Origin of the sequence: Pseudomonas sp. TH31 (assembly GCF_016650815.1) — a bacterium.
Lineage (GTDB): Bacteria > Pseudomonadota > Gammaproteobacteria > Pseudomonadales > Pseudomonadaceae > Aquipseudomonas.
The window spans coordinates 1-54,018 of the sequence record NZ_JAEKEZ010000015.1 but is presented as its reverse complement, the minus strand read 5'-3'; the positions used below and the strand labels follow the sequence as shown (position 1 = coordinate 54,018).

Sequence of the window (54,018 nt, the reverse complement as noted above, 5' to 3'; positions counted from 1 at the left end):
TCTGCCGGGTTTATCTTGAGCTTTTTGGCGACGGTTTACCCGGCGTGGCGTGCAGCGAAGATCGAGCCGGCTCACGCGTTGCGGTATTCGTAACTCCTGATACTGCCTTCGCGAGCAAGCCCGCTCCCACATTTGACCGAGTTGACTCAGATCTAATGTGGGGGCGGGCTTGCTCGCGAAGAGGCCGGCGTTGCCGCCCTCAATCTCCTTTTGGCAACTCAATCACAAACCGCGTCCACCCACTCTCCGATTCGCAACGAATCTGCCCGCCATGGGCGCGGATGATTGACTGGGTGATCGCCAATCCCAACCCCGCATGTTCACTGCTGCCTTCCTGGCGCGCCGGGTCGGCCCGGTAGAAACGGTCGAACAGGCGCGGCAGCAAATCTTCCGAAATCCCGTCTCCACTGTTCTCGACCGTCAGGCTCAAGCCTTTGGGCTGCTCGACAATCCGCAGCCGAACTTCGCCGTTGTCCGGCGTAAACCGCAATGCGTTATCCAGCAGATTGGAAAGCGCCCGGCGCAACATGCTGCGGTCGCCTTCGATGTGCCCGCTGCCATCGCGGGTCAGCGTCACTTGCGCGTCCTCGGCCAGCGGCGCGAAGAACTCCAGCACCAGATCTGCTTCCTCCGCCAACGCCAGCGGTTCACGCTTGGGCATCAGCAAACCGTGGTCTGCCTTGGCCAGGTACAACATGTCGTTGACCAGTTGCGCCATCCATTGCAGTTCTTCGAGGTTGCTGTGCAGCGCTTCGCGGTAGTCCTCGAGCGTGCGGGGGCGGGTGAGGGTGACCTGGGTGTGGGTCAGCAGGTTCGACAGTGGCGTGCGCAGTTCATGGGCGATGTCGGCGGAGAAGGCCGAGAGCCGTTGGAAAGAGTCGTCGAGACGTCCGAGCATGGCGTTGAAGTTGTGGGCCATTTCCGCGAGTTCCGGTGGCATGTTCTCTTCCGGCAACCGCGCATTGAGCGATTGCGCAGAAACGCCACTGGCCACCGCACTCATGCGCCGCAACGGGCGTAGACCGCTACGTGCCGCCCAGGCTCCAAGCAACGCGGTGGCCAGGGCCGAGAGGCCAACGGTCAGCCAGATCAGGTGCTGCATGCGTTGCAGAAAGTGTTGGTGATGAGTGATGTCCAGCAGCAGGGTCAGTTGCGGTGAGTCGGGTTTGTCGAGGTACAGCGGCGCATTCAGGACGCGATAGTCAGTGCCGTCGTCGTTCAGGGTTGATAAGCCCGGTTTTTGCGGGAGTTCCTTGGGCAAGTTCGCGGCGCTGTCGTACCAGCGCCGGCCATCGCTACCGGTGATTCGTAGCGACAGATCGGCCTGTCGGCTCAGTTCATCCGCAAGCTTCGCCTGGCTTTCACTGGACTGAATATCGTGCAGTGCCCGACGTAAACCGATCAACTTGCCGTCCAGCAACTGCTGATCGAGTTCGATGAAGTGGGCTTCGCTGGCGCGGCTGAACAACACCCCGGCGAATAACGAAACCACCGCCGTGCAGGCCGCAAACAGCAGCGCGAGGCGATTACTCAAGGACAGTCGGCGCATCAGGCGTCGCGCTCTTCAAGCACATAACCCATGCCGCGCACGGTGTGGATCAGCTTGTTGGGGAATTCGTCGTCGATCTTCAGGCGCAGCCGTCGGATCGCCACTTCGATGACATTGGTGTCACTGTCGAAATTCATGTCCCACACCTGGGAGGCGATCAACGATTTGGGCAGCACTTCACCCTGCCGGCGCAGGAGCATTTCCAGCAGGGCGAATTCCTTGGCGGTCAGGTCGATGCGCTGGCCGCTACGTTCGACCCGGCGGCGGATCAGGTCCAGGCGCAGGTCGGCCAGTTGCAGGCAGGTTTCCTGAGGCGTGGCGTTGCCACGGCGCAACAGGCTGCGGACTCGGGCCAGCAGTTCGGAGAAGGCGAAAGGTTTGACCAGGTAGTCGTCGGCGCCAAGTTCCAGGCCGTGAACCCTGTCCTCCACCGCGTCTCGCGCTGTCAGAAACAGTACCGGCGTGTCGAGACCCGCACCGCGCACAGCTTGCAGGATTTGCCAGCCGTCACGGCCGGGCAGCATCACATCGAGGATCAGCAAGGCGTAATCGCCGGTCAGCGCCAGTTGCTGGCCGGTGCTGCCATCGGCCACCAGTTCGGTATTGAAACCGGCCTCGGTCAGGCCCTGGCGCAAGTAATGGCCGGTTTTGGCCTGGTCTTCGACGATCAGCAGTTTCATGGGTAACTCTGGGCAAATGGAACGAACGCTTTATACCGTGGGCGGCTGCAATGCAGGCCAACCTGACAAAGTTGTAATCTGGCTGTCAGGTTGCGGGCAGGCGTGTCAGTTTAGAGTTTTGCACAGGCTGAACCTTATCTTGTTGGAGTACGACTATGTTTTTGCGCAATCGTCTGGTGCTGGCCGCGTGTTTGCTGGCGCTGGGTTCTCCAGTATGGGCCTCGCCCGCGCAGACCTACGACTTCGGTCAACCGGCCGCGGCGGCCAAAGCCAGCCGCAGCGTGGAAGTGGTGATGGGCGATATGTCGTTCGATCCGAAAACCATCGAGGTCAAGGCCGGTGAGACTGTTCGTTTTGTGCTGGTGAATAAAGGCCAGTTGCTGCACGAGTTCAACCTCGGTGATGCGGCTATGCATGCCGCGCACCAGCAGGAAATGTTGAAGATGCAGCAGAACGGAATGCTGACACCTACAGCGATGAAGGACATGGACCACGGTTCGATGGCCGGAATGGATCACGGCATGAAGCACGACGACCCCAACAGTGTTTTGGTGCCGCCGGGCAAAACCGCCGAGCTGACCTGGACCTTCACCAGGGCGACCAGCCTGGAATTCGCCTGCAATATCCCGGGCCACTATCAGGCTGGCATGGTCGGCAAACTGACTGTCAGTCAGTAAGCATTCAAAGACGGGCGCAAAGGCTGATAGAATCCGCTGATTCTTCAGTCAGGTTTCCGCCATGCATCCCGCAGCCGAACATTCGCCGCTGGGCAAGTCCAGCGAATACATCGCCACCTACACGCCGTCCTTGTTGTTCCCGATCCCGCGCACCGCGAAATGGGCCGAGTTGGGGCTGACAGCGGACACCCTGCCGTATAAAGGCGTGGACTTCTGGAACTGCTTCGAACTGTCGTGGCTGTTGCCGTCGGGCAAGCCCGTGGTGGCGATCGGTGAATTCATTATCCCGGCGGATTCGCCGAACATCATCGAATCCAAGTCGTTCAAGTTGTACCTCAATTCCCTGAACCAGACGCCGTTTGCCGACACAGCGAGCCTTGAATCCACGCTGGTGAAAGACCTGTCGGTGGCAGCCGGTAAACCGGTCGGCGTGCGGATTCGCAGCCTCAAGGACGTTGAGGCGGAAGGCGTCGTGGCGTTGCCGGGCGTTTGCATTGATGACCTGGACATCAGCGTCAGCACCTACGAGCACCCGCGTCCGGAACTGCTGCGTTGCGATGATTCGCGCATCGTCGAAGAGAGCGTGCACAGCCATTTGCTCAAGTCCAACTGCCCGGTCACCAGCCAGCCGGACTGGGGCAGTGTGGCGGTCGAGTACCGTGGCGCTGCGCTGGATCACGCGAGTTTGCTGGAATACCTAGTGAGCTTCCGTCAACACTCGGACTTCCATGAGCAGTGCGTGGAGCGGATCTTCCTCGACCTGCAGCGGTTGTTGAAGCCAGAGAAACTGACCGTGTATGCGCGCTATGTGCGGCGTGGCGGGTTGGATATCAACCCGTATCGCAGTACTGAAACGGTCCAACTGCCGAACCACCGTCTGGTCCGCCAGTAAGATCAAGATCAAAAGATCGTCCGAACGCGTCCCGAGCCTTCGGACGATCTTTTGATTTCAGACCCTGTAAACGAAAAAGCCCCGCTATCACTGGCGGGGCTTTTTTGCACCTGAGGGGTTCAGATCCCGATGTTGCCCAGGGTCTGCACAATGTTGCGCAAGGTGCCGGCAATGGCCGGGTGTTCCAGTTCGAAGCGTTCTATGGCCAGGTTCACGCCATCGGCGAGATTGGAGTCTTTGGTTTTGGTTTCCAGTTCAAGCTCAAGTTCGATCTGTTGCATCAGCGCGTGCAGGTCTTCGCGCTCGGCTTCGGACAGCGGCGGATTCTGTTCCAATTGCTCGCGCAGGGTATTGAGCTGTTCTTGCAGTTCGCGGGCAGGCATGGCGTTCTTCCTTTTATCGATAGGCACTGGCATAGACCGCAGCAGCACGCCAAAGGTCTATGGCTGACCTCTAGATTAATCCACTCCCGGGCAACCTGCATGATCTCGATCAGGGCTTTTCGCCCTTGAGCCGGCGCAGGCTGATGTCGGCCAGGCAGGTATCGAGTTCACCGAGGTGATCAATCACCGAGTGCACCCCCAGACCAAACAACTGCACCGTCGCCTTGCCCCGCAGGTGTTCGCGGTCCTTTTGGCTCAAGGCTTGCCATTCATTCGGCGCCAGCCCGCACAGCGAACCGCAGGACGCCAGGCCAATGGTCCACAACCCGGCATTGAGCCCGGCCTGCAGCAATCGTGGTTCGCCGCTGACCAGCACACAGCCGTCCAGCCGCTCGACATTCAACGCCATCAACGCTTGCCAGCAGGCGTTTGGCGCCGGCCATGGATTGATTGTTGCTGGATGTTGCGAAGGTTTGATCCACGCGGGCAGGGCGCCAGCAAGGGCTTGGCTGCGGGTAGGGGAGAGTTCATCCAGCCAGGCGCAGGGGATTTTCTGCCGCTGCAAGCTGTGCAGGCTATCCAGGGCGCCGGGGGTGACCTCGGCGTGTTCGGCGCAGGGAGCGCCGGGCTGGTGCGTACGGGCACCGAAATCCACCAGGCAACCACTGAGTCCGAACAGTACGGCAGTCAGGCTGGGTGCGGCGACAGGCAAGGCTTCGGCATGCGACATATCAACGTCCCTGAAATAGCGACAAGGCTATGGGATGACAGTGACAGTTGAGTGACATTGATGTGAATTGCGCGCAGTCATTTCGCAACATCCGCAGGCCGGCTCATACGACGCTGCCTAAACCCGCTTTTCCGTCTTATACTAGCCGTCTTAACGCTTGGGCCGCGCGCCCGCGCCAGTACAATCCAAGGAGTTTTTCTATGCGCTGGAGCAATCGACTCGCTCAGCTTTGTGTGTGTGCCAGCGTGTTGCTGGTTCCGTTTGCCGCTCAGGCAGCTTCGGAAGACGATCCTTGGGAAAGTGTCAACCGCCCGATTTACCAGTTCAACGACTTTGTCGATACCTACGCACTGAAGCCGATTGCTCAGGGTTATGACTACGTGACGCCGCAGTTTCTGGAAGACGGCATTCACAACATGTTCCGCAACGTCGGTGACGTGACCAATCTGTTCAACAACGTGTTGCAAGCCAAGCCACACGCCGCTGGCGTCGATACCGCACGTATCCTGCTCAATACCACCTTCGGTCTGGCCGGCTTCTTCGACGTGGGCACCAAAATGGGCCTGAACCGCAGCGACGAAGACTTCGGTCAGACCCTCGGTCACTGGGGCGTTGGCAGTGGTCCGTACGTGATGCTGCCATTGCTCGGCCCAAGCACCCTGCGTGACGCACCGTCCAAGATTGTCGATGGCTACACCGGCCCGTACCCGTACATCAACGATATTCCGGTGCGTAACTCGGTATTCGGCCTGAACATCGTCGACACCCGTGCCAGCCTGCTGTCAGCCGAGAAGCTGATCAATGGCGACAAGTACATCTTCATCCGCAACGCCTACCTGCAGAACCGCGAATTTAAAGTCAAGGACGGCCACGTCGTAGACGATTTTTGATTTGAAGCGGTAAAACGAAGAAGGCGGCCATTGGGCCGCCTTCTTTCGTTATGGGTTCCTGGTCATTTCATCTTCAAGATTGTAAGCCCGAGTTTCTGACTTTCGCCGTCCTGTTCCTTCACCCACACCACTTCGGTGTCGGCCTCAAGGCCTTTGAGGGCGGTGTGATCGGAATCGATTCGCACGCTCAGCCGGTCTCCGACCTTGAACAAGCGTGGTGCCTCAACCTGCATCCCACTGCTGGAAAGGTCGATGCAGACGGCTGGCACCTCATCGCCTTCGTGAATCAGCGACACATCGGCATCGACCCGCATACGGATGAAATCACGCTTTTCGCTGTAGTCCCGATCGGTTTGACTCATGGGCTTCATCCTTCCATTGGGTTACGGTTTTGCCTGTTCTTATAACTCCCGGTGATTTGACAAGTAAAGACGTCAAGCGACCATCGGCGTGAGCTTGAAACGCCCCGCGGATGGGAGTACCGTCTGCGCCTTAGAAGGGCACCTTTGGTGGACCTGTGTGTAGGGCAGACGCTCGAAAACAGTGCAACAGAGAGGCTAGAAAGCGAATCCAGTAGTACGAGCCGGGATAAAACCCTTGCCTGCTACGCCAACCTAATTCTGGCGCCGTTTGCCCACATGCCAAAAACCAGTGCCACGCTGCTGATAATCGATGATGACGAAGTAGTGCGCGCGAGCCTCGCCGCCTATTTGGAAGACAGTGGTTTCAGTGTCCTGCAGGCCAGCAATGGCCAGCAGGGTCTTCAGGTATTCGAGCAAGACAAGCCCGACTTGGTCATCTGCGATCTGCGCATGCCGCAGATGGGCGGACTCGAACTCATTCGCCAGGTGACCGAGCTGTCGCCTCAAACCCCGGTTATCGTGGTCTCGGGTGCCGGCGTGATGAACGACGCGGTCGAGGCCCTGCGCCTGGGCGCGGCGGACTACCTGATCAAGCCTCTCGAAGATCTGGCTGTGCTCGAGCACTCTGTGCGCCGGGCCCTGGATCGTGCGCGCCTGTTGCTGGAAAATCAGCGCTACCGCGACAAGCTTGAAAAGGCCAACCGCGAGCTCGAAGCCAGCCTGAACCTGCTCCAGGAAGACCAGAATGCCGGTCGCCAGGTGCAGATGAACATGCTGCCGGTCAGTCCCTGGACCATCGATGAGTTCCAGTTTGCTCACCAGATCATCCCGTCGCTGTACCTGTCGGGTGATTTCGTCGACTACTTTCGGGTCGACGAGCGTCGGGTAGCCTTCTACCTGGCGGACGTTTCCGGTCATGGCGCCTCTTCAGCCTTCGTCACTGTGCTGCTGAAGTTCATGACCACGCGCTTGCTGTTCGAATCCAAGCGCAACGGCACATTGCCGGAATTCCAACCCTCAGAGGTCCTTGGTCATATCAACCGAGGCCTGATCAGTTGTAAGCTGGGTAAACACGTCACAATGGTCGGTGGTGTCATCGACGAGGAGACAGGTTTGTTGACCTATAGCATCGGCGGTCATTTGCCGTTGCCTGTGTTGTACACGCCAGACAGTGTTCGTTATCTGGAAGGGCGTGGTCTGCCGGTGGGCCTCTTCAACGAAGCCACCTACGAAGATCACGTGATGGAATTGCCACCGACGTTCAGCTTGACGCTGATGTCTGATGGCATTCTGGACCTTTTGCCAGAACCGACACTCAAAGAGAAAGAAGCGGCGTTGCCCCAACGGGTCAAGGCTGCGGGCGGCACCCTGGATGGGCTGCGGCAGGTTTTTGGATTGGCCACGCTAGGGGAGATGCCGGATGATATCGCCCTGTTGGTGTTGAGCAGGAATCTTTAATGAGTACCGGTAGAATCCAGTTCGCCGAGCAGGATGGCACCTTCGTCCTTAAGTTCGTCGGTGAAGTTCGCCTGACCCTGTGTTCGGCGTTGGATGCGACTATTGAGCGGATCTTCACGGCGTTGAACTTCAACGCGATCGTGATCGACCTGACCGAAACCCGCAGCATCGACAGCACCACGTTGGGCCTGCTGGCCAAACTGTCGATCCTGTCGCGGCAGAAGGTCGGCCTGCTGCCGACCGTCGTCACCACCCACGAAGACATCACTCGTCTGCTGCAGTCCATGGGCTTCGAGCAAGTGTTCAACATTGTTGACCGCCCGATCCCGTGTCCTGAATGCCTGACCGACCTGCCAGACCAGGATCAGTCCGAGGAAATCGTGCGGATCAAAGTGCTTGAAGCGCACAGGATCCTCATGGGCCTCAACGATTCCAATCGTGAAGCGTTCCATGATCTGGTGAATGCGCTGGAGCGGCATTGACCCCAAACGCAATGTAGTCCGGGCTGGCCCTTTCGCGGGCAAGCCTCGCTCCTACAGTTTCGCGTCGTTTAAATTATCGCGACCCGCCACAATTACCCTGGAGGAGCGAGGCTTGCCCGCGAAGGCGTCCTTAAACCGCCACGCAGCCTTGTGCGAAGCCAACTCTGTTCCTGAGCGCATAAAAAAGGGCGAACCCATCAGGGTTCGCCCTTTTTGCATGGCCTCGAACTAGATCAAAGCTTGGCTTGCAGCAGCGCCTCAAGCTTCTCTTGATCCCGAGCAAACTGACGAATCCCCTCGGCCAATTTCTCGGTCGCCATCGCGTCCTCGTTGGACAACCAGCGGAACTGCGCTTCATTCAAGTTCAAACGCGCTTCCCCGGCATGCCCAGGCGCCAATTTGCGCTCCAGCTTGCCGTTATCCGCTGCCAGTTTCTCCAGCAGGTCCGGGCTGATGGTCAGGCGATCGCAACCGGCCAACTGCTCGATCTGATTCAGATTACGGAAGCTTGCGCCCATCACTACGGTTTTGTAGTCATTGGACTTGTAGTAGTTATAGATGCGCGTCACCGACTGCACGCCCGGATCGTCCGCGCCGGTGTAGTCGTTGCCGTTGGCCTTCTTGTACCAGTCGTAGATGCGGCCCACGAATGGCGAAATCAGGAACACACCCGCATCAGCGCACGCAGCCGCCTGGGCGAAGGAGAACAGCAGGGTCAGGTTGGTCTGAATGCCTTCCTTTTCCAGGATCTCGGCGGCACGGATGCCTTCCCAGGTGGAAGCGATCTTGATCAGTACGCGGTCACGGCCGATGCCGGCCTTGTCGTACAGCTCGATCAGACGGTGCGCGCGCTTCAATACGGCGTCAGTGTCGAACGAAAGACGCGCATCCACTTCAGTGGAAATGCGGCCAGGGACCACTTTCAGAATTTCTTGCCCTACCGCAACGCCAAAACGGTCGCTGGCCAGACCCACATCGCCCTTGCAGTCGTGAACGCAGGCGTTCAACAACTCGGCATAAGCGGGAATGGCCGCTGCTTTGAGCAGCAGGGACGGGTTGGTGGTAGCGTCCACGGGTTTAACGCGAGCGATTGCTTCGAAGTCGCCGGTGTCGGCAACGACGGTAGTGATTTGTTTGAGTTGTTCCAGCTTGGAAGTCATGGGCGTGCTCTGTCCTATGGGTCTGATGACATTACCCGAGCGCTGACAGCCACTCAAGGGCGGGTGTGCGTATCAATGGCCCCAGCGGCAACATCCGCGAAACGGGTGTTTGAATGGCGGGGCGCGGTATCGGTAAATACGATGCCAAATCAGACCACAGGTTCAACCCGAGCGATCGTTAACGCCCCTCAAGCAACTCCGCGGCCTGATCCAGCAACGCCAAAGGCTCTTTAGCCTTGTGAATATCCACCGACAACAACTGCCGAAACTTGCGCGCCCCCGGAAATCCGGTGCCCAGCCCCAGCACATGCCGAGTGATATGGTGCATCGAACCGCCTGCATCGATGTGCGCTGCAATATAAGGTCGCAACTGCGCCAGCGCCTCGGCCCTGGTGATTACCGGTGCCGTGCTGCCGAACAACTGCTGATCCACCTCAGCCATCACGTAAGGGTTGTGATACGCCTCACGGCCCAGCATCACACCGTCAAATGTCTGCAAATGTTCGTGACAGGCCTCCAGCGTCTTGATCCCGCCGTTGAGAATAATCTCCAACTCCGGGAAATCCTTCTTCAACTGCGCCGCCACGTCATAGCGCAGCGGCGGAATGTCCCGATTCTCCTTCGGCGACAACCCCTCCAGAATCGCAATCCGCGCATGCACCGTAAAACTCGTGCACCCGGCATCCCGAACCGTGCCGACAAAATCACACAACTGTTCGTAACTGTCCCGCCCATTAATCCCGATCCGATGCTTCACCGTCACCGGAATCGACACCGCATCGCGCATCGCCTTCACACAATCGGCCACCAACTGCGGATGCCCCATCAACACCGCGCCAATCATATTGTTCTGCACCCGATCACTCGGGCACCCGACATTCAGGTTCACCTCGTCATAACCGTGCTCCTGGGCCATGCGGGCGCAGGCAGCCAGGTCGAGGGGGACGCTACCGCCGAGTTGCAGGGCCAGCGGGTGTTCGGCTTCGTTGTGGCGCAGGAAACGCTCGTGATCGCCGTTGAGCAGCGCGCCAGTGGTGACCATTTCGGTGTAGAGGAGGGCGTGTTTGGAGAGTAGGCGTAGAAAGAAGCGGCAATGCCTATCTGTCCAATCCATCATGGGCGCAACGGAGAACCGCCGAGACAGCGCAGGGCTTGAGTTTACTGGGCTGGAGTGGGTATTTGGTACCATTTGGCTCAACGTATTTATAGCGTGTTTTTAGGCGTTTTCAGGCGTTTTTTCGATGTCGCTGGTACAATGTACCAATCACTTTCGGAATTGTACCAGTCGACTATGGCAACGATCAGAGCACGAAAACGCACCGATGGCTCAGTCAGTTACACGGCACAGATACGCCTGTTTCGCGATGGAGCGCAAGTCTACCAAGAGAGCCAGACCTTCGCCCGGAAACAGGCGGCACAAGCGTGGGTGCGGCGACGTGAGGCAGAGCTAGATCAGCCTGGTGCGATCGAGAGGGCGAACCGCAAGGGCGTCACCGTACAGGACATGATCAAGCAGTATCTGGATGAAATGGAGAAAGTCCGGCCGTTGGGTAAAACCAAAGAAGCCACTCTAAATGCTATCGCGGCGACGGAGTTTGGCCAGACCGTTGATTCGGCTATCAACAGTCAGCGCTTGGTGGATTTTGCACTCTGGCGAATGAGTAAAGAGGGCGGCGGCGTCCAGCCGCAAACGGCTGGTAACGATCTGGCGCACCTTGGGGCTGTCCTTTCGATTGCGCGTCCCGCTTGGGGGTATGAGGTAGACCCTCACGCGATGCCGGACGCTCGGAAGGTGTTAAGGAAGCTCGGCTACAACATGAAGAGCCGGGAGCGCGATCGCCGTCCAGCCAAAGACGAGCTAGATAAACTTTTGGAGCACTTCGTCAGTATGCAGCAGCGTCGACCGAGTTCGATCAACATGCTGAAGGTGATTGGCTTCGCGATTTTTTCCACCCGTCGGCAGGATGAGATAAGCCGAATTGTGTGGGACGATGTCGATGAGTCGAATCAGCGGGTGCTGGTGAGAGATATGAAAAACCCTGGGCAGAAAATTGGCAATGATGTTTGGTGCCACCTACCCGACGAAGCTTGGAGAATTCTGCAAAGCATGCCAAAAGAGCGTGCGGAAATTTTCCCCTACAACTCTTCGTCGATCTCTACGGCCTGGGCGAAGGCGTGCAAGTTTCTGGAGATTGAAGATCTTCACTTCCACGATCTGAGACACGACGGAGTTAGTCGGTTGTTTGAGATGGATTGGGATATCCCGCGGGTGGCCAGCGTGTCCGGGCACCGTGACTGGAACTCGTTGCGTAGGTATACCCATCTTCGCGGGAAGGGTGACCACTATGCCGAATGGCCATGGTTAGAGAGGATCATTCAAGCGCCCGTGAAGCTGGGCGCTTGGGGTAAGCAGTGAATTAGCTGGCTCGGCGAATTCCGTTGAGCTGGTTACATTCCTTTACCGCAGCCTCCCGCTGCAAGTCTAAATAAGCTGCTAAATCTGTTATGTGAATTCCTTTAGCGCTTTTTTGGCTGGATTCGAGCCTCGTGATGGGTATTCGAATTTGACCAGCCATTACTTTGCGCTGAAACATATCGGTAGTTAGATGTGTGAAATAGTCTTTACACACTTGATTAAGTGAAATAATTGTTTGCCCATTGTATTGAGCCATAAGCAGAAATAAGGTTTTCATGCGGCCTCACACATTTTCAAGTCCTGACAAGTGTTCGAATGCTGTTGCTGCCACGACTGGAACTTGTCCGTTGCCAATGGCTTTAAGCCGGTCCACCCGATGGGCCATCCCATCAGCCACTCGGCCCATTCCGGGTTCAGATGACCACCATCCAATGCCATCACGGCGTGATCCAGGCGATCGTTCGAGCGGTCGGCCCCGGATCGGCGAGTCAGTGCGGCAGGGGAGGATCCTTTTGCCATGCTGGCCACTGGTGTTGGCCAGCGTCTGGCGTGTGTCTTCTGCGATGAGCCAGATCCGGTCTCGCTGATGAGGAGCGCCGAGGTCAGCCGCTCCGATAACACCCCATCGCGCGTCATACCCCATTTCGGCAAGGTCACCGAGCACCACGGCAAGTCCTCTTCCCACAAGCAATGGTGAGTTCTCCAGTTCGACGTAGCGCGGTCGTACCTCATCGGTAATTCGTGCCATCTGCCGCCAAAGTCCGGAACGGGCACCGGCGATACCCAGGCCGTTTCCTGCGACCGAAATGTCCTGGCAAGGAAATCCTCCCGAAACCACGTCAACAAGACCGCGCCATGGTCGTCCGTCAAAGCTGCACACGTCAGACCAAATCGGGAAAGGCGGGAGCAATCCATCGGTTTGTCGTTGCGCCAGAATCTGTGCGGCGTAGGCATCACGCTCAACGGCGCAGACGGTGCGCCAGCCGAGGAGGTGGCCGCCGAGTATTCCGCCACCAGCGCCTGCGAAAAGAGCCAGCTCATTCACGCAATCTCCTTGATAGACGGAAAGCTTGTAAATGGGCATGCTCGGCTCCTTTTTCTGGGTAGGAGCCATGATGGATGATGAATTGTAAAATTCCGGAGAGGATGGTCACTCAAACGCTTTGGGCAGTGTGGGCTTTGCTCTTTGGGGGGGCCGCTCTTTGGCTTTTGGTTGGGTCGGTTGCTTACTGGGTAAAGCATGGGTGGCTTCCGCCCGATACATCTGGGTGGGTGCAAGGTTTGGGGTCTATTTTGGCTATCGCAATTGCTATCTCTGTTCCTTGGTATCAAAAGCGTCATGATCTGACTCTTAAGGAGCAAGACAAGAGACTTTTCGAAATAGCCAGATCTGAACAATTGGTTTGCTTGTGTCAAGAGTTTCACACATTTGTAGATAATCAGCCTTATGACGATGCGCACGCTGATTACAAACCCTCTAACGAAATACGCCGTACTATTCTCACTGATCAATTGGCCCGTTTGACCGAAACCCAGAAAGGCGAATTGAATGCGGAGAGGATGCGGATCGGCCTTAAATTGAGGTTTGAAATTCACGATTGGCTCAAATATTTCGCGGATGATGCGCCTCCAGCACTTGGTGATTTTTTTGAACGAACGCAGAAGCGACTGCCTCGCCTCGAAAGAATCAGAGATGAAGCTGAAAACGAAGTACGTAAGCTTGAAGGCAAGCCGCTGATAGAACCTCCCGAACCAGTGGTTAAGGAAGTGGAAGACGTTCCCTGGTAGTGAGGGAATATTGCTCATCTTTTCAAAGAGCAGAGCGGGCGGCTTCGGATAAAACCTCGTCATGCTGTTTCCTCCAGCTCTTTTGGCTCCAAAAGAGCTGCCATTGCTAGCGCTTGGGCTCGGAGGATGAGGGATTCACGTTCCAGGTTCTTGCCGGTGCGGAAAGCAGCGAATGTCTCGGCGGCAATCCTGAGTTTTTCAACAATGGCCAGCAAAGTTTGGCGTTCTGGCTCTCCGAGTTTCGAAGCGGCCAGTGCGCGCTCATAGTGGGAGTACAGTTGTTTATGCTCATCATGTGCTTGGACAAGCGAAAGCTTTAGGTTTTGGATCGCCTCCGAATTGTCGGATTTTTGAATGGCTTTCCCTTCCTCGATGCCTCTTATGAGCCCGCTGCGATAGCCCGCCCAGTAAAGCAAGGCGGACGCAATAATGATGCTGATAAGCGCGTATATCTGAATTGTTGTCATGTGCTATGTGCCTTAGCGAAACCCTCCGCCGGGATGCTTGGTGAGAGGCCGGCGAAAGGTGATTGCAGTGTTGGGTTAGCCCAAGTTGAAATTGCCGATAGTTAGCTGCGCGCCGCCCCCGACTTCGTGTTGCACGACTTCCTTGAATTCTTGTGCCAAGTCTTCGCGAAGCTGTTCTTCTCCAATCCAGCGCAGGCGCAGCAGGGGTTTGTCCCCGCCGGTGAGAACGGCTACACGCAGGCGGATGATCTGGACTTTCAGCCCTTCATATGGCTCGACGGTGAACAGGAATTCAGCAGGCAACCCTTCTGAGGACTTGGCCTCAATCTGGTCCATCGCTGAACGAGAGGCGCTTAGGTCGCCGACAATGTGTTCGCTCTTGCGTGCTTGCTCGATGCTGATGGAGCGGATGGCACTCGCGGCCTTACGCAAATCGATGGGACTGTCATCGGCCGCGAGGGCTTGGAGATTCGATGCCCAATCCTCAATCCAGTCGCTGAGTTCTTTCTGCGTGAACTGAATAGAGGCTGCACGCTCCAGCGCCCGGAACGCAGCAGTTTTTCTCAAGTTCAGGGTGGCGGTGAAGTCGCCGTGCCCTGGTGACTTGGTGTCGCCCAGGTTGAAAATGACTGTGCACGACATTGCTTCGGCGTCCACAAAACCAGACGCTACAACCTCGGCACTTTGCGTCATTACGTAATTGCCGAAGTCCAGCAGCGAGTGAGTAGTGAGCGCGCCGCGGAATCGGCTACGAGCGGCTTGAAATTTCTCGATGCTGTGGATCTTCTGGTCAGACGGCAATACCAGCGCTGGGGTGAAAGTATCCAGCGGCTTGGCATAGGCCAGAACGGCGGTGTCCTGAATCAACTGAATTGCTTTGGCTTCCATTGAATCGACTTCCTTTGGTGAGAGGTTTGGAATCGAACGGTTTAGGACTTAGCGTGAATCGGTGCGTCGTCGCGGTTGAATAGCTGACCGGCGCGTGGGGCTTCGGCGAACAAAGTCAGGCGACCGCCATCATTGACGTGCATCGGGGTATCGAGGGTGGTGTCCTCGGTACGGCTGCCGCGTTTGGTAGGCACCTTGTAGGCGAGCTTGTGATTGACGGTGACTTGATGGCTGTTGGCGATCTGCTTCAAGGTGAAGGTCAGCGTGACCGAGCCGACCTTGCCGTTATCAACAACTCCCGATGCCACTTCAGAAAGGGCGTGACCGATCTGATTGGCGAAGACGCCTGCGTTGAGTTCGCCGATGAATTCGGCCGTATCCGTAGGTTTCATGTGCTGTGCCTATTGATGTGCGATTTGTGTGTCTCTGGACGGCAGAGGCGACCGTTGAAATCAAGCCGCTTGCTTTGCCGCTTGGGCGTCGAGGAACTCGGCTAGGTCGTGCAGGTACACCACTCGTTGTGCGCGAGCCGACCCGTGCAAACGCTTCACGACCAGCGCGATACGGCCTGCCTTGATCTCGGCCAGTAGGTAGCGGTCGGTGCGAATGTGTGCGAAGTACTGTTCCCGAACAGCGGCCAGGGTCGGGCATGGAGTAGCGAACTGACGTCGCAACTGCTCTAGTGTGTTGCTCACGCTGCGTTCTCCCCGTACCCCTCCGATGGGGGCAGCAACTTGAGGCGAATCAGCTCGGCGAGGCCTTCTTTACTTTTGCCCATGGCAGCCGCGCAGATGTTGCCCTTGGCGTCAGCCACCACGGCGCCGAATGGGAACTCAGGCGAGTTGGTCGGCGTAACGTAGGCGACTTGCCCGTCAAGGAGCACGTTGTTGACACAGCGAAATACCTCGGCCAGCTCGGTGCTTAGTACGGGCATGCTTTCCAGTAGTTGGATGGCTTCCGTCGAGGCGCCAACGAGCGTTGCGCGGCTGACTACCCCCGGGCAGTTCAAGTAGATCGGGATCAGCTTCAGGGCGCCGAGGGCTTGCGTGTAGGCATTGAGGTTGTTGGTTTTCATGCAGCGGCGTCCTTTTTGTTAATGATGATTCCTAGCTTCTTGGCCAGCCATTCGATCCCTTCTTCCTTCACCATCACCACGGAGTAATGACGGCACTTGTTGAGGGACGGAATCACGGTGCTGCGCGGATCCGAATACAGATAGCCGCGATCACGGTGCTGGCTGGCTAGATCGCCACTGCTGTTGAGAATGCTCAGCTCGCGCAACCTGGTGCGGAAGGCGCGGGGCTTAAGTCCGAGCAATGCGGCTGTTTCGTCCAGGGTGCGATTCATGGCGCAGTCCTCAGGCAGCGATCAGTTTGCGAACGCGGGCAAGCAATGCTTCCGAGTCCGCAAGTGCTCGATCAATTTGCGCCAGTCGGCCGGACTGCTCGGGTGGCGCGGGTTGAGCTGATTCAATTCGGCCGTTCGCAATGTCCTGGATGAAATCCCGCAGGTGCAGGTGATTGGCTCGGTCCGACCGCTTGAGGGTCAGTTCGCCGGTGTGACCTCCCAATTCAACGCTGACGACTGCGCTGTTTTGAGTGAGCTCCACATCAAAGCTTGCATAGATGGTTTGCTCTGGTCGTTGAAGAGGGCACACGGCACCTCCACCAACCTGGAGCATGTGATGCAACAGGTCTTGTTTAGTGAGGGGGATGAGGTAGTTATTCATACCGCATCATCTCCAAGCGGCCCGGCAGTGGCTTCGGATGCGTTAGTGATAATGACTGGCCTGATAGCGGCGGTACGGCCCTTGGGGTTGCTGACGACGAGAAGTCCCGTGCGAAGCTGTATGTCTTCGACTGCGTCGCGACTGCTGCATGCGGAGGGGTGCAGGTAAACAGGGCAGCGGGTGTCGCTTTGCTGTGTGATTTGCATGGGTTGATCTCTTTGGTGAGAGGTAGATTCCGATGCAAAATTAGTGTTACTGATTTAATATGTCAACAGTATCACTTATAAAACTTGATAAATAAAATTAGTAGACGAAAAAAGACCCTTACGGGCCTTTGGGCAGAGGTCTTTTAAAGCATTACCGAGTACCAGAAAACCTTCCCGATGATACGAATGTGCTGTTGGACGTAGTCGCCATCGTAGCGTTCGTCCGGGTGTTCCTCAGTGTTGTAGCTCCGTAGGCGCAAACCTGAGCCTGGCAATCGATAGAGAAGCTTCACACGCAACTGTCCGTCATGATCAATGGCGTACATCTTGCCGTCCTGAACGACTGTGTTCGCGGTGTCTACACCCACGGTACTGCCATCCGGAAGGACTGGCTCCATGCTGTTCCCAGTTACTGGAGCGCAACCTGCAGAAGCAGGATCGATGCTTTTTCTTTTGAGAGTGCGTTTCCCGAAGCGAAGCTTGCGTCCATTTGTTTCAAGCCTAACCTGAGATCCATTACCCGCAGACAATTCCACTTCCTTAAAGAATGGCAGCTCTACCTCATCAGGCCCGAGCGGGGTCTCGTCATCCCACACTTCAATCTGATGCATTTCCCAGTCGGGGGTTCTCGAGCTTTCATTGCCGCCCTGCGAATGCCGCAGGCGAGGCATTTCGGCGAGAGCAGCGAGACGTGGACTTACCTCTTCAAGCGAAAAGCCCAAGACATTCGAAAATTTGATCAGCGCTCCGATGTTGAGAGGGATTCGGCCATTTAAGTATTGGCTGACAACGCTTTGCCCAGCCCATTCGCACAGATCGGCGATTTTGTCCTGGGTAAGGGAGGGATCATGCCGTTTGCGGTCCTGATAAATAGCCTTCAAGCGCATGGCTTCGGCTTTTCGGGTCTCGTCGTCGGCAGAGAAGGATATCGAGGTAATCATGCATCCCAATTTATAAGGAAGACTTATTTTATCAAAACAGTTGTACGTCTTTTTTCTTGCTGTTTAAAAGAAGTAACACTAATATCCGTGCCGCAACGCCCATTCGAGGAAACGTGGATGGCAAACGAAATAGGAATTCCCTTGGGAGATTTCGCCGAGGGTAAGACTCAACCAGAGCTCGCTTTACTGATTGGGGTATCGCAAAGCGCTGTCTCTCAAATGCTCAACTCGGCTCGAGATATTCGAGTTCGGGTTGATGAGAAGGGGGCCTGTACAGCGGTAGAGATTCGTCCAATCGGATCGCGCCGCAAGGTCGGGGCCGCTTAAAAGGTGTCGAGCTGGGGCCTCTCACCAAAGAATCCCCCAGCCCGACTACGACGATACACAGCACATGCACATCGGTCGTGGTCGTAGGATAGGGTTTACCCTGAACTATGGCTACACCGTAAATAGGGGATTTACGGTTATGAGTCGCACAGATCTTTTGCCGGACGCTGGTCCGGTCCTGCCTCTACGCCAAGCGATCTATCGCGCTGGTCGTGACTACAAGGGCGGAATTACCGCCCTTGCCTTTGAAATGGTGTTGGACAACGACACCCTCCAGAAGAAACTCAAGCTCGATGAAGAACGCCGCTGGCTGAATCCAGATGAGCTTGAGGAAGTGATCAGGCTGACCGCTGATCCACGCTTGCTGGATGCATTGATGCGTCCAGCAGGTGCGGTTTGGTACCGGCCCGTGCCAGTACCGGCAACCCGTGATGCCTTGAAAGCGGTTGGTAAGCTACTCGGGGAAACCGGTGAATTCGTGGCCAAGATGCACGACGGCGCGGCGGACAACGTCTGGGAGCTTCATGAAGTCGTGGATCTCGAAAAGCACGGAATGGATGTGATACGCGAAGTCCTTGGAATCATGGCGGGCGCTCGCCAGGCGATGGAGGATCGCATCAATGGCTGATGATATCGACCGCGCAAACGAGCAGGCGCAATACCTGCTTGATGTTGCTATTCATCGCAGTCGCCGCGTGCCATCAAGCCGCGTTAGCGCGCAGTTCTGTGACGACTGCGACGAACCAATCCCGTTGCTTCGACAGCAGAAGGTTGAAGGTTGCGAGACCTGCGTCTCTTGTCAGGAGTTGCGGGAGGCCCGGCGATGAGTGAATCGGGCAAAGGAACAGCCATCGCTACATGGGCAAAGCGCTACATCAGTACTTTTGACTTGGCACTCGTATCGATTGATCCAGGTGAAAAGGCTCCGAAAGGCCTAGGGTGGAATAAGCCCGGAGGCTATATCACCGACGCCGACACGGCCGAGGCGTTCTGGCAACGAAACCCAAATCACAACCTTGGCGTCGTGCTGGGGCCGAGCCGCGTTTGTTCATTGGATGTTGATGACGTTCAATGGACGCGTCATGTTCTGTATGAACTGTTGGGCCTTGACCTTGATGCGATGGCAGTGGTGTTCCCGACTATCGTCGGAAATCCGCTGCGATTCCGGGTGGTATTCAAAGTGCCGGAAGGCATCGAACTCACGCGTCATTCACTTTCATGGCCAAATGAAAAAGACCCGGACGGTTCGATTTTCAAAGGGTTGATGGACAAGGCCAAGTCTGCGAAAGAGCAGGGTGATCTTGCCGCAGAAGCTGCTGCACGAACCGAAGCCGAGCCGTTCAAACGCTTCACGGTCTTTGAACTACGTGCGGGATTGGTGCAAGACGTATTTCCACCTTCAATTCATCCCGGTACCGGCAAACCTTACATCTGGAAAACCGCTCCAAGTGCTACTGACGGGCTGCCGACGCTGACCAACGAGCTGCTTACCATTTGGCAGAATTGGGAGTTCTTTAAGCGGGATGCTGAAGCTGCGTGTCCATGGGCGGTTGCGCTACCAAAGCCACCAGTCAAAGCAGTTAAGCGTGCTGTACTCGGTGGCGGCAAACGGCCCTCGGTGATTGATGAATTCAACCGTTGTCACGATGTTGCAGAGCTTCTGCGCACTCATGGGTACATTCAGCGCGGCAACAAGTGGCTGTATCCTCAAAGCAGTACCGGTCTGCCAGGGGTGACGATCAGCGAGGGCAAGGTTTACTCGCACCACGGTGCTGATCCTCTCGCGAACGGACATCAGAACGACGCCTTTGAAGTGTTCTGCTTACTCGAGCACTGCGGCGACCAGTCGAAGGCTGTGAAGGATGCTGCACGGATGTTGGGCATGCAACACGCTGTCCGTCCAGATGCGAATGATCTTCCCCCGACCCCATCCGGTGAATTGAACGGGCCGATCTCCGACGACACATGCTCGTCCAGCGAGGCCGCTCCTGCTCCTGATGGGGGGCGGGGAGGCCATAACGCTGGATCACATACTTCGTCGTTTTGCGCTGGTTGAGGGCACCACTCATGTGTGGGATTGCGACCAATCGAAGGTAATGAAGAAGTCCGCCTTCGAAGCTCGTGTGGGCAAGCCACTGGCCAAAGCCTGGTTGGACGACACCGGAAAGAGGCTGATTTCTGACGATCATGTTCGCGAGATCGAGCAGGCGCGCCGCATGGCTGGGAAGAAAGGCGGTGCATTCGGGATGTCTCCAACCGATCGCTACGTTTACATCGATGGCACCAAAGACGTTTGGGATCGCGAAAAGAAGCGGCGCATAGCCGAGGGCGCGGTGAAGATGGCGCTGGGTGACACTTACCCGCTGTGGCTGAACAGCAGCGAGCGCCGCACCGTCGATGTTGAACACATCGTGTTTGATCCGACCATGACGAAGGATCCTGCGGTGTACATCAATACCTTTGACGGGTTGCCGCTTGAGCCAGTCAGAGATGATGCAGCGTGTGCCAACCTGCGTTGGTTGATCTCATTTCTTTGTAACCATGATGAAGCTGCAACCGATTGGCTAACTCGCTGGCTGGCGTATCCGCTGCAGCACTTGGGCGCCAAGATGGACACCGCTGTGTTGATGCATTCGATAATGGAAGGTTCGGGCAAGAGCCTGTTGTTCGCTGACGCGCTCGGCATGCTTTATGGCCAATACGCGGCGACTGTTGGTCAGACGCAGTTGGAAAGCAGTTTCAACGCGTGGCAAAGCCGCAAATTGTGGTCGGTCTTTGAAGAGGTCGTCAGTCGCGATCAACGTTACAACCAGGTGGGCAAGATCAAGCACTTGATCACTGGTAAAACGGTGCGGATGGAGTCGAAATTCATTAATGGCTGGGAAGAAGCCAACCATATGAATGCGGTGTTTCTCAGCAACGAGATTCTTCCCTGGCCAATCAGCGACAGTGATCGTCGAATGCTAGTCATGTGGCCTATGGAGACTCTGCCAGTCGCACGGCAAAAGGCGATTGGTCGTGAACTGGAGCAGGGTGGGGTGGCGGCGCTCTACGGTTGGTTACTGTCGGTCGATCTAGGGGACTTCAACCAGCGCACGCGGCCGCCATCGACAGAGGCGCGTGAGCGTTTGGTCGCCTTGAGTCGGGCCGGCTGGCAAACATTCTTGCACCTGTGGAAGTACAGCGAACTGGGGCATGGGCTTTGGGGACCGTGTCTATCGACCGACCTCTATTCGTTGTTTCTCGAATGGTGCCAGCGCAACAAAGAGCACGTGATGAGTCAGACCAAGTTCTCTCTATTTATCAGTTCCGAGGTGGATAAAACGCGGGCGATACCCTGGACTGACGGCAATAACCGACGCTTCGGCGCGTTTTTCTTTCCTGTGGATCTGGATGCTTCCCCGCCCCCATCACTCAAGGCGGCAGAGCTGGGCAAGCAGGTAGAGAACTGGCGGGCGAAGGCCAAGCTGGCGGGCTGGCACGTGGACAGCTGGGATCACATCAAGGCGCTTGCAGCATGACTATTTTCAAAAGTGTGTTGGGTGTGTTGAGTGTGTGTCGGGTTGATTTTGAATACCCCACACAATTTGAGTGCCCGAATTACATGCCTTCGCGGGTGTTGTGTGGGGTGTGTTGGGTTTTGTGTCGCGCACGCGCATGCACGACGTTCTTTGCAACGAATTCAACGGAACGAATTTTTTCTTATGCGAAGACTGATAAACCCAACAAACCCAACACACTCAACTCAAGTTTGATTGAAGCATTGAATTTAAAGGGATTTATCTGTGTTGGGTTTGTGTCGGGTTGCGGTTTTTCTGTGTTGGGTTGGGTTTTACGGGGGCAGGGCAATGATTGAGGCGATGGAGTTGTTGCTGAAACATTGGGGCGAGCAATGCCTACACGCCGGTGAAGCCGGAGGCATGGGTAGCCCGATGGCGACGATCATGGAGTGGGGCGGTTGTGCGCCGCGGGGCACACCCGGTTCTCGGATCCTTCTCGGCGGTAGTGCGGGTCCAGATGCAATTGCGCAGGAAATTGGTGCCGCCCTTTCCGAGATTGCCCGGCAAGATGGTCGGGGTGAAAGGCTGCAACAGTTGGCAGTTATGCGTTACGGCTTTGACCCTGCACCGACATGGGCAGCGCAGATGCACGAACTGGGCTACGTCTCAAAGGCGAAGCAAACCTACTACGATCTTGTGCATCGTCTTCATGTCCGACTGTTTGAGGTGCTGGCCGAGCGCAAGGACGCACGTAAATGGCTTACCGTTGGTCGGGGCGCTTTACCTCAAAGTCTCCTCAAAATTGCGTCAAAGTTGCGTCAAGTTGGATAACCGAAAATGCCCCCTTTTCGGTTCCGTACTCAGGGGGTAAAAAGTCCCCACGATATGGATTCTGCGCCTTGGCGCTTCCCCGAGCACGTGCTGTGCACTTCGTCCTGGCGTATGCCGCGACATTGAAAACCCTGCCCTCCGGCGGGGTTTTCTTTTTTGTGTTCGGCATGCTCCTTCACTTGAGGCACAACATGACAAATGAGCAGCAAGCGCTGGCAGAAATGCCGATCTGGTTGGTGATCGTCCTGGCTCTGGTCGGCGGCGTATCCGGTGAGATGTGGCGAGCAGACAAGGATGGTGCCCGTGGCTGGGCGCTGATGCGTCGGCTTGCGCTTCGATCCGGTGCCTGCATTGTCTGCGGAGTCTCGGCAATGATGCTGATGATCGCGGCGGGCATGTCGCTCTGGACGGCGGGCGCCTTGGGTTGTCTCACGGCAATGGCCGGTGCAGATGTTGCCATCGGCTTGTACGAACGCTGGGCTGCCAAGCGGCTTGGCGTGTGCGATGTCCCGCCGAATGGTGGCGGGCCAGCCTGAAACTGCCGGGGACCCTAGGGTTATTCGTAGGGTACGGGGTCGGAAACCCGCGGGAAAGTGTTAGCGGCAGGGTTGCCAGCTTACTGAAATTCAATCCATTGAAATCGAAAGGTTCCATTGAAAAGCCGTTGAAAAGGAGGGCTTATGACAGAACCAATGTACCTGTCAAAGAGCGCCTTCGCGGCTCGGATCGGCAGGGCACCCAGCTACATCACCTGGTTGAAAAACAACAACCGCCTGGTTCTGACCGCCGACGGTAAACAGGTCGATGTCACGGCCAGTGAAGCGTTGATTCGCGACACCGCTGACCCCAGCAAGACCGCCGTCGCCGACCGCCACCACCAGGACCGGCTTCAGCGTGACGTTTACAGCCAGCTATCCAGCCAGGCCGAGCCGACTTCAACGGCTGCGCCGCCGCTCACGATCACCCCTGCGGGGCAGCTTCCCGACTTCCAGAAGGCCCGCGCACTGCGCGAGCACAACCTGGCGCAGCTCGCCGAGATCGAATTGCACAAGGCCAAGGGCTCGCTGGTGGCCCTGTTGGCGGTGCAGACCGGCGCTTACAACGCTGGTCGCATGCTGCGCGATCAACTGCTGGGGATGCCTCCGCAACTGGCGCCGGAACTGGCATCGATGACCGACCCTTGGGAAATCGAAAAGCACCTCACGGCGGCGATCCGCCGCTCGCTGGAAGACGCCGAGCGCATGTCTTCAGCGGACCTTGAACACGCACTGACCACGAGTTAAGCCTATGCCCACGGAAATTCCTGACGGTGCAGAGGTGTACCGCGAGGCGTATTTCCGTGGGCTACGGCCCGACCCGGACGTCTGGATCGATCAGTGGGCCGATGAGTACATGCGGATCCCGCGTGACACCGGCGCCGCTGAGCCGGGCCAGTACCGCACCTCGCGTACACCGTATGCCCGCGAGCCCATGCGTTGTTTGTCGCCGGCTCACCCCTGCAAGCGCGTGATCACCATGGTTGCGTCGCAGTTGATGAAAACCCAGATCGGTCTGAACTGGATCGGCGGTCTGATGCACATGGCGCCGTCGAATATCCTGGCACTGCTGCCAAGCCTCGGCCTGGCCAAGCGGGTGTCCTCGCGGATCGGTAAGACGATCAAAGCGACCCCGGTACTGCGCGAACGTGTGGCGGCCAACCGCTCGCGGGATTCGCGCAACACCATGGACACCAAGGAGTTCGAGGGTGGCACGTTGTACGTCACCACCGCCGGTTCGGCCGCCAACTTATCGGAGCTGTCGGCGCGCTACGTTTACGGCGATGAGATCGACCGCTGGGAAGTCGACATCGGCGAGGAGGGCGATCCCATCGAGTTGGCGGAAACCCGGGGCAGCACCTTTGGCCGCAACGCGAAGTTCTACTTCTCCAGCTCGCCGACGATCAAGGGCGCCTCGCGGATCTCCGACCTGTTCGATGGCAGTGACCAGCGTCACTACTATGTGCCATGCCCGACTTGCCGGCATATGCAGATCCTTGAATGGGAACGGCTGCACTACTCGAAGGACTTCAGCGTGGTGCACTACCAGTGCGCCGGACCTGAATGTGACGTGCTGATCGAGGAGTACCACAAGGGCGAAATGCTCGCCAACGGCGAATGGCGCGCTCACGCCGAAGGCGACGGCGAGACCGTTGGCTTCCACCTCAACGCGCTGTATTCGCCGTTGGGTTGGATGGACTGGAAGTCGCTGGCCAAGCAATTTGAGAAGGCCAAAAAGGCCCAGGCCAAAGGCGATCTTGAGCCCATGCAGGTGTTCTACAACACCCGTCTAGCGAAGGTTTGGGACGCGGCTCAGGAGCAGACCAAAGCAGACGTCCTGAGGCAGCGGGCGCGGTTGGAAGGCTACACCCTTGGCTCGATGCCGGCGGCGGTGATGATGATCACCGGGGCCGTCGACGTTCAGGCCAACCGGCTGGAATTCATGGCCATGGGCTGGGGTGCCGGCATGGAGCGCTGGATCGTTGACTTCCAGATAGTTTCGGGCGATCCCGCAGACGACCGCACTTGGGCAGCGTTGGACGAACTCCTGAAAGCGAAATATCGCCATCCGTGCGGTGTTGGCTTGGGCATTCTGGCCACCGCTGTCGACTCCGGCGGTCACCACACCGATGAGGTTTACCAGTTCTGCCGTGTTCGTCGCTGGCGCAATGTGTTCGCGATCAAGGGCGCGAGCAAACCTGGCAAGCCGGTCATTGCTCAACGCCCGTCCATGGTCGACGTGACCTGGAAAGGCCAGACCGAACGCAACGGTGCGGAACTTTGGTTCGTGGGTACCGACACGGCGAAGGACTGGATCTATAACCGCTACCCGTTCGAGTCCGGGCCGGGGGCGTTGCACTTCGCCAATGACCTGCCGGACGACTTCTTTGACCAGTGCGTGGCAGAGCGCAAGGTCGCCCGCTACGTGCGCGGTCACAAGCGGATCGAGTGGATAAAGGGTAAGGCCGAGCGCAACGAAGCGCTCGACCTGATGGTGTATTGCCTGGCCATGGCGCATTACCTGGGCCTGAATCGCTACAAGGAACACGACTGGGAGCGCGTGCGTCAGTCCCTGGCACAGTCCGGATTGTTTGACGAAGCCCTGCGCATCAAGCCTGTTCAAGGCGAACGGGTTAGCAGTGCCGATCAGGCAGCACCCGTTGTCGCGCAACCGGCTCCGTCATTCGCTGCTCCGGTCGTGCAATCGAGACCCGCAGCAATACCACCTCAACGCCGCAGTTCCAGCAGTGGCTAAGGGGCCTAGTCGATGATTCCTCAAACTTTGTTTAACACCAACCTGTTTGTTGACGGGATGAGCTTTGCCGGCGAAGTGCCAAGCATGACGTTGCCCAAGCTGACCACCAAGACCGACGAGTACCGAGCTGGCGGCATGGCCGGTGCCATCGAGATGGACCAGGGCCTGGAAAAAATGGAAGCGTCCTTTGTCACCAAGGGCGTGCGCCGTGAGTCGCTGAAGTACTTCGGCCTGGCCGATGGCACGGCCTTCAACTCGTCTTTCCGTGGCGCCTTCAAGGGGCAAAAGGGGGCGATTACTGCCGTTGTCGCCACCCTGCGCGGCCGGCTCAAAGAGGTCGATCTGGGCGACTGGAAAGCCGGTGACCCGGCCGAGATCAAACACGCGATTGCGGTCACTTACTACAAGCTCGAAATCGACGGCCGTCTGATGTACGAAATCGACATGGTCGCCGGCATCCAGGTGATCGACGGCAAAGACCAACTCGCCGAAGTGCGCACCGCGCTCGGCCTCTAAGGGAATAGATCCAGATGATGAATCAAGCTGAAAAAGCGTTGCCGTCCTGGTTGTTGGTCACCGCTGAAAACGCCGTCGTGACCCTTTCGTGTCCCAGCGAAACCAACGGGGTGAAGGTCGACAAAGTAACCCTGCGCTCGCCGACGTTGCGCGATGAGCGGGCGGCCGACCGGGCGTCCCAAGGTGATGCCGAACAACGCGAGCTGATGTTGTTTGCCGGTTTGGCGGAGGTGGGACTAAAGGATCTTGAGAGCCTGAAACTGTTGGATTACCACCGGTTGCAGGAAGGCTATTCGCGGCTAGTGCCGCAGTTCACCGATCCGACGTTGCTGCCGGCTTGGTTGTCGGTCACGGCGGACAACGTGCTGGTGACGCTCTCGTGCCCGACGGAGGTCAAGTCGGTGCAGGTTGATACGTTGAGCCTGCGCTCGCCGACCGTGCGCGAGGTCCGGGCGGCGGATCGTGCGGCCAACGGCAACGCCGAACAGCGCGAGCTGACCTTGTTCGCTGAATTGACCGGCGCCGACCTTGCAGATCTGGAGGGCCTGAAACTGGTGGACTACTACCGCTTGCAGGCCGGCTATTTTCGCCTGGTGCACGACGACGGGATTTGATCCCTGCGTCATGAAAGTGGCGGCAAAACGTTTGGCGGCGGAGACCGGATTTTCCGCCGCCGAGATTCAGACGATGCCATTTGCCGAGATGGTGTGGTGGCTCACGGATTGAGCCGCTACCGGTAATGCTGTGCAACTGGGAGCCATGATATGGCGAACAAAATCGCCCTCGGGCTGGTGATCGGCGGCGCCGTCAGTTCGACGGTCGGCGCGGCCTTCAAAGATGTGACGAAACGCATCAAGAGCCTTGAAGCGGAAGGTAACAAGGCGCGGGTACTGCAGCGCACGATTGGCGACACCATTCGCCTGCGCGATGAATGGAAAAAGGCTCACGACAGCGGCGCCGCTGGAGCGTCCAAATTGCTCAGCCGGTTGAACTCCAACCTCGACAGCTTGAAAAAGCAGGGCGTCGAGGTCGGCAGGCTGGGCAAGGCGTATCAGGCCATGGGCCAGGCCGCGAAAAAGGCCGAGTTTAAGGCCAAGGGTTACCAGCAGCTCGACGCCGGCAAGTCCGGCATGAAAAGCGCGGTCGGTGCGGCGGTGGTCGGTGTCGGAGCCATGGCCGTGCCGACGAAGGTCAGTGCCGATTTTGGGGCCATTGTTCGTGACATCGCGATCAAGGCCGGCATTGCCAACAAGCCGCAAGAACAGGAGATGTCGCGCAAGATCATCGACACTTCGCGCGATACCGGTATGGCGCGCAATGATGTGGCCGATGTGATCAACCAGTTGGTCGGCGCCGGTATGGACTTGAGCAAGGCCCTGGAGTACGCACCGGTCGCGGCCAAGTTTGTCGTAGGGCAGGGCTCGAGCGGTGTCGATACGGCGAAGATGATCAACGCCTTGGGACAAAACGCCAAGATCACCGACGCCAAGGACATGCAAAAGGCGCTGGAGGCGATCGCCTTTCAAGGGCAGGCAGGTAGCTTTGAAGCGTCCGACATGGCGCGCTGGTTTCCTGAGCTGCTGGCGAACATGGGTAAGCTGGGTATCACCGGCATGGATGCCGTCACTCAGTTGGGCGCCATGCTGCAAGTGCAGATGAAGACAGCCGGCGGCGCTGACGAAGCGGCGAACAACCTGAAAAACTGGATGGGCAAGATCGGCTCGACTGATACGGTCCAGGCCTATAAAAAGGCCGGCATCGACTACAAGGGCTCGATGCAGACCGGTTTGCAAAACGGCATGTCCACGCTGGAAACCAGCATGGCGTTGGCTCAGAAATACATTCAGGCCACCGATCCGAAGCGAGCAGCGGCCATGGCCGAGGCGACGGCCAAGATCAGCAAGGAGGCAGATCCGGAGAAAGCCAAGGCCATGATGGCCTCGCTGGAGGAGTCGTTGCGCACTGGCGACCTGTTCGCGGACATGCAGGTCAAGGCCGCGCTGTCGGCGTTCATGCAGAACAAGGCGCTGTACAGCCAGCTTAAAAACGATTCGCGCGAAGCAACGGGCATCCTCGACAAAAACCTCAGCGAACGGCGCGAGTCGTCGTCGCAGAAATGGGCCGAAATGGCGCAGTCGATGGATGACGCCATGCGTAGCGTGGGCGACGCCCTGCGTCCGGTCACGGACACCGTGGCCGAGGCGCTGACCAAGGTAACCAAGAGCATTACCTCGATGTCGGATAGCGCGCCGGGGGTGGTGACGGGGATCGCATTGGTCGGTGGTGGGTTGGTCACGCTGACGGGCCTGTTCAGTTCCTTCAAGATGGGTAGAGGGTTGTTCAACCTGGCGCGTGGATCGTTGGCCGGTGGTAAGGCCGGCGCCGTGCAAAAGGTCTTTGTCACCAACTCCGAGGACGGCGACGGTGGCGGCGGTAAAAATGCTGAGCCCAAGGGCAAGGCCGGCAAAGCACTGTCGCTGGTGGAAACCGGGCTCAAGGCGGTGGCGGCTTTCAAGGGGAACTCGGCAGACGGCGACGGCGATAAAGCGGGCGGCAAAGACGACAAGAAAGCCGGTAAATTCGACCTGGTCGCGACCGGCCTCAAGGTGGTTTCGCTGGCACAGGACGCGACCGGCGGCGGTGATGAAGCAGGTTCGGATGGCGACGGCGTCAAGAAGGTTTTCGTCGTCAATGCGGGGGACTTGAGGGGCACCGCTGGCGGCCCTGGTGAAACACGCCGACGGGGTCGCGGTGCAAGGCGCGGCGCTTCGCGTCGTCGACCGGGGTTGCCTCGGGCGGGTGGTTCTTCGCGCTCGCCTATTCCGGGACCACGGCCACCGGTTCCGCGTCCGCCGGTTCCCCTGCCGCGCCCGCCGATTCCTTCGTTACCGGTTCCCAGCGGGGCGATGGCCAAGCTGGGCGGGGTTGTACAAGCGGTCGGTAAGGTCGGAAAAGCCGCCAAGATGATCCCCGGTGGCTCGCTGATGGAAGCCGGTGCCATGGCGTTCGAGACCTACGAAACTGCCAAGACCAAGAACGAAAAGGCCGAGGGTTATGGCGCGGCCGCCGGCAATCTGGCTGGCACCATGGCCGGCGCTGCAGCAGGTGCGGCCATTGGTTCGGTGGTGCCGATCATTGGCACCGCCATCGGTGGCTTGATTGGCGCCTACCTCGGCAGTCAGGGCGGCGCAGCGTTGGGCGGCTCCCTGGGTAAGTCACTGTTTGGTGGCGAAGAGGAAAAATCGGCCCCGCCAGCAACACCGTTGCTGATGGCGCCACGCCCTGGTCCGGCTATTCCCAGCTTGGCGACCATGGGCCAGTCCTTCAATGGTGCGAATGGTTCAGGTGCGTTGCTGATGGCGTCGGCAACGCCGCCGCCAGGCCCTGCTCTGGGTGATGTCGCAAGGTCGTTGGCGGTTCAGGCTGCGGCCAAGCCAGCGGCCGTGGCGATCCAACCCAAGGAACCGGAGAAACCGGTGCCGGCCAAAGTGGATCAGCAATTTCAGTACTCGCTGAACATGCCGGTCACGGTGCAAGGGGATGTCAAAGACCCGCAACGCTTGGCCCAGGAAATGATGCCGCACATGCAGCGGATGATGGCGGATGCCGCGAAACAGAACGCTGCCAAGCTGTACGACGAACCTCACGTGTAAGGGGGCCTTATGGCTTATATGGAACAGTTGCAATCAGGCCTCAAGTACCTGGTCGAGGCGGGGGAGGCCGGTCGGCGCAGTGCGGACGGCATGCTGGGACCGGTTAACGGCGCGATCAGTGAGTTAACCGGCGCCGCGTCCGAGCTGGAAAACATCCCGTTCGTGGGGCCGGCCATTGGTGCCAAGCTGCAGCGGGTAATGCGCGGCGTGGACGCGGCCCAGGCCAAGGTCGGCCAGGTAGTGGCGGTGTACGGTCGTGCGACGCGTGCCGCCAGCGAAGTACAGGAACGGTTGGGCACGCTGAAGGAGCAGGCGGGCAAGGCGGCGACGGCGATCAATAACATCGCCGGCAAGGTCAGCCCGTCGTTGGCCAACATCGTGCCCACCAGCGCCTTTGCCGTGGATGCCACGCCGGCACCGGAAGCGGTGAAGCCGTTCCCGCACTTGCTAATCATCCAGCCCCGCGACCCCAAGGTTCAGCCTTACTACTTCAACCTGGACACGGCGGCCTTCGACGAGCTGAGCCGCTCGACCGAATTCCGCTGGGCCTCCCAGGAGCGACTGACGCGCCGCCCGGCGCAGCAAGCCGTGGGGATGGGAGAGGAAAAGCTCACCCTCAAAGGGACGATTTACCCGGGCTTCAAGGGGGGCCTCAAGCAGCTCGACACATTGCGCACCATCGGGGCCAGGCTTCAGCCGTTGACCCTGACCACGGGCTATGGCGATGTGATGGGGACCTGGTGCTTGAAGAACATCAACGAGGAACAGGGCGCGCTGTTGCACGGCGGGATTCCCCGTAAACAAGGGTTCACTCTGGAGTTTGCGCGCTATGGCGACGACATGCAGAACGTCTGACGGGGACATGCTCGATGTCATTTGCCATAACGTTTATAGCCATCTGAACGGCAGCACCGAGGCGGTGCTTGATGCCAATCAGGGGCTGGCGGATGAACCCCAGCCCTACCGCGCGGGCGTGGTGATCGTGCTGCCAGATCTGCCCACTCCAACCGAGGAGGGGATCAGCTTGTGGGATTGACCTCGGCCGGTGCCGGCACCCCGTTTCGTTACGCGTAACGACACTGTTTTTTGACCCGCCCTGTGCGGGTTTCTTTTTGGACAAAATCCATGACCCCGACTTTTCGAATCGTTGCCGATGGCGCCGATATCACGGCGCTGATCAATGATCGGTTGTTGCTGCTGCGAACCTCTGACAAACCGGGCATGGAGTCCGACGAATTTGAGTTGCGCATTGATGACCGTGACGGCCAGGTGCAGTTGCCTCGGCGCGGCAGTTCTATCGAGATTTACCTCGGCTATGCCGAAACGTCCCTGGCGCGCCTGGGGCGTTACGCGGTGGACACGGTCGAGGTGTCGGGTCCGCCTGACACGATTGTGATCAAGGGCAAGGCCAGCGACATGCGCGGCAGCGGCAAGACCATCCGTAGCGGAAGCTGGGAGGACGTGCCGCTGTCGAAGATCGTGGCCGACGTCGCCGCGCGTAATGGCTGGCAGCCGGTGTGTCCGGTGACGACGAAAGTCGCCCGGGTGGACCAGCTCAATGAGTCCGATTTTAATTTCATCACACGCCTGGCCAAGCAGTACGACTGCACCGCCAAGGTCGCTGACGGCAAGCTGTTGGTGATGCCGCGTCAAGGTGGCCAGACCGCCAGCGGCAAGATGTTCGGCGCGATCACCCTGACCCGTAGCGACCTCAGTCGCTGGCAGTTCAGCTTGGGCGACCGCAACTCACACAAGGCCGTGGCGACCAAACATCAGAACAAAAAGGACGGCAAGCTGGCGGTGGTCACCATCAACAACGATGACGCTCCGGATGGTCTGCCGGCCGTGCATACCGACCGGCACATCTATCCGAACAAGTCCGCCGCCGAGGCGGCCGCCAAAGCCCGCTTGACGGCGTTCAATCGCTCGACCGCTGACGTGCGTCTTGAGATGCCCGGCCGGACAGACATCTTCGCGGAGCGACCGATCAACGCTCAGGGCTTCAAGGTCGGCCTCGATGGCGAGTACCTGGCGGATTCGGTCGAGCAGGTGTTCACCCAGTCCGGCTGGTCGACCACGGTCGAGTGCAATGCTGGCAAGCAAGGCAAATCGAAAGGTAAGAAAAAGAAAGAAACCAAGCCGCTCAAGGTCGTGAGCGTCGAGAAGCTGTAGCGCATCCCATTGCCGCCTGAGTGCGGCTTTTTTATGTCTGGAGTTTTTTATGCCCATCACGGAACAACAGCTGCAACGCATCATGCCGAACGCCCGCCGCCAAGCGGGCGTTTTTGTATCTGCCCTGAACGCGGCGATGGCCCATCGGCAGATCAACACACCGAAACGCCAGGCCGCGTTCCTGGCGCAGCTCGGCCACGAGTCGGGTCAGCTGCAGTACGTACGGGAGTTGGGCGGCGATCAGTACTTGAGCAAGTACGACACCGGCAACCTGGCCCAGAAACTGGGCAACACCCCGGAACCTGACGGGGATGGCCAACGCTATCGCGGTCGCGGCCTGATCCAGGTGACCGGCCGCAACAACTACCTGCGCTGCAGCCTGGCCTTGTTCGGCGACGAGCGATTGCTGCGCACCCCAGAGCTGTTGGAGCTGCCGCAATGGGCCGCCGAGTCGGCCGCGTGGTTCTGGTGGGTGCGCGAGCTCAATGCCCTGGCGGATCGGGATGAGTTCGACGCGATCACCCGCAAGATCAACGGCGGTCTCAATGGGTCGGCGGATCGGCTGGAATTGTGGGGCCGGGCGAGGGCAGTGTTATGCATCTCGCCGACCTGACCCCGGCACCGTATCGGCTGCTGGCCATCGGCGGGCTGCTGGCTACGTTGGCCGGCGGATCGGCCGCGCTGGCGTGGCTGGTTCAGGACTGGCGTTACGGTCAGCAACTGGAGCAACAAGCCCGCCTGCAGGCGGAAGCCCTCAACCAACAGACGCTGGCGGCGGCGACCCAGCAACAAGCCGAGCAGGACAAACGCCTGGCGCTGGAGCAACGGCTTTCTGCCAGTGAACAAATCCATTACCGAGTCTTCAGCGATGCCCAACGTGATCAAAGTCGCCTGCGCGACCGTCTTGCCACTGCTGATCTGCGCCTGTCAGTCCTACTCGACGCCACCGCTGTCGCCGGCAACGACTCAATGCCAGCCACCACCGCCACCAGCGGCTTGGTTCATGGCGCCACAAGAGCCCAACTTGACCCAGCGCATGCTCAACGAATTATCGGCATCACCGATGCCGGCGACCAAGGACTGATCGCGCTGGCGGCCTGTCAGGCGTACGCCAAAGAAGTCTCAACACCGAAGTGAAAAAGAGCGGTCGGACTGGATGCGTCAACATCCAACCCGACCGCCGTCCCTGCAGATTGGCCCTGCAAGTCCAGCCAAGGCTCTTACTCCGTGCACGAAGCGCGGCGAGCCTAGCACCTGTCTATCCATACAGTAAAGGTCTTGCTCTCTATGTCTACACCCATCATCCCTTGGATGGGCGGCAAACGCCGCCTGGCCGACCGCCTCATTCCGCTTTTTCCGCCTCACGAATGCTACGTCGAAGTCTTTGCCGGCGGTGCTGCGCTGTACTTCATGCGTCCCCAGGCCGCGCCGGTTGAAGTCCTCAACGACATCAACGGCGACCTGGTCACGCTGTACCGCGTCGTGCAGAACCACCTGGAAGAATTCGTGCGCCAGTTCAAATGGGCGCTGAGTTCGCGCCAGGTGTTCGAGTGGCAGAAGATGACCCGCCCCGAAACCCTCACCGACATTCAGCGCGCCGCCCGATTTTTCTACCTGCAGCACCATGCCTTCGCCGGCAAGGTTACCGGGCAGACGTTCGGCACCGCGACCACCGGCCCGGCCATCAACCTGTTGCGGATCGAGGAAAATCTCTCGGCCGCTTGGCAGCGCCTGTCCGGCACCTACGTTGAACACCTGCCCTGGCTCGAATGCGCTGAACGCTACGACCGAGCTCATACCTTCCATTACATGGACCCACCTTACTGGCAGACCGCCGGTTATGGCGTGGACTTTCCGTTCGAGAATTATGAGCGGATGGCCGAGTTCATGCGCCGCTGCAAGGGCAAGGTGATGGTCAGCATCAACGATCACCCGGACATCCGGCGGGTGTTTGACGGCTTTCACTTTGAGACCTTGGACATCCGCTATACCACCACCAACCAGCGGCAAGGGAAGGCAGAGGTGAGCGGGGAACTTGTGATCATGAACTGGGAGCCGGCCGCGCTAGGGGGCTGTTCTGATGCTGACTCTCGATGATCTGATCTGCTTACTATACGGTTATGCCAGGCATTCATCCCCGCGTTCAGCGCTTCCAAGCGTAACGCTTTCTCTAGGTCGCTCATTGCCACCGCCATCCGCTCAAATCAGCCGGCCGAGCTAAGCTCAAGTCATGCGCCTCGACGGTGAACTCCAGCCAACCGCCGCCGGTACCATTAAGGCCGTCCTCGATGCGCCCTTGCAGCGTCAGTCCGTCCGGTAACTGTACCCGTAAGATATTCGCACCCTCGGGGCCTTTCAGGTACACCGGGAACTGGATGCGCGCCCTATTAACCCCCGCGTTCTGCAACACGATATGCAGCTCTTCGGTAGTGACCTCGACTGGATCGTTCCCCAAGTGCAGTGCCGAGATAGTGACGGTGGCAGATCCTTCATAGGCATTGGGCATGGGGCGTTTCCTTTTTTGGGAAGTGGCGGATACGGCGTCAAACCAGTGATCGGGGGACTGGTCATTCAGTGTAGGAGGAGGTGGATTTCGCGCCCACAAAAAAGGCCCCCACGCTTATGGAAAGTGTGGGGGCCTCTTACGTAAGCCGCGTTGTTCGAAGTCAGGCGCCTACCTTGGTTGATTCGCCTGGGCGAGCGCGGCTGCACTGATTTTCATCGGCGGCTTTTCTGGCTTTTCGTCCTTGGCCGGACGGCCCAAAATGAAATAAGTGTAGTCATTTTTATCCGCAGGGCTGGCTCGTGTGGTGATCGCTAGCAGCTTCCAACCTTCGGTTAGTTTTATATTCGCATCGCGAATGCCTTCGACTTCAGTAATAACGGCGGCGTCCGATAGCTGCATAGCGGTCTTCCTTATTGAGTGCGCCGGAGTGGCCGAGTCAGCCTAGTCTATTGGCCAGCGGTGGTGAGGGATCCCTTTCGACAATTTGTTACGGGTACCGGCGCCGATCCGGCTTATCGACAGAGCGCGGCGCCAGCCAAGGCCTCAGCCCTTATGCGAACCCTCCAGCGGAGCTGGCTTCGACAAGCGCTTGTAAGTGATTGTGCCTACAGAGCAAGTCGCTGGATTATTCCTGCTCCTGCGGTAAGAGCTGAACTCGAAACTTTCCGGTCTCCAGTGCATTCCCAACATTCTGTACAGCTTTTTTATGAGCTTCTGCCGCATCCTCGTCGAAAGGAAAACCGATAACATCCATTTTTAAGGCGTGTTTACCTGTGATCAACGATAGCGTTGCGCGCCTCAGCTCAGCCTGTTCAGCCTCAAAGTCAACATGGGCTATAGGGGAGTACGAGCCCCGCTTCAATTGAACCCTGTCAAACTTGAACCCAATGTCTTCAGCCATTGCATATAGGAGGTTGGTGAATAATTCGTCTCCAGTAGTCATCCAGAGCTGAGCCTGATCTTCCCCCAGTTTGTTGTTGAGATGGTCGAGATACTCTTTCCAGGCGTTCAGAACGCTCTGCTCTGTTTTACTTCTTCGTTGTATCCCAACAGTCTTTTCGCCGTAGAAGACCAGATCGATCATGTTCAGAGCCCGAACATGATCAGGCGAAACTCGAGCGGAGCGAGTTGCCATTAACTGTTCAAATACCTTGTTTTTCCTGTTGCGATGCTCTCTAAACCGCTCCACAAGCTTTTGTGCTTGTACCGCTAAGATAGGACCCATTAGCGCTGCGACGATGGTGGCCCAATCCTTCAACTCCAGGTTCAATATTTGCGCCATTTCTAAGACTCTGTGAGCAAGCGGTGAGAGTGGTTTTGTCTTGATTTCACATGGAGGTTTGAGTCCAAGCCATATTCGATAAATCGTATCCGTCGTTCGGCTATGGTGCCTACTGATTCTAGATCAGTAATTCTATTAAGCCTTTTCCCTGATTCCTCACGTTACCCACGGCGCCATTGACCTTGAACCACTCGAATTTGGTTGTGGGCTCGCCCTGATGTAGCACCATCTGCTCGGCTCTCTCCTTGGGAGTGACCAGGTCCAGCCACTCCCGCGCTAATTCCGGTGCAAGCACTACCGGCCGCCGGTCGTGAATATCCACCATGCCGCCGGCGCTGTCGGCAGTGATGATCACAAAGCCGTCGTGCTCGCCGGGTTCATGCTCGGCATTCGGGTACTGACCAATTGCAGCGCACAGGACCGGCGCCTGGTCCTTCCGGCGAATCCGATAGGGCTGTTTCTTCGGACCGCCTTCATCTACCCATTCGAACCAGTTGTCGATGGCGATGATTGACCGGTGCGGCCAGATCGCACGGAAGAACGGACCGTGAGCCACTTTCTCAACCCGGGCGTTGATTGGCGCGGCTCGGTCTTTGGCCAGCACCTTCTTCCTGGTGGAAGAGAGCGAGCTGAGTTGAAGGCGCGGCGTTGTAGCGCTCAAACGGCTGGTCGCCAGCGTTATTGATTAGTGCGCCGGGCATGCTCAATGCTGCCACGAAGTCGTGAATGCCTCGATACTGAGAAAGTCGTCCGCACATTGTCTCGTCCTCACGTGGTGCTTTCAGCGTAGACCAGGGACTGTCTGCTTCGTTACAAACCCCTTGCCGCCGCAAGTCGGGCAATCGTCGCGTTGGCCGAAGCAATCAAGACAGGTCGGGCATGTATGAAACCTGGCCAGGTCGAGAAGAGGGCGTGCTTTTTCGAACGTGCGTAAATTGTGGCTCTCCCGGGCGACTTGGGCGGTGTCGACCAGGGCACGGTACAGGTCGGGATCCTCGATCGGCTCGTAAGTGACGCCATCGACAACTCGCTGAGTCTCGACGAGGTCGCACACCGTTCCGTCAGGCATGGTCAATGTGAGGCCGGTAATTCTGGCAATTGCTTTGGAGGCCTTGAACACAAGGTTTGCCCCGTCGCCATCTGGATAAATTTTGCCGTCGTAGGTAGTCCGGCCAGGGGCTGCGAGTGAGCTCGCGAAGTGGAAAATTGAACGACCAATACGTCCAAATAGTTCGGGTTTCCCGTGCGCCACAACGTCATAGGAAGAGGCGCCACAGTAGCGTGGCGGCGAATCATGCAGTTCCTCGACGACGTGCCAATAGGCGGCGTTCGCCAGTTCATCCAAGTCGAATTGCTCAAGCTTGTCGATCAAGCCTTCGGTGGCTAGGACCTTGCTCATGGAGTGAAGGGTCTGGCGATACGCCTCCGGGTTTTGAATTCGGAAAGAGGGGTTGTCGAGGGTCGAGCGCCACTGCTGAAGTCTCAGCGCTTTTGCCTGGTCGAAATTCATGGGCCTGATTCGCTGTACAAATACTGGTTTTATGTACAGTAATTCAGGCGCGCGATTGTGGCGAGATTTTGGCGACGAACAGCATCATTTAGGCGTCCTGAATACACTCATCGCGCCAGGTGCAGTCAAATGTTCCCTCGGTCACATGTTGCGAATCTCTTCATTCGCATCAAGCACGAACTCAAACCCGATACCCACTTCCTTTAGTGTCTGTGCAACGCGGTCTAAGAAGAACTCGCCTTGCTCTGGCAGCTCATACAAGCCGTTGATGCGAATGATGGGGTGCTTCCCAAGTGCATTAGGGATCTTGGTGTAGATCTCGCCGCTCTCGATGAATGCAACGTAGGTATTGAGCTTGTCTTGAAGCAGTTGCAGGTGTTCGCCTTGCTCAGTTTCCCCGCCCCATTCGAGGTGGTCAGAGATATACAACACCACGTTGTCAGGTTCCCAAACCGGGATCGCCCAGATATCAATCACCTGTGGATTTGTAATGGACATGTCTGCTCCCTCAGGGTTCTGGTCGAACAATTTCGACTTTAGTTGGTGGAATTACGGTGCCCCCGGGAAAGCCGGGTTTCCCTTTGCCTACAACGATTGCACCGCTTTCTTCGATCTCTGGATACGCAAGTTTTTGGTTGCGAGTCAGTGGTGCTGTATCCGACGATTTGCATTCGACGCAGGAAATCTTGCCGTCTGCATCCCGCCCTAGAAAATCAAACCTCGTGCGTACTCCGCTTTTGGTCTCGGCCGTCACTTCTTTGCCCACTTCGGGTGTTGATTCACGTAGCTCGCGTTCCTTGTAGTCCTCAAAGGCCTTGCCCTTCGCCTTGTTCTTCTCAAACTGCGTACTGAGCACAATGTAGATTGGCTCAATGCCCGAGTCAGGGAACCAGATAATTGCATCTTGGAACTCAGGGGGATGCGCAGGGTTCGCCAACACCGTGTCAGATTGTGCAGTCGGCGGATACACCCACACCGGTGGTAACGGTGGGGCGCCTTCCAGTGCGGGAATACCCAGCACACCGTCAGGGCTTGCCGCTGGCGTCCAAGTGAGCCCAATCCCGTTGCCGATGTCAGCAACGAATTTATCGCCATCTTTCTTGCCCTCGATGACGGGGACATTTTCCCATTCCGCTTTACCGCCCGTGTAGAAGCCGTATGCGTTGACGGAGCCGTCCGGCAAAGTCTTTACGTTGACGCGTACACGTGTGCGGCCAGCTTCAAGCGTTGCGTATTGATCGTTGGTGTAGAAGGCGCTGTCGGGCGAAATGCTGGTGTTCGGTATCAGCATTCCGATAGTGCCCATTACGAAGCCAGCACCAACAACGCCTGATCCTTCCAGCAGCCTCAGTGATAGCTTTCCGCCAAGACGTTGAGCAATTGCACTGCCAGTAGCAGACCCGCCTACCAGTTGTAGTGGGGTGCCTTGGGTGGTAATAGCGGCGCCGGTGCCAAGCACGGCCCACAGTCCGTAGTCGGCCAATTTCTCAACGGGCACAAACCCGGCTGGGTTGTTGTGATTGATTACACCGTCAGGAAGGTTGCAGCTCTTGGCAAACACACAGCCCATGGTGTCGGGCTTGTCTTCTGGTTCCGGTGCCAGGTCTTTGTATTCCGCCCAACGCTGGGCGTGGGTATCGACAGGCTCGCCGCCGCTATAGCTATAGCCTTTCGGCGGGTTGGGTACATAACCGCTCATGCAGCGTCCTTGTTCGTCCTTGGAGGTTCCCGGCCTGAGGCGGGGGCAGAATGACGTTAACGGGAAGCACAAGCGCTGGCTGTAGGACAATTTCTGTTAGCAGCGCTGATTTCCCTGTTCCATGTCATTGCAGAGAGCGGATGGTAACCGCACTAGCATGAGGGTTTGAATGGTGGCCTTTTGCGCACTAGCGGCCATCGTTACGAAAGTTGGCTTCTGGCTGATTGCAATCGTCATCGCGGGCCGGGCAAAGGGAGAGTGGCGGAGTGGTGATCATGACTTGGGAACCCTCAACGCTGCGAAGGCTGTTCTGATGTGGCTGGTCGATGTTCAGGTTTGTTGCGGAGAGGGGTGAGGCTCGTCGAAGCGCTGGTGTCTGTTTCTATTCGTTCGGAGTCTTGGAGAAACAGACACCTGAACAGACACCAAGTTGAAGCGGGTAAGGCTGGAGGCCTTGAAAACAGTGGAGCGGGTGAAGGGAATCGAACCCTCGTTATCAGCTTGGGAAGCCGATTACGATCTGTGTTTCAGTTCCAGTGTAGGAAGGGCTGGTTCGTTCTGATCTGCTACCTCATTCGAATTAACGTCTGCACTGCAAATGACAGACTATGTATAAATGCTCACGCCCAGGTTTGAAAATTTGTCTGCGAGACTAACAGCTTTGATTTGCGATTTGGCGTTGTTAACGAGTAGCCATTCAAATGAAATATTGTCCACTGTTGCGGAGTTCAGTTAGCCTCATTTCTACTCGTTTTCGAGTGTTTTCAAAGCGCTTTGAGTTTTCTGGTATCTGTTCTGTCATGAAATAGATGTCAAAGTACTTGTTGGGTAGAACTTTTCTGTTGTGTTTGCGGAGCTGTCTAAGTATGGCTCCGATACTAAGATGGTTACCATTTTTCTTTAGTGTTCGAAACATTTCTTTCGCGCGCTTTTGCGAAGCCTCCTTATTACAATGCTCTTTGACATACCCCGTTATCATATTTTCGAACCATAGCTCCGCTGGTTCCGAAAGCCATCTCCCATGACTCAAACGACATTGTGATATCGCTCGAACGGCAGATCCCATGTCGTTATCGTTGAAAAGTGCAGAATAGAAAGCCCGGAAACCGCCCATTACCTCTGCCACGTCAACACGCTCGGTAGGGGCAACTAGGCACCAACAGGGGGATGGTTGTATTGCTTCCATTTGCCCAAGAAAATGAGCACCAAAACAAGCTGAAAAGACCGCCAATAAATTGAATTTACTGGCTATATTTAATGGGCGAAGCGCTTCGGATACACTCTCCCAACTGAGAGTGCTGCTATTCTCAAACTCCAAACCATCAAGTGGGTCCCCATGGCATTCTACATGAAGGAGGGGAATGGTGCCGGCAGTTGCATCTTGAGTTAGCTGGTGCAATATTTCTAAAAATTGACCCGCGTGCCCGCAGCTTATTATCTCAATCGGTACATCATAGGATTCATTATCAGTGCCAAGCGAAGCTAAAAATTCGAATAGTATTTTTCCTGTTTCGACTTCCTCACGCTCTAAGGATTGAATTATTACGATTTTGGTGTAAGTGAAACCGACTAACGGTGTCATATAAAATAGTACCAATACTATAGGTTGGAGGCGTATCAATCTGTTAGTTAATTTCCAGTCTCTTCAATCGCGCGAGGCCTTGTTTTATGTGGCCTTCGTTTTCACTGGTCGTGCACAGAGCTCCGCGAATGTTGTCCCCTACCTCGGCCAATCCCTTTTTCTCGACTTGCAGCGTGAGCTCCATCATCGCAGCCTCCAGCACAAGCTGGTTTTGATACATTCTTTCCAACAAATCTGATAAAGAATATTCACTTGGCATTTGCTTCGACTCCGTTCTGATCAGTCCCAGCATAGCAGTGAGGAGCGAAGCTATCGCGTGCTTAAAATTTTCTTGGAACTTCGCACGGTATTCGATCTTCGATGTTTGTGAGCCAAGAGGCCGGGCTGGTGAAAAAAATTTGGGAAGTGCTGTCTACACTGGGATGTTTGGCCCCATCAAAGTCTGATGGCCGCGTACCGCGTTCGCCGGCGAAATCTGCTTAGGGCTTTGTTTCGCGAGGCGAGCAGTGTGCCCACCCGGGGCCTGCTTAGAATAAAGGCTTAGGGCAGAATTAGGGCAGATTCAGGGCCGCCATAGACCGTATGAGGCCCATTGAAAAATGACAAAAGTATCGTAATCGCTGGGCAGAAGCGGTCCACAGATCTACTGGAAGGGGTTCGAATCCCTATCCATACCTTCGTCTATCACCGGAAATACCGAGCGACCGCATTCGACCCAGGCTGTGTGAAAATGCATGCACCGTTTCAACGTCTGTATTGCTCCGTAAAGTTTTCTAGCATTTGGTTAATCAGCAGACCCGAAACTTAGGTAGGAACGCGATTTTCGTTTCGGATCTGACTGTCGAACTTGTTGTTAAACGTTACACAGCCTGGGCCTAAGCGACCGTTCAACCCAGGAGTTAGCTTCGGCCAGAAGCCGCCAGTGAGAGCGGTAGCAATCGTATCATCATGCCTATTAAAGCGGGGTTGCTCATAGGGCTGGTAGTTTGTCTCTGATTGTCTTAGTGAGGTTTTCATTAATAGAGACCTCGAATGGGAATGTATTTCGTTGAAATAAAGGTGAGTTTATAGAAACACGAATCCTCAGCTCGTCCAAACTTGAACAATTATCCAGGTTAAAGATGCTAGCATCTGGCTGGAAGCTTCTAGCCCGAGAGTTCAATTCTGATGAAGGTGTAGCAGTCTCCATGAATTGAAAGATCGCCCCTAGCATTCCACCCAGTCGCTCCCGTAAAAACAGGTTTTCATCAACTGGTTGGATTGGCGCTGCGGCCTCTATCGCTCTTATGATATCGGAATAATTTGTTTGAAACTTGCCGAATGGAGCGTCCTCGAATGATTCGGCCTCCAAAGCTGCTGCATCAATTTTTGATATATTATTATTAGTACTCCTGTAATAATCTTCTACTGTGCCTTTTTGCAAAATGAAGCATCCAGCGGCTTCCAGAGTTTCAAATAGTACCGCAAAGCGTTTTTTTATAGCAACAAAGTCAGACGAGCCTGTGAGAGCGTCTAGGTCTTCACCTCCATTGCTCATTAAAAATGCCAATGTTGCTCGCCGGCGAACCTGGTCAGTGTGTTCACCCTCCCTACACTGCTCCCAATAAGGATGTGTGCTCACTCGTGATTGTATAGCGCTCCAGTGACTTTGTACGATGCCGGAAAACTTCGAGCGAATTGCGTAATCAAGCTCAATGAGGGTGTTATGACCCACGGCTAGTGCCGCGTCTTTGGCCTCAGGCCTAGTACTAAACTTGTTTACTAAAACGTTTGAATCCGTTAGTGCGTCCAAATCTGCTAAAACAAAGACTCGTTTTCCCATCATTTCGAACAGTTTTATTGCATCGACAAATTCAGACTTCCCGATAACGGGCACTATCTGAGTATTTGCCGCTAATAGAGGGTGCTGTAACGCTCTAGCTAATTGGCTGGTAATTATTTCATCACTAGGACCTTCGACTAACAGAACATTTCTTGCAAAAAAGGCTAGGCGATGAGTTGCGGTCAGCCGGGCAATTAGTGCTTTTAGCTTCACATTATTTAGCTCGCCGGAGCCAATCGCGATCTGGATTGGAGGCGTATTTTGGTCGTTAAAGAACACCATGCTTGGAAGATCAGAGGCAGAACGGAGTGCCAATATATTAGGTGAGTGCGTGGCAATTATAACGAGTTTTTTACCTGGCTCAGTTAACGGGTTACCTGCAACAGCTTGTAGTTCCTGCATAATAAAGGCTTGGTACTGTGGATGTAATGAAATTTCTGGCTCATCGATTAATAGTGCGCCAACTTCTTCGTTATAGATAGCTGCCAAAAGGGGGCAAGCTGAAGAACACCGCTCGCTTCATTATTTGCCAGGTATGTGGCTCCGCCATTATTTGGCACAATACGAATTTCTAATCCGCTTTGCCCCCAAGTTAGTTGAATTGACCTTGACAGGAATGCTTGTAGGCGAGCTTGAACTTTAAGGCGGAGGTCGGCCCTTTGCTCGAGTACTAAATAGTCGCCTGTAAGGCTTTCGTAGTTGTACCAATGTGATGAGTAAGATGCATTCCCAACATAGGTTGGATTGTCATCAGAATTATGGGGGTTATCAGATCTAGCTCTGAATCGCTCTAGCGGGCTAGCCCGCCCAGCTGATAGATAACGGACCTTCGATGCGGTACAGTTAGAAAGATGGTTTGGAAGCGCAGATTTTAGCCCGCGAAGCACTTGGGTTTTACCAGCGCCGTTCGGTCCAACCAAGACCGTTAGACCGGAAGCAATAGTAATCGAAGGCTTATGGCCGTTAAAAAGATAGCTTTCTGTCTGAACTTCGATATTTATAGCGAGAGGAACTACTATATCATTCACGAGTACGCATCCGTTAATGTGGAAAATTAGTTAATTTCACGACTTTAACCGAACTTCTCCAAGAGAGATTTTCTTCAGGTCTCCGCGCTGCCATTCGACCGTCCTGCTCATACCAATCAAACTCTTTCTGGATCTTGCTATGGCTAGCTGAGTAGTTCTATTTATTAACCTAACAATAATCAATTTAACAGCTTGATTTTCTAGCATCCCATGCGAGCGCCATGATGGCGCTAATAGTAGCGCCTCGTCGGTATATACAATAATGCAATTAGAATCGCCCCTTTATCATATACGCATCCCCAATGACCGATTTTGGCCGATAGCAGTCAATACGGTGTCATCAGTACCGCGATCGTCATCTTGATGAATTCTTCGTTGCTGTCGATAGCCGCCAGGGCGCCGCGAACGTTGTCGGCAACCTCGGCTGAACCACGCTGCTCAACCCAATTTGAGAGTTCCAAAATTCCGGCTTCCAAGGCGAGCTGATTTTCATTGATTTTATACAGCAGGGAAGGGAGCAGGTCTGTATTTGGCATCGCGATTCCTCCGTGAAAAGGAAAGCGTAGCAGCTTGAAAAACTTCATGGATCGGGCGGATTCATGGAGGTTGGGCGCCAATGCACCAAGGTATTTGACAGTAGCGACAGTGCTCGGGATTGGAGCCGAAAACGGTTGCTTAAAATTTGCTACAGGAGGTAAGAGAGGAGGCAGAATTTAATGAAGGGAGAATATTGCTGGTACGAAATTGGTACGGAGGTTTTTTGGCCATCATCTGGGCCTTTATTTTCTGACGTGTGGTGAGAAGTCAGTCCAATCCATCATCGGGGCGACGGAGAAGCGGCAGGAGAGCGGGGCGGGGGCGACGGTGACTGGGGGCATTAGAGGGGGCTGGAGTGGGTAGGGCTGAAAGGCGGGGGTTATCAGGATTGGGGTTGTGGGGCTCAAGTGAGTCTTGGCTGCTGAAGCACATGGGGTAAATAAATCTGTCCCGGTTTTTTGTCCGGTTTTTGGATCGTTGAGATCCTGAAGAAATCCGGATCGAAATTGAACGCCTGGTACCCGGTCAGTTGCCTGGCGTTCATTGCGTCGTAATCACATGGCTGCGTGGAAAATCTCTTCGATCTGCGCCTGTTCTGCGGGTCGAGGGTTAGTGAAACCGCAGGCGTCTTTCATGGCATTGGCCGCCAGTACTGGAATGTCATCTGCCTTGACTCCCAATTCAGCCAAGCCACTCGGAATGCCGATATCCGAAGACAATTTACGGATGGCGGCAATGGCTGCCGCAGCGCCTTGTTCGTGGTCAAGGTGTTGGGTATCAAGCCCCATCGCCTTTGCTACGTCATTGAGGAGAACCGGGCAAACGCTGGCGTTGAAGCTCTCGACGTGAGGCAGCAGGATCGCGTTGCAGACACCGTGCGGCAGGTCATAGAACCCACCCAGTTGGTGTGCCATGGCGTGCACGTAGCCAAGGGAGGCATTGTTGAACGCCATCCCGGCCAAAAACTGTGCATAGGCCATGTTTTCCCGCGCCTGCATGTTGCCGCCGTCGGTAACCGCGTCGCGCAGATTGGCAGAGATCAATTCCACGGCCTTGAGCGCGCAGGCATCGGTAATTGGCGTGGCTGCGGTTGAAACGTAGGCTTCGATGGCATGGGTCAAGGCATCCATGCCGGTGGCGGCGGTCAGGCCTTTAGGCATACCGGCCATCAATGAGGGGTCGTTAACCGACAGCAGGGGTGTCACGTTACGGTCGACGATGGCCATTTTCACGTGGCGGGTTTCGTCGGTGATGATACAAAAGCGGGTCATCTCACTGGCTGTGCCCGCCGTGGTATTGATGGCAATCAGTGGCATTTGTGGCTTGGCAGATTGATCGACACCTTCATAGTCACTGATATGTCCGCCATTGGTGGCACACAAGGCGATGCCCTTGGCACAGTCATGGGGAGAGCCCCCACCCAGGGAGATGATGAAGTCGGCGCGGCTGAGCTTGAGTTGCTCCAGACCTTTTTCGACGTTGCCAACAGTCGGATTTGGCTTGGCACCATCGAATATGGTCGCGTTGATGTCCTGAGCTGAAAGCAGTTTGGCGACGTTGTCCGCGACCCCGGCTTTTGCCAGCCCGGCGTCGGTTACGATAAGTGCATGACGAAAGCCATATTTGCGAATAGCGTCCATGGCTTCATCAAGACTGCCTATGCCCATCATGTTTACGGATGGGATGAAGAACGTGCTGCTCATGATTAGCCCTCACTTTAGTGGTTGCTGGCCTGGGCGGCCGGCGGTGCACTGATCAATAGGGATTCATCCTAGGAGTGAGGGAGTGAGGGTTAAATAGTCCTTTAGGTCGGGCAGAGGGGGTCATTGGTTGTAATGGCTCGATACAGACGCAGGGAAGAGCACTTGACGGGGAAGGCTAGCGAGCGCTGCCTTTGAGCAGGCTGAGGCGGGGATTACGGTTTTGTCGGTTTGCCGGGTTCAGGCATGGAGGGGGCGAGCCAATGCGCTCGCCCATTTCCAGGCACGGTTACGGCTTTGAGACATCCGCCACCGTCGCACCACCGCAATTCACAATTGCTGATTTCGTCAGCCAGCGTTGATCCGGGTAATAAGAAAACAACAACTGCCCATCTTTCATCGAGTCGATCAGCCGATGCGCAATCGCCGGCCGTACTGCCGGGCATCCCAGGCTGCGACCGATCCGGCCATTGATACGCGCCAGTTTAGGGCTGACATACGGCGCGCCATGAATCACGATGGCCCGGTCAAACGCATTATCGTTAAACCCAGGCTCCAATCCTTCCATCCGCAACGAATAACCGTTGTGCCCCAGATAACTCGATTGGGTCCGGTACAAGCCAAGGCTGGAGGCGTTGCTTTCATTTTGATTGGAGAACTCGCTGGCCATGTTTTCGCCGCTGTTGCGACCGTGTGCCACCAGTTCATGAAACAGCAACTTGCGCTTCTTTAAATCGAACACCCAGAGGCGTTGTTCGGTCGAAGGCAATGAGTAATCGATAACGGCGAGTCGTTGCGCCGGGGCTGCACCTCTGGCGATGCGGCATTGCGTGGCACGTACGGCCAGGTTTATGACGTTGGCGTTAGCGCCAGGAGCCGCTTTGGCGAGGGCGGCGGCAAGAGAATCGGCGTACGCTGCTGGTATTGACGTTGCCGCCAACAGCAGGGCCGAGCATAGAAAGCCAAAGCGGGTTAGCGCCATAGAGATGTCTCATCAAGTTATTTCGAGTTTAGCAGCGCTTTCGCCAAGTGTTGAACGCAGGAGATTAAGGATTATCCATGGGGCAACTTTCAAGGTTATTCGTCATAAGCCACGTCTTTATTATGGTCTTTCTGATCAGCGGCGATGTGCTCGCTGAAACTTCGCCAATTGCGCCGCAAACTGCGCCGATCAGCATGATCGAGGCCATACCCGACGACAACGTCGCCCAAGAGATTCACGCGGTGCTGGAACCGTTGATCACGGCGTTCCCGCCGCTGATGACTCGCCCGCGGCATCAACGGATAGACGTTAACCGTGTGGTCCTGGATTTCTACACCCATCGCCAGTTTCGGGCGGCCTGGACCCACCCGGATGACGTTGCCCAATTGTTGAAAAGCCTCAAGGACACGCAGATCGATGGGCTGGAGCCTGCGGATTTCCGTATCGATGATCTGGCCATGGCCCAGGCGTCGATGCAGAACACGGCGCCAACGCCTGCACAGCAAGCTGCCTTCGACCTCGCGGCAACCCGCACTTACATCACCGCACTGCTGCAATTGCGCCGGGGCAAAGTGGATCCTTCGCGGTTGGACATGCATTGGAACTTTGACCTTGCCGGCGTCGACCCCCGAGCCGATGTGAATACCTTCTTCATCGCACTGGACACCCATGATGTCGCCCGCGCCTTCGCGCAGGCACCGCCGCAAGAAGCGGTGTATGGCGGCTTGCGTGAGGCGTTGGCGCAGTTGCGCAAAGTCCGTGACAGAGGCGGCTGGCCGAAGGTTGCCGCCGGGCAGAAGCTTACGCCGGGGATGGACGACCCTGCCGTCGGGCAGCTGCGCGCCCGCCTGGTGGCGGGGGGGTATCTGGAACCGCAAAAAGGCAAGCGCACCGATTACGATGGCGCGGTGATCGCGGCGGTGAAGAAGTATCAAACCGAGCAATACCTGGGGGCGGACGGCGTGGCCGGGGTGACGACCCTCGCTGCGTTGAACGTGCCGGTACAGGCGCGTATCGATCAGGTGCGGGTCAACATGGAGCGGGCGCGCTGGCTGCTTTACAAGCTGCAAGGTACGTTCGTTATTGTCGATATCGCCGGTTATAAGGTGGCGCTGTACCGCGACGGCCAGCCCATCTGGCGTTCCCGGGTGCAGGTTGGTAAACCGTTTCGCAGCACGCCGATCTTTCAGGCCGAGATTACCTACGTCACGTTCAACCCCACCTGGACGGTGCCGCCGACGATTCTGAAAGAAGACGTCTTGCCGAAGATTTTGAGTAACCCCAACTACCTCAGCGCCAACCGTATTCGTCCGTATGATCGGGAAGGGAAGATGCTCGATCCGTCGACCGTCGACTGGAGCAACCCACGCGGCATCACCTTGCGCCAGGATGCAGGGCCGGAAAACTCATTGGGCCAGGTGGTCATCCGCTTCCCCAATGACTATGCGATTTACCTGCACGACACGCCGCACCGCGATCTGTTTGCCAAGAATGTCCGCGCCACCAGTTCGGGCTGTATTCGAGTGGAGAATCCGTTGCAACTGGTGGAGTTGCTGTTCAACGATCCAGTGCGCTGGAACAGCGCCGGGATTCAAAAGCAACTGGCCAACGGGAAAACCGAGAACATCCGGCTGCCGGTGAAAGTGCCGGTGTTGTTGGCGTACTGGACGGTAGACATGGGCAGTAGCGGGCGGGTGGCGTTCAAGCCGGACGTGTATGGCTACGATGATCCGGTGCTCAAGGCGCTGAATTTGCCTGCGAAGTTGCCTGCGCTGGATTTGCAGGCCGCGAACGGGCAAGCCAAACCATAAAACCCTGTAGGAGCTGCCGAAGGCTGCGATCTTTTGATTTTTGTTTTTAAGATCAAGATCAAAAGATTGCAGCCTTCGGCAGCTCCTACGTGGGCAGCGTTAACAGTTCATTCAGACGCCTTTCCTGAGCAACTGGCTGAACGCCTCCAGTTCACTCTTTTCCACATCCGACACCATCACAAACCGCATGTGGTTCGCCTGCCAGGACACAACATTGAAGCCGCGAATCGATTGGCTTATCGGCGGTTTATCGCTCTCGGTCGTCGGCAAGATGAAGACATTGATGATGTGCTTCGCTCGGCCATAACTCAGCGCCGCCGTGGCCTGGTGTTGCAGATAATCCAGCCGCCCGCCCAGTAGCGGAAACCCCTGCGCCGAGTAGTCGAACACCGGTGGCGAGAAGTCGAGTTTGCCGGTGAACCAGGGCTTTACGGTATGGCGGTCGGACGACACCACATCGTTTAGATGTTCACCCATCAATGACCGCACATGGCTGGAGACGGCTTCGTCCATCAACGGTTGTTGGCTGCCAGGCGTCGCCACATAAAGCACCAGCGCCAAGGCCAGCGCCGCCGTTGAAAAGGCTGGTGCGAACCAATTTCGCCAGCGTCCGACGGTGCTGGTCCTTGGCGCTACGGGGGCAAACACGCTGGCGGTCAATGACGCCGGTGCCGAGTAATACGGTGCGTGCCGTTTGACGCTGGCCACCAACAACCTCACCTGATCATGCAACTGCCTGCACTCGGCACACTCGGCCAAATGCCCGGCTACTTTCGCAGTCGTTGTCGGATCCAGTTCCTTGTCCAGGTAGCCATGAATCAGCACCTGGCAAGCCGTGCAGTTGAGGTCAGTCATGGCTATGCAACTTCAATAGTTCGAGCTTGAGCATGGCGCGGGCGCGGGCCAGTCTCGACATGACAGTGCCGATGGGGATGTCGACCACCAGGGCGATGTCCTTGTAGGGCATGTCTTCGAGTTCCTTCAGAACAATGACCTCGCGAAAAATCGGCGGCAGGGCACACAGGGCTTGCTGGACCAGTGCCGCGTTTTCCGTGTGGATAGCCAGCAACTCCGGGCTTTGACTATGGCCCAACGCCGCGTCGTCTTCAGGCAGTTCATCGCCGATGGCGACCCAGCGGTGGCCGGCCGAGGCCTTGAGCCAGGTGTAGCTTTCGTTACGCACGATGGTCAGGAACCAGGCCTTGGCGTTGCCGTCGGCGAAACGATGCAAGAACCTGAAAGCGCGCAGGGCGCTTTCCTGCACGACATCGCGCGCGGCGCTGTCGTTGCCGGTGAGCCAGCGCGCGAGGTTGTAGGCGGCGTCCATGTGGGGCGCAAACAGCTCCTCAAATCGCTTCATAGTGGTTTCCGCACCGTCCCACCCCCTTAACTGTATTGCGTTGCGATTTATTCCCGGAAAAAAACTTATTTTCCGACACGGAATAAAGACTCGCCTTGCTCGGTTGTATCTCCTGTCAGCTACATCACTGTAGTCCGCCAGCGAGGGCATACCGATGGACATTCACTCAAAATACGAACGGCGCACCGACGGTCCGCTCAACCCCGACCGCAGGACGCTGCTCAAGTGCTCCGCGTGGGCCGGGGCCGGCGTGATCTGGGCCTTGAGCGGCGGCATTCCGCGGGCCTTTGCGCTGGACGAGGCCGGCAACGCCTCCGACCCCAAGGCGCTGGCCGCGAGCACGTTCCACTTTGTGCAGATCAGCGACTCGCACATCGGCTTCAACAAAGAGGCCAACCCGGAACCGCTGAAAACCCTGCAGGTGGCGATCGACAAGGTCATCGCGCTGCCGAAACGCCTGTCGCTGATCCTGCACACCGGCGACATCACCCACCTGTCGAAGCCGGAAGAATTCGACACCGCCGCGCAGCTGCTCAAGGGCCTGCCGTCCACGATTCACTACGTGCCGGGCGAGCACGATACCCTCGACGAGGGCGGCGGCAAGCTCTACCTCGAGCGCTACGGCAAAGGCACCAAGGGCAATGGCTGGTACAGCTTCGATGACCACGGCGTGCATTTCATCGCGCTGGTGAATGTCTTCAACTTCCAGGCCGGCCATGAAGCGACCCTCGGCGCCGATCAACTGGCGTGGTTGGCCGACGACTTGCGCGCCGTGACCACCAGTACGCCCGTTGTGGTGTTTACCCATATTCCGTTGTGGACGATTTATCAGCCGTGGGGCTGGGGTACCGAGGACGGCGATCAGGCGATTGCGATGTTGCGCAAGTACGGTTCGGTGACGGTATTGAACGGGCACATTCATCAGGTCATCCAGAAGGTCGAGGGCAACATCACCTTCCACACCGCCCGCGGCACGGCTTATCCGCAGCCCGCACCGGGCGCGGCGCCGGCACCGGGGCCGATGACGGTGGCGGCTGATCAATTGCGCAACTATCTGGGGATCACCGATGTACGAGCGACACAGGGCGAGCATCCGCTGGCGCTGATCGATTCGACACTGGTTTAGGGGAGGGTTATGAGATGAAAACGCGACTGTTGGCCGTGGTTTGCCTGATGCTGTCGATGCCGGTGTGGGCGGCGGAAGTGAAGGTCGATATCAAGGAGTTCATGTTCGGCCCCAAGGACTTGACCGTGGCGGTGGGCACCAAAGTGACGTGGGTGAATGACGACCAGATCCCCCACACTGTGGCGGAAACTCACAAGGTGTTCCGCTCGGGAGCGCTGGACACCAATGACAGCTTTTCCTACGTGTTCAACACGCCGGGGGAGTTTGAATATTTCTGTGTGCTGCACCCGCAGATGATCGGCAAGATTGTGGTCAGCCAATAAACAGGCGGCCCAGGCTTTGTGATCACTGCTGAACCCCTGTGGGAGCGAGCAAGCTCGCTCCCACAGGGAGTGTGCAGGGGATCAGAGATCCAGCCCTTCCTGTATCACCGACAGCAGGTTCACTTCCGTCAGTGCCACTGCATCCGGTTGTTGCCCTGATTGCTCGATCGACTGCAACCACCATTGCGTTTCGCCGTGTTCGTTTACGGTTCGCAGCAGGGGGATTTCTTTGCCTTTGAAGTGAATCTCGACACGCCCCGCGCCGTCAGCGGTGAAGCGCACGATTGGGATCAAGGTGATGTGGCGGTGATTGCCTTCGATCACCAGTTGGTCGATGGCGTAGGCGTAAGTCGCGCCGTCGGGGTGACGCTCGAACACATGGGTGGGGTTTCGGCGGATGCTCAGGCCGGCCTCCAGCAGCGGCTTCAACCAGGCTTCGATCTGGTGATACATTGCGTAAACCTGGCTGGGCCAACTGTCGATCGCCTGATCGGTGCTGGTGCTCGCATCCGCGCTGGTTAGTCGGTGTTCTCTCAGTTTTGCGGCGAGCTCGTCTGCCTTACTCATTTCGGTTCCCTGTCGTGATGTAAGTGTGATCGTAGCCCTTTCAAGGTAATGCACGTTTTGCCCTGCGTCATGCGCTTGCAACACAAGCGTGACAAAACCTTCCGTTGGCCGTGCTTCGGCCAGGCATCAAATCCGTCACTGTCCCCATGGAGTGGGTATATGAAGAAGCTTTACGCCGCCATCGCAATCCTTGCGATTACCTTCGGCAACATCGGCCTGAGCTCGGCTCGGCAATCACACCAAGGCAAAGCCCCGACCGAGTCGGTGGCGGGGGTGTTCGATTACTACCTGCTGACGCTGTCCTGGTCTCCGACGTTCTGCCTGACTCACAAAGACGACACGCAATGCTCCGGCAAAGGCTACGGCTTTGTGCTTCACGGCCTCTGGCCGCAATACGCCAAGGGTGGCTGGCCGGAGTCGTGCCCGCCGATGGTGGCGTTGTCGCCGGCCGAGCAGAAGCAAGGGCTGACGCTGTTCCCGACGCCCAAGCTGCTGGACCATGAATGGTCCAGGCACGGCACCTGCAGTGGTCTCGGCGCCTCGGGTTATCTGGACCTGGCGGACAAGGCCGTCGGTGTGGTGAAAATCCCCGAGCAGTTGCAACCCTTCAGCACCAGCACCCATTACTTCCAGGCCCAGGAAATCGTCGACCTGTTCCGTCAGAGCAATCCGGGATTGCCGCGGACGGCATCGCGGTGATCTGCAATGGCCCGCAGTTGTCGGAAGTGCGGGTGTGCCTGGGCAAGGACCTGGGGTTTGGCGCGTGCGGGAAAGGTGTGAAGACTCAGTGCCGTGACGGCGATATTCGGGTACCACCGTCGCGCTGAAATCGGTCAGTTAAAACGCAGTACCTGTGGGAGCGAGCCTGCTCGCGATAGCGGACGACCAGGCACACACGTGTTGAATGTAAAACCGTCATCGCGAGCAGGCTCACTCCCACAGTTGATCTTCAGTGGACACGGATTTTATGTACGGCACCGATCCATTGTGGGAGCGAGCCTGCTCGCGAATGGGGTATCCCCGATTTCAGCCTGCGTTGACCGGCAACCCCAGCGCCACCAAATCCTTGCGCAACTGCGCCGCGTCGAAGAACTGGACGGCGTGAAACCCCTCGCGCCTGGCCCCTTCAATGTTCGGCCGGTGATCATCAATGAACACCGCCCGAGTGCTATCCACGTCGTAGCGTGACGCCAGCAACTGGAAGATCTCCGGTGAAGGCTTGATCACACCCTCGACGCCCGACACCAGAATCCCCTCGAATCGCTGCAAAAACTCGAAACGCTCCAGGGCAATCGGGAAGGTTTCGGCGGACCAGTTGGTCAGCGCCAGCAGCCGGATGCCGTTGGCGTGCAGTTCATCGAGGAGCGCCACGGTGTCCTCGATGGCGCCGCCGAGCATTTCTTCCCAGCGTTCGCGGTAGGCGCGGATCAGCGCTTCCTGATTCGGATGCCGGGCGATGGCTTCCTCGATCGCTTCCTGCCAGGTCCGGCCCTGGTCTTGTTGTTCGTTCCAGGCGGTGTGGCAAACCTCTGCCAGGAAGGTTTCCATGGCCTTTACGTCGTCACCGAACAACTTTTTGTAAAGGTTTCTGGGGTTCCAGCGGATAAGTACATTACCGAGATCGAAAACGGCAGTATTGATGGCGGTTGGGTGCGGGTGGGCAGTCATGTTTTTTCCTCCTTGGGCACACTTGTCGGGACAGGGCTTGAGGCCTGTGATCCTAGCAGAGACGGTTTTACCATTGGCCCCTGACGCCCCCGTAGACTAAGCTCACAAAAAATAAGGGCTTTTGGCCTTTCGCCCGCGCCGTGCCCTCCAGGAAGCACTTTTGCCGATCCCCATTCATGACTTGCACCACGCTCCCGGTGCCCTGAAACGCCTGCCTCTGCTCAAGGCTGCAGTGCTGTTTATCGCAGCGGTGTGCCTATGTCTGTGCGGCTTGCTGTACCTGCAACTGGAGCAGTCACGCCGCCATGACCTGGCCCTGGCGCAAGTCGCATCATCTAACCTCACCCGGGCGATGGCTCAGCAGGCTGAAGACACGTTTACCCAGGCCGATCTGGTGCTGACCAGTCTTGTGGACTGGATTCAGGCCGATGGTTTCGACGGTGAACAGACGCCGCGCCTGCAGAAAACCTTCGCCCGACGGGTGCAGGCGCTGCACCAGTTGCACGGGATTTTTCTGTTCGACAAAC

62 protein-coding genes and 5 pseudogenes (1 of these 67 only partly in view) are annotated in these 54,018 nt (G+C 57.0%); 32 read left to right on the top strand and 35 right to left on the bottom strand.

Translation table 11 applies throughout. From position 1 onward, the window contains the following. Positions 1–93, top strand: the 3' portion of a protein-coding gene (locus JFV26_RS12695) for a lipoprotein-releasing ABC transporter permease subunit (RefSeq protein WP_201192789.1). Its footprint begins 1,152 nt before the window's first position; only the last 93 of its 1,245 coding nucleotides appear in the window; its start codon lies off the left edge, out of view; the stop codon is at positions 91–93. 106 nt (positions 94–199) lie between these two features. Here JFV26_RS12695 and JFV26_RS12690 read toward each other — a convergent pair whose 3' ends face one another. Then, on the bottom strand, positions 200–1,549 hold the full coding sequence (locus JFV26_RS12690) for a heavy metal sensor histidine kinase (RefSeq protein ID WP_201192786.1): 1,350 nt from the start codon (positions 1,547–1,549) through the stop codon (positions 200–202). Continuing rightward, positions 1,549–2,229 carry a heavy metal response regulator transcription factor gene (locus JFV26_RS12685; RefSeq protein WP_201192783.1) on the bottom strand — a complete coding sequence of 227 codons (681 nt, stop codon included), beginning with the start codon at positions 2,227–2,229 and terminating at the stop codon, positions 1,549–1,551. The genes JFV26_RS12690 and JFV26_RS12685 overlap by 1 nt, the downstream gene beginning before the upstream one ends. Positions 2,230–2,384: 155 nt before the next feature. Here JFV26_RS12685 and copI point away from each other — a divergent pair, with 155 nt between their 5' ends. Together copI and queF are read left to right on the top strand one after the other, a co-directional pair. Further along, a complete protein-coding gene (copI, locus tag JFV26_RS12680; RefSeq protein ID WP_201192780.1) occupies positions 2,385–2,906 on the top strand; it encodes a copper-resistant cuproprotein CopI in 522 nt (173 codons plus the stop codon). A gap of 61 nt (positions 2,907–2,967) precedes the next feature. Beyond that, entirely contained in the window at positions 2,968–3,798 is an 831-nt protein-coding gene (gene queF, locus JFV26_RS12675; protein WP_201192777.1) for an NADPH-dependent 7-cyano-7-deazaguanine reductase QueF, read from the top strand. Between the two features lie 119 nt (positions 3,799–3,917). Here queF and JFV26_RS12670 read toward each other — a convergent pair whose 3' ends face one another. Both JFV26_RS12670 and JFV26_RS12665 read right to left on the bottom strand, forming a co-directional pair. Next, a complete protein-coding gene (locus tag JFV26_RS12670) occupies positions 3,918–4,181 on the bottom strand; it encodes a DUF4404 family protein (protein ID WP_201192774.1) in 264 nt (87 codons plus the stop codon). 109 nt (positions 4,182–4,290) lie between these two features. Next, on the bottom strand, positions 4,291–4,911 hold the full coding sequence (locus JFV26_RS12665) for an HAD family phosphatase (protein ID WP_201192771.1): 621 nt from the start codon (positions 4,909–4,911) through the stop codon (positions 4,291–4,293). Positions 4,912–5,111: 200 nt separating this feature from the next. Here JFV26_RS12665 and JFV26_RS12660 point away from each other — a divergent pair, with 200 nt between their 5' ends. After that, positions 5,112–5,801 carry an MlaA family lipoprotein gene (locus JFV26_RS12660; protein ID WP_201192768.1) on the top strand — a complete coding sequence of 230 codons (690 nt, stop codon included), beginning with the start codon at positions 5,112–5,114 and terminating at the stop codon, positions 5,799–5,801. A 62-nt stretch (positions 5,802–5,863) separates the two neighbouring features. On the opposite strand, the gene JFV26_RS12655 is transcribed toward JFV26_RS12660, so the two are convergent. After that, the gene (locus JFV26_RS12655) at positions 5,864–6,163 is read right to left on the bottom strand and encodes a PilZ domain-containing protein (protein ID WP_201192765.1); all 300 of its coding nucleotides are present in this window, start codon (positions 6,161–6,163) and stop codon (positions 5,864–5,866) included. Between the two features lie 276 nt (positions 6,164–6,439). On the opposite strand from JFV26_RS12655, the gene rssB reads away from it, so the two are divergent. Together rssB and rssC are read left to right on the top strand one after the other, a co-directional pair. Continuing rightward, positions 6,440–7,621 carry a two-component system response regulator RssB gene (gene rssB, locus JFV26_RS12650; RefSeq protein ID WP_201192762.1) on the top strand — a complete coding sequence of 394 codons (1,182 nt, stop codon included), beginning with the start codon at positions 6,440–6,442 and terminating at the stop codon, positions 7,619–7,621. Next, positions 7,621–8,103: an anti-sigma factor antagonist RssC gene (gene rssC, locus JFV26_RS12645; RefSeq protein ID WP_201192759.1), complete on the top strand. Its 483-nt coding sequence runs from the start codon at positions 7,621–7,623 to the stop codon at positions 8,101–8,103. The genes rssB and rssC overlap by 1 nt, the downstream gene beginning before the upstream one ends. A gap of 233 nt (positions 8,104–8,336) precedes the next feature. On the opposite strand, the gene tal is transcribed toward rssC, so the two are convergent. Continuing rightward, positions 8,337–9,263, bottom strand: coding sequence for a transaldolase (gene tal, locus JFV26_RS12640; RefSeq protein WP_201192756.1), 927 nt, complete (start codon positions 9,261–9,263; stop codon positions 8,337–8,339). Positions 9,264–9,441: 178 nt separating this feature from the next. Next, complete coding sequence (gene dusA, locus JFV26_RS12635) at positions 9,442–10,452, bottom strand: tRNA dihydrouridine(20/20a) synthase DusA (RefSeq protein WP_201192753.1); 1,011 nt, start codon at positions 10,450–10,452, stop codon at positions 9,442–9,444. Positions 10,453–10,554: 102 nt separating this feature from the next. On the opposite strand from dusA, the gene JFV26_RS12630 reads away from it, so the two are divergent. After that, positions 10,555–11,679, top strand: a complete 1,125-nt coding sequence (locus tag JFV26_RS12630) for a site-specific integrase (RefSeq protein ID WP_201193149.1) — start codon at positions 10,555–10,557, stop codon at positions 11,677–11,679. A 1-nt stretch (position 11,680) separates the two neighbouring features. Here JFV26_RS12630 and JFV26_RS12625 read toward each other — a convergent pair whose 3' ends face one another. Both JFV26_RS12625 and JFV26_RS12620 read right to left on the bottom strand, forming a co-directional pair. Beyond that, positions 11,681–11,956: a pyocin activator PrtN family protein gene (locus tag JFV26_RS12625; protein WP_201192750.1), complete on the bottom strand. Its 276-nt coding sequence runs from the start codon at positions 11,954–11,956 to the stop codon at positions 11,681–11,683. A gap of 6 nt (positions 11,957–11,962) precedes the next feature. Beyond that, positions 11,963–12,724, bottom strand: a complete 762-nt coding sequence (locus JFV26_RS12620; protein WP_201193147.1) for a DNA cytosine methyltransferase — start codon at positions 12,722–12,724, stop codon at positions 11,963–11,965. A 101-nt stretch (positions 12,725–12,825) separates the two neighbouring features. On the opposite strand from JFV26_RS12620, the gene JFV26_RS12615 reads away from it, so the two are divergent. Beyond that, positions 12,826–13,467: a hypothetical protein gene (locus tag JFV26_RS12615; RefSeq protein ID WP_201192747.1), complete on the top strand. Its 642-nt coding sequence runs from the start codon at positions 12,826–12,828 to the stop codon at positions 13,465–13,467. 59 nt (positions 13,468–13,526) lie between these two features. Here the strand turns inward: JFV26_RS12615 and JFV26_RS12610 are convergent, their stop codons facing one another. From JFV26_RS12610 to JFV26_RS12575, 8 genes are all read right to left on the bottom strand, one after another. After that, positions 13,527–13,934 (bottom strand): hypothetical protein, encoded by a 408-nt coding sequence (locus tag JFV26_RS12610; RefSeq protein ID WP_201192744.1) that lies wholly within the window; start codon positions 13,932–13,934, stop codon positions 13,527–13,529. 75 nt (positions 13,935–14,009) lie between these two features. Next, positions 14,010–14,822 carry a DUF2303 family protein gene (locus tag JFV26_RS12605; protein WP_201192741.1) on the bottom strand — a complete coding sequence of 271 codons (813 nt, stop codon included), beginning with the start codon at positions 14,820–14,822 and terminating at the stop codon, positions 14,010–14,012. Between the two features lie 41 nt (positions 14,823–14,863). Next, positions 14,864–15,214: a hypothetical protein gene (locus tag JFV26_RS12600; protein ID WP_201192738.1), complete on the bottom strand. Its 351-nt coding sequence runs from the start codon at positions 15,212–15,214 to the stop codon at positions 14,864–14,866. A 60-nt stretch (positions 15,215–15,274) separates the two neighbouring features. Then, the gene (locus JFV26_RS12595; protein WP_073473050.1) at positions 15,275–15,517 is read right to left on the bottom strand and encodes a pyocin activator PrtN family protein; all 243 of its coding nucleotides are present in this window, start codon (positions 15,515–15,517) and stop codon (positions 15,275–15,277) included. After that, the gene (locus JFV26_RS12590) at positions 15,514–15,897 is read right to left on the bottom strand and encodes a hypothetical protein (RefSeq protein WP_201192736.1); all 384 of its coding nucleotides are present in this window, start codon (positions 15,895–15,897) and stop codon (positions 15,514–15,516) included. Before JFV26_RS12590 ends, JFV26_RS12595 begins: the two co-directional genes overlap by 4 nt. Next, a complete protein-coding gene (locus JFV26_RS12585; RefSeq protein WP_201192734.1) occupies positions 15,894–16,169 on the bottom strand; it encodes a hypothetical protein in 276 nt (91 codons plus the stop codon). The genes JFV26_RS12590 and JFV26_RS12585 overlap by 4 nt, the downstream gene beginning before the upstream one ends. A 10-nt stretch (positions 16,170–16,179) precedes the next feature. After that, positions 16,180–16,551, bottom strand: coding sequence for a hypothetical protein (locus tag JFV26_RS12580; protein ID WP_201192731.1), 372 nt, complete (start codon positions 16,549–16,551; stop codon positions 16,180–16,182). A 349-nt stretch (positions 16,552–16,900) separates the two neighbouring features. Further along, positions 16,901–17,698, bottom strand: a complete 798-nt coding sequence (locus JFV26_RS12575) for a LexA family transcriptional regulator (RefSeq protein ID WP_159245150.1) — start codon at positions 17,696–17,698, stop codon at positions 16,901–16,903. Here JFV26_RS12575 and JFV26_RS34830 point away from each other — a divergent pair. From JFV26_RS34830 to JFV26_RS12485, 19 genes and pseudogenes are all read left to right on the top strand, one after another. Then, positions 17,606–18,025 carry a Cro/CI family transcriptional regulator gene (locus JFV26_RS34830; RefSeq protein ID WP_446739920.1) on the top strand — a complete coding sequence of 140 codons (420 nt, stop codon included), beginning with the start codon at positions 17,606–17,608 and terminating at the stop codon, positions 18,023–18,025. The genes JFV26_RS12575 and JFV26_RS34830 overlap by 93 nt on opposite strands. A gap of 139 nt (positions 18,026–18,164) precedes the next feature. After that, a complete protein-coding gene (locus JFV26_RS12565; RefSeq protein WP_095669236.1) occupies positions 18,165–18,653 on the top strand; it encodes a phage regulatory CII family protein in 489 nt (162 codons plus the stop codon). Beyond that, positions 18,646–18,852, top strand: a complete 207-nt coding sequence (locus JFV26_RS12560) for a TraR/DksA C4-type zinc finger protein (RefSeq protein ID WP_101158491.1) — start codon at positions 18,646–18,648, stop codon at positions 18,850–18,852. The genes JFV26_RS12565 and JFV26_RS12560 overlap by 8 nt, the downstream gene beginning before the upstream one ends. Then, positions 18,849–21,546, top strand: a pseudogene (locus tag JFV26_RS12555) (DUF5906 domain-containing protein). The gene JFV26_RS12560 and the pseudogene JFV26_RS12555 overlap by 4 nt, the downstream one beginning before the upstream one ends. Continuing rightward, positions 21,543–21,881 carry a hypothetical protein gene (locus JFV26_RS12550; RefSeq protein ID WP_201192725.1) on the top strand — a complete coding sequence of 113 codons (339 nt, stop codon included), beginning with the start codon at positions 21,543–21,545 and terminating at the stop codon, positions 21,879–21,881. Before JFV26_RS12555 ends, JFV26_RS12550 begins: the two are co-directional and overlap by 4 nt. Next, positions 21,874–22,356 carry a hypothetical protein gene (locus tag JFV26_RS12545; protein ID WP_201192722.1) on the top strand — a complete coding sequence of 161 codons (483 nt, stop codon included), beginning with the start codon at positions 21,874–21,876 and terminating at the stop codon, positions 22,354–22,356. The genes JFV26_RS12550 and JFV26_RS12545 overlap by 8 nt, the downstream gene beginning before the upstream one ends. Positions 22,357–22,547: 191 nt before the next feature. Continuing rightward, positions 22,548–22,892 carry a phage holin family protein gene (locus JFV26_RS12540; protein ID WP_034156347.1) on the top strand — a complete coding sequence of 115 codons (345 nt, stop codon included), beginning with the start codon at positions 22,548–22,550 and terminating at the stop codon, positions 22,890–22,892. A gap of 144 nt (positions 22,893–23,036) precedes the next feature. Next, complete coding sequence (locus tag JFV26_RS12535) at positions 23,037–23,639, top strand: terminase small subunit (RefSeq protein WP_201192718.1); 603 nt, start codon at positions 23,037–23,039, stop codon at positions 23,637–23,639. A gap of 4 nt (positions 23,640–23,643) precedes the next feature. Continuing rightward, entirely contained in the window at positions 23,644–25,647 is a 2,004-nt protein-coding gene (locus tag JFV26_RS12530) for a phage terminase large subunit family protein (RefSeq protein WP_201192716.1), read from the top strand. Positions 25,648–25,659: 12 nt separating this feature from the next. Then, positions 25,660–26,163 (top strand): phage major tail tube protein, encoded by a 504-nt coding sequence (locus JFV26_RS12525; protein WP_201192713.1) that lies wholly within the window; start codon positions 25,660–25,662, stop codon positions 26,161–26,163. Between the two features lie 14 nt (positions 26,164–26,177). Beyond that, positions 26,178–26,453, top strand: a pseudogene (locus tag JFV26_RS33470) (phage tail assembly protein); the annotation flags it as partial. A gap of 36 nt (positions 26,454–26,489) precedes the next feature. Further along, positions 26,490–26,777: a phage tail assembly protein gene (locus JFV26_RS33465; protein WP_242487819.1), complete on the top strand. Its 288-nt coding sequence runs from the start codon at positions 26,490–26,492 to the stop codon at positions 26,775–26,777. Positions 26,778–26,927: 150 nt separating this feature from the next. Next, complete coding sequence (locus JFV26_RS12515) at positions 26,928–29,816, top strand: phage tail tape measure protein (RefSeq protein ID WP_201192711.1); 2,889 nt, start codon at positions 26,928–26,930, stop codon at positions 29,814–29,816. Positions 29,817–29,825: 9 nt separating this feature from the next. Further along, positions 29,826–30,671, top strand: coding sequence for a phage tail protein (locus JFV26_RS12510; RefSeq protein ID WP_201192709.1), 846 nt, complete (start codon positions 29,826–29,828; stop codon positions 30,669–30,671). Continuing rightward, positions 30,646–30,852: a tail protein X gene (locus JFV26_RS12505; RefSeq protein WP_201192705.1), complete on the top strand. Its 207-nt coding sequence runs from the start codon at positions 30,646–30,648 to the stop codon at positions 30,850–30,852. Before JFV26_RS12510 ends, JFV26_RS12505 begins: the two co-directional genes overlap by 26 nt. 89 nt (positions 30,853–30,941) lie before the next feature. Further along, the gene (locus JFV26_RS12500) at positions 30,942–31,988 is read left to right on the top strand and encodes a phage late control D family protein (RefSeq protein ID WP_201192704.1); all 1,047 of its coding nucleotides are present in this window, start codon (positions 30,942–30,944) and stop codon (positions 31,986–31,988) included. Between the two features lie 49 nt (positions 31,989–32,037). Next, the gene (locus JFV26_RS12495; RefSeq protein WP_201192701.1) at positions 32,038–32,601 is read left to right on the top strand and encodes a glycoside hydrolase family 19 protein; all 564 of its coding nucleotides are present in this window, start codon (positions 32,038–32,040) and stop codon (positions 32,599–32,601) included. After that, entirely contained in the window at positions 32,583–33,125 is a 543-nt protein-coding gene (locus JFV26_RS12490; protein ID WP_201192698.1) for a lysis protein, read from the top strand. The genes JFV26_RS12495 and JFV26_RS12490 overlap by 19 nt, the downstream gene beginning before the upstream one ends. A 150-nt stretch (positions 33,126–33,275) precedes the next feature. Beyond that, positions 33,276–34,085, top strand: a complete 810-nt coding sequence (locus JFV26_RS12485) for a DNA adenine methylase (RefSeq protein WP_201192695.1) — start codon at positions 33,276–33,278, stop codon at positions 34,083–34,085. Between the two features lie 82 nt (positions 34,086–34,167). Here the strand turns inward: JFV26_RS12485 and JFV26_RS12480 are convergent, their stop codons facing one another. From JFV26_RS12480 to JFV26_RS12415, 14 genes and pseudogenes are all read right to left on the bottom strand, one after another. Beyond that, a complete protein-coding gene (locus JFV26_RS12480) occupies positions 34,168–34,494 on the bottom strand; it encodes a hypothetical protein (protein WP_242487808.1) in 327 nt (108 codons plus the stop codon). Positions 34,495–34,662: 168 nt separating this feature from the next. Beyond that, positions 34,663–34,893, bottom strand: coding sequence for a hypothetical protein (locus tag JFV26_RS12475; RefSeq protein ID WP_201192692.1), 231 nt, complete (start codon positions 34,891–34,893; stop codon positions 34,663–34,665). Positions 34,894–35,119: 226 nt separating this feature from the next. Then, positions 35,120–35,776, bottom strand: coding sequence for a DUF6680 family protein (locus tag JFV26_RS12470; protein WP_201192690.1), 657 nt, complete (start codon positions 35,774–35,776; stop codon positions 35,120–35,122). A gap of 118 nt (positions 35,777–35,894) precedes the next feature. Further along, positions 35,895–36,534, bottom strand: a pseudogene (locus JFV26_RS12465) (SOS response-associated peptidase family protein). Between the two features lie 23 nt (positions 36,535–36,557). Then, positions 36,558–37,286, bottom strand: a complete 729-nt coding sequence (locus JFV26_RS12460) for a hypothetical protein (RefSeq protein WP_201192687.1) — start codon at positions 37,284–37,286, stop codon at positions 36,558–36,560. A gap of 141 nt (positions 37,287–37,427) precedes the next feature. After that, on the bottom strand, positions 37,428–37,784 hold the full coding sequence (locus JFV26_RS12455) for a DUF6572 domain-containing protein (protein ID WP_201192684.1): 357 nt from the start codon (positions 37,782–37,784) through the stop codon (positions 37,428–37,430). Positions 37,785–37,794: 10 nt separating this feature from the next. Continuing rightward, positions 37,795–38,985, bottom strand: a complete 1,191-nt coding sequence (locus tag JFV26_RS12450) for an S-type pyocin domain-containing protein (protein WP_201192681.1) — start codon at positions 38,983–38,985, stop codon at positions 37,795–37,797. Between the two features lie 697 nt (positions 38,986–39,682). Next, entirely contained in the window at positions 39,683–40,567 is an 885-nt protein-coding gene (locus tag JFV26_RS12445; protein WP_201192678.1) for a hypothetical protein, read from the bottom strand. Between the two features lie 43 nt (positions 40,568–40,610). After that, complete coding sequence (locus JFV26_RS12440) at positions 40,611–40,826, bottom strand: hypothetical protein (RefSeq protein ID WP_201192674.1); 216 nt, start codon at positions 40,824–40,826, stop codon at positions 40,611–40,613. A 711-nt stretch (positions 40,827–41,537) separates the two neighbouring features. Then, positions 41,538–42,878 carry an ATP-dependent nuclease gene (locus JFV26_RS12435; protein WP_201192671.1) on the bottom strand — a complete coding sequence of 447 codons (1,341 nt, stop codon included), beginning with the start codon at positions 42,876–42,878 and terminating at the stop codon, positions 41,538–41,540. Then, positions 42,839–43,417: an AAA family ATPase gene (locus tag JFV26_RS12430; protein WP_201192669.1), complete on the bottom strand. Its 579-nt coding sequence runs from the start codon at positions 43,415–43,417 to the stop codon at positions 42,839–42,841. The genes JFV26_RS12435 and JFV26_RS12430 overlap by 40 nt, the downstream gene beginning before the upstream one ends. 326 nt (positions 43,418–43,743) lie before the next feature. After that, positions 43,744–43,953 (bottom strand): hypothetical protein, encoded by a 210-nt coding sequence (locus tag JFV26_RS12425; protein WP_201193141.1) that lies wholly within the window; start codon positions 43,951–43,953, stop codon positions 43,744–43,746. 555 nt (positions 43,954–44,508) lie between these two features. Next, positions 44,509–45,657: an L-threonine dehydrogenase gene (yiaY, locus tag JFV26_RS12420; protein ID WP_201192666.1), complete on the bottom strand. Its 1,149-nt coding sequence runs from the start codon at positions 45,655–45,657 to the stop codon at positions 44,509–44,511. Positions 45,658–45,943: 286 nt separating this feature from the next. Then, positions 45,944–46,636 (bottom strand): murein L,D-transpeptidase catalytic domain family protein, encoded by a 693-nt coding sequence (locus JFV26_RS12415; RefSeq protein ID WP_201192664.1) that lies wholly within the window; start codon positions 46,634–46,636, stop codon positions 45,944–45,946. 77 nt (positions 46,637–46,713) lie between these two features. Between JFV26_RS12415 and JFV26_RS12410 the strand changes: the two genes are divergently transcribed. Continuing rightward, on the top strand, positions 46,714–48,447 hold the full coding sequence (locus JFV26_RS12410) for a L,D-transpeptidase family protein (protein ID WP_201192661.1): 1,734 nt from the start codon (positions 46,714–46,716) through the stop codon (positions 48,445–48,447). Positions 48,448–48,558: 111 nt separating this feature from the next. Here the strand turns inward: JFV26_RS12410 and JFV26_RS12405 are convergent, their stop codons facing one another. Continuing rightward, positions 48,559–49,302, bottom strand: coding sequence for an anti-sigma factor family protein (locus JFV26_RS12405; RefSeq protein WP_201192658.1), 744 nt, complete (start codon positions 49,300–49,302; stop codon positions 48,559–48,561). Beyond that, entirely contained in the window at positions 49,295–49,807 is a 513-nt protein-coding gene (locus JFV26_RS12400) for a sigma-70 family RNA polymerase sigma factor (RefSeq protein WP_201192655.1), read from the bottom strand. The genes JFV26_RS12405 and JFV26_RS12400 overlap by 8 nt, the downstream gene beginning before the upstream one ends. Positions 49,808–49,961: 154 nt before the next feature. On the opposite strand from JFV26_RS12400, the gene JFV26_RS12395 reads away from it, so the two are divergent. Beyond that, the gene (locus JFV26_RS12395; RefSeq protein ID WP_201192652.1) at positions 49,962–50,933 is read left to right on the top strand and encodes a metallophosphoesterase family protein; all 972 of its coding nucleotides are present in this window, start codon (positions 49,962–49,964) and stop codon (positions 50,931–50,933) included. Positions 50,934–50,947: 14 nt separating this feature from the next. Next, entirely contained in the window at positions 50,948–51,256 is a 309-nt protein-coding gene (locus tag JFV26_RS12390; protein ID WP_201192649.1) for a cupredoxin domain-containing protein, read from the top strand. 81 nt (positions 51,257–51,337) lie between these two features. Here JFV26_RS12390 and JFV26_RS12385 read toward each other — a convergent pair whose 3' ends face one another. Then, positions 51,338–51,823: a hypothetical protein gene (locus JFV26_RS12385; RefSeq protein ID WP_201192647.1), complete on the bottom strand. Its 486-nt coding sequence runs from the start codon at positions 51,821–51,823 to the stop codon at positions 51,338–51,340. A 159-nt stretch (positions 51,824–51,982) separates the two neighbouring features. On the opposite strand from JFV26_RS12385, the pseudogene JFV26_RS12380 reads away from it, so the two are divergent. Beyond that, positions 51,983–52,650 (top strand): annotated as a pseudogene (locus tag JFV26_RS12380) (ribonuclease T2). A 199-nt stretch (positions 52,651–52,849) separates the two neighbouring features. Here JFV26_RS12380 and JFV26_RS12375 read toward each other — a convergent pair. Continuing rightward, entirely contained in the window at positions 52,850–53,491 is a 642-nt protein-coding gene (locus JFV26_RS12375) for an HAD family hydrolase (RefSeq protein WP_201192643.1), read from the bottom strand. A gap of 160 nt (positions 53,492–53,651) precedes the next feature. Between JFV26_RS12375 and JFV26_RS12370 the strand changes: the two are divergent. After that, positions 53,652–54,018 (top strand): annotated as a pseudogene (locus tag JFV26_RS12370) (diguanylate cyclase); the annotation flags it as partial.

Excerpts from the sequence above, each read along its gene's own strand:
- JFV26_RS12455 (WP_201192684.1), bottom strand. The coding sequence starts at position 37,784 with ATGTCCATTACAAATCCACAGGTGATTGATATCTGGGCGATCCCGGTT.
- JFV26_RS12565 (WP_095669236.1), top strand. The coding sequence starts at position 18,165 with ATGAGTCGCACAGATCTTTTGCCGGACGCTGGTCCGGTCCTGCCTCTA.
- JFV26_RS12375 (WP_201192643.1), bottom strand. The coding sequence starts at position 53,491 with ATGACTGCCCACCCGCACCCAACCGCCATCAATACTGCCGTTTTCGAT.
- JFV26_RS12410 (WP_201192661.1), top strand. The coding sequence starts at position 46,714 with ATGGGGCAACTTTCAAGGTTATTCGTCATAAGCCACGTCTTTATTATG.
- JFV26_RS12575 (WP_159245150.1), bottom strand. The coding sequence starts at position 17,698 with ATGATTACCTCGATATCCTTCTCTGCCGACGACGAGACCCGAAAAGCC.
- JFV26_RS12390 (WP_201192649.1), top strand. The coding sequence starts at position 50,948 with ATGAAAACGCGACTGTTGGCCGTGGTTTGCCTGATGCTGTCGATGCCG.
- yiaY (WP_201192666.1), bottom strand. The coding sequence starts at position 45,657 with ATGAGCAGCACGTTCTTCATCCCATCCGTAAACATGATGGGCATAGGC.
- JFV26_RS12395 (WP_201192652.1), top strand. The coding sequence starts at position 49,962 with ATGGACATTCACTCAAAATACGAACGGCGCACCGACGGTCCGCTCAAC.
- JFV26_RS12400 (WP_201192655.1), bottom strand. The coding sequence starts at position 49,807 with ATGAAGCGATTTGAGGAGCTGTTTGCGCCCCACATGGACGCCGCCTAC.
- JFV26_RS12685 (WP_201192783.1), bottom strand. The coding sequence starts at position 2,229 with ATGAAACTGCTGATCGTCGAAGACCAGGCCAAAACCGGCCATTACTTG.
- JFV26_RS12480 (WP_242487808.1), bottom strand. The coding sequence starts at position 34,494 with ATGCCCAATGCCTATGAAGGATCTGCCACCGTCACTATCTCGGCACTG.
- JFV26_RS12665 (WP_201192771.1), bottom strand. The coding sequence starts at position 4,911 with ATGTCGCATGCCGAAGCCTTGCCTGTCGCCGCACCCAGCCTGACTGCC.
- JFV26_RS12525 (WP_201192713.1), top strand. The coding sequence starts at position 25,660 with ATGATTCCTCAAACTTTGTTTAACACCAACCTGTTTGTTGACGGGATG.
- JFV26_RS12600 (WP_201192738.1), bottom strand. The coding sequence starts at position 15,214 with ATGAAACCTACGGATACGGCCGAATTCATCGGCGAACTCAACGCAGGC.
- JFV26_RS12385 (WP_201192647.1), bottom strand. The coding sequence starts at position 51,823 with ATGAGTAAGGCAGACGAGCTCGCCGCAAAACTGAGAGAACACCGACTA.
- JFV26_RS12510 (WP_201192709.1), top strand. The coding sequence starts at position 29,826 with ATGGCTTATATGGAACAGTTGCAATCAGGCCTCAAGTACCTGGTCGAG.
- JFV26_RS12540 (WP_034156347.1), top strand. The coding sequence starts at position 22,548 with ATGACAAATGAGCAGCAAGCGCTGGCAGAAATGCCGATCTGGTTGGTG.
- JFV26_RS12655 (WP_201192765.1), bottom strand. The coding sequence starts at position 6,163 with ATGAGTCAAACCGATCGGGACTACAGCGAAAAGCGTGATTTCATCCGT.
- copI (WP_201192780.1), top strand. The coding sequence starts at position 2,385 with ATGTTTTTGCGCAATCGTCTGGTGCTGGCCGCGTGTTTGCTGGCGCTG.
- JFV26_RS12505 (WP_201192705.1), top strand. The coding sequence starts at position 30,646 with ATGGCGACGACATGCAGAACGTCTGACGGGGACATGCTCGATGTCATT.
- queF (WP_201192777.1), top strand. The coding sequence starts at position 2,968 with ATGCATCCCGCAGCCGAACATTCGCCGCTGGGCAAGTCCAGCGAATAC.
- JFV26_RS12485 (WP_201192695.1), top strand. The coding sequence starts at position 33,276 with ATGTCTACACCCATCATCCCTTGGATGGGCGGCAAACGCCGCCTGGCC.
- JFV26_RS12515 (WP_201192711.1), top strand. The coding sequence starts at position 26,928 with ATGGCGAACAAAATCGCCCTCGGGCTGGTGATCGGCGGCGCCGTCAGT.
- JFV26_RS12625 (WP_201192750.1), bottom strand. The coding sequence starts at position 11,956 with ATGAAAACCTTATTTCTGCTTATGGCTCAATACAATGGGCAAACAATT.
- JFV26_RS12470 (WP_201192690.1), bottom strand. The coding sequence starts at position 35,776 with ATGGCGCAAATATTGAACCTGGAGTTGAAGGATTGGGCCACCATCGTC.
- JFV26_RS12605 (WP_201192741.1), bottom strand. The coding sequence starts at position 14,822 with ATGGAAGCCAAAGCAATTCAGTTGATTCAGGACACCGCCGTTCTGGCC.
- JFV26_RS12610 (WP_201192744.1), bottom strand. The coding sequence starts at position 13,934 with ATGACAACAATTCAGATATACGCGCTTATCAGCATCATTATTGCGTCC.
- JFV26_RS12530 (WP_201192716.1), top strand. The coding sequence starts at position 23,644 with ATGCCCACGGAAATTCCTGACGGTGCAGAGGTGTACCGCGAGGCGTAT.
- JFV26_RS34830 (WP_446739920.1), top strand. The coding sequence starts at position 17,606 with ATGCCGTTTGCGGTCCTGATAAATAGCCTTCAAGCGCATGGCTTCGGC.
- rssB (WP_201192762.1), top strand. The coding sequence starts at position 6,440 with ATGCCAAAAACCAGTGCCACGCTGCTGATAATCGATGATGACGAAGTA.
- JFV26_RS12580 (WP_201192731.1), bottom strand. The coding sequence starts at position 16,551 with ATGAATAACTACCTCATCCCCCTCACTAAACAAGACCTGTTGCATCAC.
- JFV26_RS12660 (WP_201192768.1), top strand. The coding sequence starts at position 5,112 with ATGCGCTGGAGCAATCGACTCGCTCAGCTTTGTGTGTGTGCCAGCGTG.
- JFV26_RS12500 (WP_201192704.1), top strand. The coding sequence starts at position 30,942 with ATGACCCCGACTTTTCGAATCGTTGCCGATGGCGCCGATATCACGGCG.
- JFV26_RS12630 (WP_201193149.1), top strand. The coding sequence starts at position 10,555 with ATGGCAACGATCAGAGCACGAAAACGCACCGATGGCTCAGTCAGTTAC.
- JFV26_RS12440 (WP_201192674.1), bottom strand. The coding sequence starts at position 40,826 with ATGCCAAGTGAATATTCTTTATCAGATTTGTTGGAAAGAATGTATCAA.
- JFV26_RS12450 (WP_201192681.1), bottom strand. The coding sequence starts at position 38,985 with ATGAGCGGTTATGTACCCAACCCGCCGAAAGGCTATAGCTATAGCGGC.
- rssC (WP_201192759.1), top strand. The coding sequence starts at position 7,621 with ATGAGTACCGGTAGAATCCAGTTCGCCGAGCAGGATGGCACCTTCGTC.
- JFV26_RS12560 (WP_101158491.1), top strand. The coding sequence starts at position 18,646 with ATGGCTGATGATATCGACCGCGCAAACGAGCAGGCGCAATACCTGCTT.
- JFV26_RS12550 (WP_201192725.1), top strand. The coding sequence starts at position 21,543 with ATGACTATTTTCAAAAGTGTGTTGGGTGTGTTGAGTGTGTGTCGGGTT.
- JFV26_RS12585 (WP_201192734.1), bottom strand. The coding sequence starts at position 16,169 with ATGAATCGCACCCTGGACGAAACAGCCGCATTGCTCGGACTTAAGCCC.
- tal (WP_201192756.1), bottom strand. The coding sequence starts at position 9,263 with ATGACTTCCAAGCTGGAACAACTCAAACAAATCACTACCGTCGTTGCC.
- JFV26_RS12690 (WP_201192786.1), bottom strand. The coding sequence starts at position 1,549 with ATGCGCCGACTGTCCTTGAGTAATCGCCTCGCGCTGCTGTTTGCGGCC.
- JFV26_RS12495 (WP_201192701.1), top strand. The coding sequence starts at position 32,038 with ATGCCCATCACGGAACAACAGCTGCAACGCATCATGCCGAACGCCCGC.
- JFV26_RS12535 (WP_201192718.1), top strand. The coding sequence starts at position 23,037 with ATGACAGAACCAATGTACCTGTCAAAGAGCGCCTTCGCGGCTCGGATC.
- JFV26_RS12445 (WP_201192678.1), bottom strand. The coding sequence starts at position 40,567 with ATGACACCGTTAGTCGGTTTCACTTACACCAAAATCGTAATAATTCAA.
- JFV26_RS12415 (WP_201192664.1), bottom strand. The coding sequence starts at position 46,636 with ATGGCGCTAACCCGCTTTGGCTTTCTATGCTCGGCCCTGCTGTTGGCG.
- JFV26_RS12545 (WP_201192722.1), top strand. The coding sequence starts at position 21,874 with ATGATTGAGGCGATGGAGTTGTTGCTGAAACATTGGGGCGAGCAATGC.
- JFV26_RS12425 (WP_201193141.1), bottom strand. The coding sequence starts at position 43,953 with ATGCCAAATACAGACCTGCTCCCTTCCCTGCTGTATAAAATCAATGAA.
- JFV26_RS12405 (WP_201192658.1), bottom strand. The coding sequence starts at position 49,302 with ATGACTGACCTCAACTGCACGGCTTGCCAGGTGCTGATTCATGGCTAC.
- JFV26_RS12615 (WP_201192747.1), top strand. The coding sequence starts at position 12,826 with ATGGTCACTCAAACGCTTTGGGCAGTGTGGGCTTTGCTCTTTGGGGGG.
- JFV26_RS12590 (WP_201192736.1), bottom strand. The coding sequence starts at position 15,897 with ATGAAAACCAACAACCTCAATGCCTACACGCAAGCCCTCGGCGCCCTG.
- dusA (WP_201192753.1), bottom strand. The coding sequence starts at position 10,452 with ATGGTACCAAATACCCACTCCAGCCCAGTAAACTCAAGCCCTGCGCTG.
- JFV26_RS12670 (WP_201192774.1), bottom strand. The coding sequence starts at position 4,181 with ATGCCTGCCCGCGAACTGCAAGAACAGCTCAATACCCTGCGCGAGCAA.
- JFV26_RS12460 (WP_201192687.1), bottom strand. The coding sequence starts at position 37,286 with ATGAATTTCGACCAGGCAAAAGCGCTGAGACTTCAGCAGTGGCGCTCG.
- JFV26_RS12490 (WP_201192698.1), top strand. The coding sequence starts at position 32,583 with ATGCATCTCGCCGACCTGACCCCGGCACCGTATCGGCTGCTGGCCATC.
- JFV26_RS12475 (WP_201192692.1), bottom strand. The coding sequence starts at position 34,893 with ATGCAGCTATCGGACGCCGCCGTTATTACTGAAGTCGAAGGCATTCGC.